Genomic DNA, 55730 nt, shown 5'->3' on the forward strand with positions numbered 1-55730 from the left:
CGGAAGCTAAGCCTTACAGCGCCGATGGTACTGCAGGGGGGACCCTGTGGGAGAGTAGGACGCCGCCGAACAAATATTGAGAAAGGCCCACACCTTATGGTGTGGGCCTTTCTGCGTTTCCAGGAGTATCCGGGCGGGCCAGAAACCAGATGAACCCGACGGCAGCCCGGCACTACCGTGGCCGGCATGAATCTGCTGGTGAGGGCTGTGCGGGCTGATGAGTGGCGGGACGTGCGGGAACTGCGCCTGGCGGCGCTGCGGGACCCCGTGGCGCATCTCGCGTTCCTGGAGACGTACCAGGAGGCTGCGGCGCGACCGGACTCCTTCTGGAAGGAGCGGACCGAAGGGGCTGCGGAGGGCGCCCGGGAGCGCCGGCAGTTCGTGGCGGAGGACCAGGACGGGCGGTGGGCCGGGACGGTGGCCGTCCTCATGGAAGAGGCCGGCACGCGGGACTTCTTCGGGGGGACCGTCGAGCGGCGGCAGGCGCACCTGGTGGGAGTGTTCCTGAGGGACGAATACCGGGGGAAGGGCGTGGGCGAGGCGCTGTTCGCGGCCGCAGTGGAGTGGGCCCGGGGTGTCGGTGTCGAACGGGTGCGGTTGTTCGTGAACGAGGGGAACGGGCGGGCCGCGGCCTTCTACCGACGGATCGGGTTCGCGGGCAGCGGGGTGGTGGTCGAGCGGGACGGGACGCGGGAGCTGGAATACGAGCTGACGGCCGCGTAGGGGGCCCCGGGTGAGCCGGTGTTAGCGTTCGGCGGCATGGACGACAGCGTGTATGTGGGCAATGCGGGCAAGGACGCGGCGCTGGACCGCGGGTGGTTGCTCGGGCACTTCAAGGCGGAGGGGGATCCCCGCCGGAGCGAGGACGTGGAGATCAAGTGGGGGGTACACCCACAGGGCGACACGCGTGCGCAGTGGGTTCGGGGCGAGGAACGTACCGCTCTCCAGGTGCTGATCAGCGGCAGGTTCCGGGTCGACTTCCCCGGACGCAGCGTCGTGCTGGAGCAGCAGGGCGACTATGTGGTCTGGGGGCGTGGGGTGGATCATTCCTGGGTCGCGGAGGAGGAGTCGGTGGTGCTGACCGTGCGGTGGCCGTCCGTCGCCGGGTACGCGGTGCCCTCCGAGGGTGAGCAGCCGGCGGAGTGAGCGAGCCCTCCGGCGATTGTGAACGGCCACTCAGGCGGCCGTGAAGGGCCACTGAGGCGGCCGTGAACGGCCGCTACGGCAGCGGCAGCTCGTCGTTCGGCCAGCGGGATCTGGCCTGTTCGCGGGAGCGGAGGAGGGCCAGGGTGGGGAGGCCCTGGTCGTGGCCCGTGGTGAGGAGCGCGGGGAGCTGGGGGAGGGGGGCCACGGCTGCCACGTCGTCCAGGACCAGGGTGAGTGGTGGGTCGAGGCGGCCGGAGGATGACCGTTCGGCCATGCGCCGGCCGCGCTCGACCACGCTTGAGGCGAGGGCCGTCAGCAGGGGCATGGCGGAGGGGTTCGCCTTGGGGTCCTCGATGGGGTCGCCGACCACATAGAGCGTTCCCCCTTCGTGTACGAAGGAATCCAGGGCTAGGGAGTCGGCGCGGTTCGGGGTGCAGGATTCCCTGACGTTGACCGTGGAGAGCGCGGAGAGGGCCCTTGCCGTCAACTGCTGGGCGATGTCTCGGCGTTCGGGGTGCGAGGTGAGGGCCGACTCCAGTTCGCCCGCCGCGCCGGGGGCCGCCTTGGGGTTCGTGCGCAGGGTGCGGACCGCTTCCTGGACGTTGCCGCCCTGGGCCCAGCGGTGCAGGTGGCGGATGGTGCGGTTGTCTATGGCGGCGGCGTGGAGGTAGCTGCGCAGGAGGGTTTCCGCGGTGTCCGCCATGGCCTGGTCGATCTTGGCGGTGGGGCGGACGGCGGCGAGCAGGGCGGTCGCCCTGGCCACCGCTGTCGGCTTGTCCTCGCAGCCGGTGACGGGGGACCAGTGGAGGCGGGCCGGGGTGTCGCAGCGGTGCGCGGGGTCGTAGAGGAGGACGGGGCCGAGCTTCGCGCGGGCGTCCTTCGTCTCCGACCAGACCGTGGGGTCGGAGGTGACCACCAGGGCGGGGCCCTCGGCGTCCCGTACGGCCTGGACGGTGGTGGGGCGGCGGGACGCGGCGGGGCCCAGGACGACCGGGGGGAGCGTGGGTGTCCATCCGGCCGGGTGCGGGCCGGTCGGTGCGTCGGCCTCGGCCGGTGAGGCGGGCGGCGTCGGTGCTGTGGAGTGAGTGCCGTGCCGTGGTTCCGGGAGTGGTGGGGCGGGTGCGGTGGGGAACCCCGCGGGCGGGGCGAGGCCGCCGCCGCGTGGGGGGAGGGGGGCGGTCGGCTCCCCCGAGGGGGCGGTCCCCGGGGTGGTGTGGGGGGTCCTGCCTCCGGTGGAGGGTTCGGCGGGGGCGGTCTGTTCGACCGGGGTGTGGGCGGGGGATGCGGTGGGTGGCGCGCTTATGGCGGCTGCGGGTGCCTCGGCTGCCTGCGTCCGGAGCCGGGCGGCCTTCTCCCGGGACCGTACGGCCCTCCAGCGGGCCAGGGTGCCCATGGTGAAGACGGTCAGGACGAGGAGGACCATGAGCTGGCTGATGACGAGGCCCCAGAAGAGGCCGTAGCCGGAGAGCTGCTCGGCGGGGGTGTCCGGCCAGGCGGCGGCGAGGTCCTGGGGGGCGGAGACGAGGTTGCGTACGGCGAGAGGGGTGCGGCCGAAGGTGACGGCGTCGGGCCAGGCGCCGTGGGCGAAGAGGCCGGCCAGGCCGGTGGCCGACCAGACCAGCAGGGTCAGGCCCACCAGGAATCCGAGGAGGGCGATCAGCAGCCCGTCGGGAATGCCGCCTCCGCCCCCCTGCCGGGGGTGCCGGTCGTCCGGTCTCATCGCATGCCGCCGTTCACGCTGTCACCCTGCCTGGCCCTGCCCGGCCCGGCCCGGCCCGGCCCTGTCCGTTCCGGCTCGTAGCCGCCCGCTCGTGCTGCTCTGTTCGTATGGGTTCGTCCTGGCCCCGGTCAGGCCACCGTCGACTCGGAGGAGCCGTAGCCGTCGATCTCGCTCAGCCGGTGTTCGACGAACGCGGCCGCCCGTTCCTCCGCCTCCAACTCGGCGGCGCGCAGGGCGTCGTCCTCGTCCAACAGGTGGTCGGCGGACGATTCGGTCATCGCGCGGTCGGTGAAGACCAGCGGGCGCTCGGTCTCGGTGATCAGGTGTTTGACCACCTGGACGTTGCCGTTGACGTCCCAGACGGCGATGCCCGGGGTGAGGGTGGGGATGATCTCCACCGCCCAGCGGGGCAGGCCCAGTACGCGGCCGGTCGCTCTCGCCTCGTCCGCCTTCTGGGCGTAGATCGTCCGTGTCGAGGCCATCTTGAGGATGGCGGACGCCTCCTTGGCCGCCGCGCCGTCGACGACGTCCGACAGGTGATGGACGACCGCGACGAAGGACAGGCCGAGCCGTCGGCCGAACTTCAGCAGACGCTGGAACAGCTGGGCGACGAAGGGGCTGTTGATGATGTGCCAGGCCTCCTCGACCAGGAAGATGCGCTTCTTCCGGTCGGGGCGGATCCAGGTGTGCTCCAGCCAGACGCCGACGATCGCCATGAGGATGGGCATGGCGATGGAGTTGCGGTCGATGTGGGACAGGTCGAAGACGATGAGGGGTGCGTCGAGGTCGATGCCCACGGTGGTGGGGCCGTCGAACATGCCGCGCAGGTCACCGTCGACGAGGCGGTCCAGGACCAGCGCCACGTCCAGGCCCCAGGCCCGTACGTCGTCTATGGCGACGTTCATCGCCTCGGCGGACTCCGGCTCGGGGTGGCGGAGCTGCTCGACGATGTCGGTGAGGACCGGCTGGCGTTCGACGATGGTCTCGTTGACGTAGGCGTGGGCGACCTTGAGGGCGAAGCCGGAGCGTTCGTCCAGGCTGTGGCCCATTGCGACCTCGATGATCGTGCGGAGCAGCGCGAGCTGGCCCGTCGTGGTGATCGAGGGGTCGAGGGGGTTGAGGCGGATGCCCATGTCGAGGGCGGCCGTCGGGTCCAGGCGGATGGGAGTTATTCCCAGCTCCTCCGCGATGAGGTTCCATTCGCCGACGCCGTCCTCGCCCTGGGCGTCGAGGACGACGACCTGGCGGTCGCGGAAGCGCAGCTGCCGCAGGACGTACGTCTTCTCCAGGGCCGACTTGCCGTTGCCGGACTCGCCGAGGACGAGCCAGTGCGGGGCGGGGAGTTGCTGGCCGTAGAGCTGGAAGGGGTCGTAGATGTAGCCCTTCCCGGAGTAGACCTCGCGGCCGATGATCACGCCGGAGTCGCCGAGGCCGGGGGCGGCGGTCGGCAGGTACACGGCCTGGGCCTGGCCCGTGGAGGTGCGCACGGGGAGGCGGGTCGTCTCGACCTTGCCGAAGAGGAAGGACGTGAAGGCGTCCGTGAGGGCGGACATCGGGTCCCGCATCAGTGCTTCACCTCCAAGTGCGGTGGGGCTCCAGGGGTCCTCGGGTGATCCCGCATCGCGGCAGCCCTACCTTCGGATTCCGGTGGCGAACGGGAGCGTGTTGACGAAGGCCCGGTGGTGTTCGCGGTCGCACCACTCCAGCTTGAGGTACGACTTGCCGGCCGAGGCCCTTATCGTGCGCTTGTCGCGTGCCAGGGCCTCCGGGGAGCGGGAGGAGACGGTGATCCAGCCGACGAGGTTGACGCCGGCCGCGCCGCTGGCGAGGTCTTCGCCGCGCTGGTCGAGGCGAGAGTGGGAGGCCACGTCACGGGGGTCGACGGTGCGGTTCATCTTGGCGGCGCGGGATGCCTCCGCCTCGTCGTTGGTCTTCTCCGTGAGCATGCGTTCGATGGCGACCTCGGTGGGTTCGAGGTCCATCGTGACGGCGACGGTGCGGATGACGTCCGGGGTGTGGACCAGCAGGGGCGCCAGGAAGTTGACGCCGACCGGGGTCATCGGCCACTCCTTCACCCAGGCCGTGGCGTGGCACCAGGGGGCGCGGGTGGAGGACTCGCGGGTCTTGGCCTGGAGGTAGTCCGGCTCCATCGCGTCGAGTTCGGCGGGCCAGGCGTTGCGCTTGGTCATGGCCTGGATGTGGTCGATGGGGTGGTCCGGGTCGTACATGGAGTGGATGAGGGAGGCGAGGCGGCCCTGGCCGAGCGGCTGCCGTACGCGGATGTCGGCCTCCTGGAGGCGCGAGCAGATGTCGGTCAGCTCGCGGGCCATGACGACGGCGAGGCCGGCGTCCTTGTCGAGCTTGCGGCCCTTGGGGCGGGCGGCGCGGGCCATGGCGTGGCCCTCGGCGGCGAGTTCGCGGGAGTAGTGCATGCAGGCGACGAGGTACGCGCGGTGCTGCTCGCTGCTGGTGGAGACCATCGACTGGAGCTGGTCGTACGACTGCTGGAGCCAGCCGGGGGCGCGTTCGTCGCCGCGCTGGGCGACGTCCTTGGCATGGGCGTCGGGGTCGGCGGGGAGGGTGCGCGCGAGCATCTGCAGGCGGGTGACGAAGCCGTCGCCGTTGGCCACGTGCTTGAGGAGGGTGCCGAAGCGGTCGACGAGGGCTTCCTGGTCCTCGGAGTCGCGCAGGCCCACGCCGGGGCCCTCGATCTCGATGGCGGCGGTGACGGTCCGGCGGTCGGCGTGCAGGAGGACGGCGATCTCGTCCGGTCCGAAGGGCGCGGCCAGCCAGGTGATGCGGCCGATGCCCGGCGGAGGGCCGACCTCGACCTCACGGCCGTCGAGGCGGGTGCCGGCCTCCATGTTGGTGGAGCGGTACGTCGTGCCGCGGCGCAGACTGCGCTTGTAACTGCGGTTGATCTCGAACCACTTGTAGAAGGTCCGGCGCTTGTACGGCACGTACACCGCGGCGAGCGCGAGCATCGGGAAGCCGGTGAGCAGGGCGATGCGGGGGACGAGTACGGGCACGAGGAGGCCGCACATCATGCCGAGGAACGCGCCCGCGATGATGAGCGCGATCTCGCCGGACTCGCGGTTTCGGCCGATGATCGCGTTCGGCCGGGCGCGGCCGATCAGATACGTACGGCGGGGCGTGACTGAGTGGGACATATGGGCCGCGTGGGAATCAGTCGTCAACGCCCTTCACCTCCCGTGCGGTTGCTGTTGCGGGTGTTGCCGGCGTGGGGGGTGTTGACCGGGCTCGTGCGGGGCGGGGGTGCGGCGGAGGGGACAGTTCCGCCGCCTCCGCCCGAGGTGCGCGAGCTGTGGGCGGCCACGCCGCCGGATACGGGGTTGGCCGGGCGGGGGGTGTTGTTTCCGCCGCCGTTGTTGTCGGCCCGGGAGCTGTGGGTCTTGATGCCCTGGGCGACGAGGCTGGCCGGGGAGCTGATGACGGCGGCGGCCTTGCCTTCGGCGCCGCGCATGATGCGGTTGTTGCGGGAGCCCGCGATCTCGTCGCCGAAGCCGGGGACGAAGCGGTAGATCATCGCCGAGGCGAAGATGGCGAGGAGGATGATGGCGAGGCCGGAGACGACGGCGGAGAAGGCGTCGGGGCCGTCGTCCGCGGACAGGGCGCCGGCGAGGCCGAGGACGATCACGATCACGGGTTTGATGAGGATGACCGCGATCATGATGCCCGCCCAGCGGCGGACGTGGCCCCACAGGTTCTTGTCGACCAGGCCGGCGTAGACGACCGTGCCGAGGAGTGCGCCGACGTAGAGCAGGGCGGCGCGGATGACCAGCTCCAGCCAGAGGACGCCGGCGGCGAGGATGGAGACGAGGGAGACGACGATCAGCATGATCGGGCCGCCGCCGATGTCCTCGCCCTTCTTCAGGGCGCCGGAGAAGGTGCCGAAGAAGGTGTCCGTCTGGTCGCCGGTGGCTTTGGCGAGGACGTCGGTGACGCCGTCGGTGGCCGAGACGACGGTGTAGAGGATCAGGGGGGTGAAGGCGGAGGCGAGGACCGTCAGCCAGAGGAAGCCGACGGCTTCCGAGAGGGCCGTGGTGAGGGGGACGCCCCGCACGGCCCGCTTCGCCACCGCGAGCAGCCACAGGACGAGGGTGAGGATCGTCGACGCCGCGAACACGACGGCGTACTGCTGCAGGAACTTGGGGTTCGTGAAGTCGACGTTCGCGGTGTCGTTGACCGCGGCGGAGAGCTTGTCGATGGTCCAGGAGGCGGCGTCGGCGCAGCCTTGGGCGAGGGAGGAGAGGGGGTCGAGGGTGGTGGTTACGTCGTTGGGGAGGGTACGGGTGTTGCCCCTGTCGCCGGCTCCGCGTTCGCAGTAGTCCTTGGCGGGGCCGACGATGAGGTCGCAGCGGTCGTCCGAGGCCGAGGGAGACGGCGAGGGCGTGGGCGCGGCGGCTGCGCGAGTGGCCAGCAGAACGACCGAAGTCTGTACAGCTGTGAGAACTGCGGCGGCCTTGAGTACGTGGTGTGATTTACCGGGCATAACTGAACCCTCCGTACTCCTCGACGGCCTTCGAGATCTCGTCAGCCGTCGAGACCTTGTTGTCACCGTTGACCGGTGCCGGGCCTTCCTTCTGCGCGAAGCTTTCGACCTTCCAGTCGGCGTCGGCCCAGCGAAGTTTCAGGGTCATGGTGAACCAGTCGCTGGTCACCGGGCTGGTGGTGTCTTCCGAGGCCATGCCGAATACTCCGGTGCACCAGACCTCGATGGTCGCGGTGCTGTTCGAGTAGCTCGTGGCCTTGGTGCCGACCGGCATGGTCCGTGAGACGTAGGTGCTGCCGGACGGGGCGTTGCCGTTCTCGTCCAAGCCCACATCGGCCAGGAAGTTCGCGTCGTAGGCCTTGTTGAGACTGGCCTCCAGGTCGTCGACCTTCTCGGCGACGAAGACCTGCTGCACGATCGCGCTTCGCCGGGCCGGCTTGAGGATGTCGGCCGAGACCAGCACCACGGAGTAGTTGGCGGCCGCAGATTCGGCGCCCTGCTGGTCGTGGGCGAAGCCGGAGGGGATGCCGCCGGTCTTCGTGGTGACCGGTCGTTCTCCCGAAGCCGCCGTGGGGGCCGTTTTCGTCGTGTCGCCGTCGGAGTCGTCCGTGGTGTTGCCGTTGCCGCCCCGGTTCGCGAAGGCGATCGCGGCGATGAGGAGGACGACGACGCCGACGACGGTGACGAGGCTTCTGGAGGAGGAGCGGGGGCGGCGGGGGGCGCCGCCGTAGGGGTCGCCGCCGCCTTCGGGGAGGCGGGTTCGGGTCTGGCCGGTGCCGGCGTATCCCCCGTACGCGTCGTCACCGGAGCGTGAGGGCTCGCCGTACCCCTGCTCGTCGCCGAGACTCATGCCGCAGTCGCCCCTTCAACTTCGACGTCGTACGGAAAGGCGTAGCAGTACGACGGTAGCCGCGCTGGTTCCCGCGCGGGCGCGGTGTGGAGACTCGACATCAGGGAAACGCAACCTCAGCCGGTGGGCACGACGGACGGGTGGGGTGGGAGGGGGAGCAGGGCGGAGCCGGCGGCCCGGCCGGGACGAGGGCGGGCCGCCGCGCTACACGGCCATGCCGTACACGATGGTGAAGAGTGTGCCCAGGGAGCCGATGATGAAGACGCCGGTGAGGCCGGCGATGATGAGGCCCTTGCCCTGTTCGGCGCTGAAGGTGTCGCGCAGGGCGGTCGCGCCGATGCGCTGTTTGGCCGCGCCCCAGATCGCGATGCCGAGGCAGAGGAGGATGGCGACCGCCATCACGACCTCGATCATCACGCGTGCCTCGTTGCCCAGGCTGCCGAAAGGCCCCCAGTCCGGGGCGATTCCGCCGATGATGGTGGTGATGTCGCCCTTGTCGGCCGCAACGAACATGTAAGTCACCGCCCCTAGTGGGTAGTTCTGTTGTCTTCGGTGGCTGTGCGGCGCGTGCGCCGGGGCGTTCGCTCCGCACGCCTCCGCGCGGGTGCGCAGAGGTCGAGCCCATTCTCGCTGACAATGGCGCCGACGTATGTCGACTTGGCGTCATTGATTGGCGGTTTTCGTACGGATCCCTTGCCGCCGGCCCGTACGTGCCCCTAACGGGGGGCGCGGAACGGTAAGCGAAGGGTCGTATCGTCACTCTGTGTATCACGGCAGGTCACGCCGGGCAATGAGGATGAAACGGAACCTGTGGTGTGGTTCCGTCGTTATTCCCCTTTCGTGCCCTCTGGGGGCTTGCCCGGTCCCGCTTCTGACGGGGTGTCGGGTGTGTTCCGTCGCTCCGGTGTTCTCCGGAGTCCGAGTGTGCCTGATGTGGACGTAGGGGGCGTGTGTGGGGGCCGGGAGTTCCGGCGGGGCTCAGCTCTGGCCAGAACTGCATGGGATCGCGATCGCAACTTTGGTACAAACGATCGACTGGGTGATCCCGTGTGTCCGAGCGTCAGGTACGTGGGTGGAAAGCCGGGTTGGAGTAACGAATCTGCGAGGGCGTCGTCCACGGGGGTGGACGTGAGCGAGGACGGGCCCGTCGTCTCGGCCGAGATACCGGAGTTCACCGGGAATCTGGAGCAGCTGGAGACGGTTGCCGGGACATCGCGTTCGACGGGATGGCGGTCGGTGCCGCGGGCTGCTGATCGACGCCACGGTACGGCGCTCCTTCACCTTCGGGCTCGCTGCGTGATCGATCCGCAGGCCGCTGAACGGGAGACGTGGGAGGCGGGTGTCTCCGCGATGCAGCTCGGGTCGGTGGTGTTCGCCGTGACCGCGGCGACGGAAGGCGCGTGGCTGGTTGGGCGAGTTTCCGACCTGAGGCGTTGTCCCTGGGGCGGCTCCGTTTGGGGATGAGTCCTTCTCTGGCCTCTCTGGCTTCTCTGGACTCCAAAGCACTGGGAGTTTTTGGGCCGGCTCCGGCTTGGTGAAGTCCTTCTGTCGTCTTTCCTCGGGCGTCCGCCCCCGGTCACTTCCCCCGTACTCGGATGTGCGACTCGGCCCAAGCGCCGGCGAACAGCTCGTGCGGTGGTACCGGCGGCAGCAGGCGGGTGAACGGGCCGTGCAGGTGGGTCGCCGTGGCGGACGGTGCGCGGTGGGCGGCCAGTTTGGCGGTCTCCAGGGGGAGATGGGGCGCCTTGAGGTCGGTCCACGGGCCCGGGACGAACACCGTGCGCCCTGTTCGGGGGCGCTTGTCGTTCTCCACCACCCCCACGGCCGACAGCTCTGTCTGCGCGGTTCTGTGCCGGGCGGGCGTCCAGCCGTTCCAGCGGCGGACGTTCTGGTCGGTGGGGCGGGCGAGGGCGAGGAGCTGAAGGTACAGCGTGGCGGCGTCGGTGCCGACGCCCAGGGTTTCGGCGGCCTCGGCGACGAGGCCGGGGGTGCTCAGGGCCGGGTTCAGCTCGTGGCCACCCGGCGGGACCGGGGTCGTGGACACTCGCTCCGTCATCCGGAGGAGCCCGCCGACGCGCAGCTCCTGTAGCGCACGGATCTCGCCCAGGAGCCAGGACAGGGCCAGTTCGTCGCACAGGCGTTCCGCCCGCTCCAGCCGGTCCGGATCGGCGAGTGCGGACGACCGGAGGTAGACGTCGCCGTGGGGGACGGCGACCACGAAGAGGCCGTCGTCGTACGCCGTGGACGTCTCGGTCACGTTCTCCCGCAGGGGATGGGGGCAGGGCAGCACCGCCCCCTCGTAGGGCACGAAGCCCGGGGCGTCGGCCGCCGCCGCGGCGAGCGCCCGGTGCCGGCTCAGGGGGACGAGCGTGCCGGGGGCGTCCAGGAGTGTCCGCAGCCGGCCGTACAGCGCGACGGCGCCCGCGGTGGCGGGGTCGCCGACCGGGCGCTCGGTGAGGGCCCAGGCCACGACGGACAGCAGCTGCCGGTCCGGGAGGTCGGAGCGGGACACCCGGTCGCCCGCTGTGCCGTCGGGGCATGCCTGGTGGAGAGTGAGTCCGCCGCTGACGCTGCCGACCAGGACGAATCCGTGCGGGCCCACATCGGTTCCGGCGGGGGGCGCCTCGTCCGTGGTGAGGGCACGGGCCCAGGGGCCGGTGAGCCCCAGGTCGGCTTCCAGCGCGTCGGCCAGGCCGTCGTCCACGTACGCCGTGGCGCCGAGCAGGGCGACCCACACCTCGGCCATGCGCTCCGCGGCCGCGACCGTCCCGCCATCCGTCCACAACTCGGCCGGGTCCTCCGGCATGCCCGCCGCGAGCACCGCACGCCGTCCCGCCGGGCCGAGCCGGTGCCAGAAGGCGTGGTACTCGTCGGCGACGGGCTTGGTCGCCCTGTACGGCTTCGAGCGCAGCATCTTCCAGTCGTCGTCGTACCGCTGCCGTCGGGGCAGGCCGGCCAGGACCAGCGTTGCGATCGTGCCGCGCACCCCCGTGCGGCGGGAGAAGACCTCGACGGCTCGCGCGGTGAGGGGCAGCGGGCCCCGGCTCGCCACCAGGTCCAGCAGGGCGGGCAGGCGGGCGGTGTCGTCCCGCTCGACGGTGAACGTCTCGTCGTCCTCCCCGTCGGTCCCGGTCGACGTACGGGCCGGGGCCGGGTCGTCCGCCCGCTGGGCGAACCGGGCCGTGCCGCCGCGTTCGCCGACCGAGGCGACGACCTGCCCGGTGGCGCGGGACGCGGCCAGTGTCGCCACCGGTGCGCGGCCGGTACGCCACCGCCCTCCCCGCTCGGCGAACGGCTGGGCGCTCCAGGTGCGGAGCAGCGCCGCAAGGGCCGTCCGTTCCTCGTCGGAGGTGGTGTCCACCACGGCACGCCAGGCCGCCGCGTCGATACGGCCGAGCAGCGCGGCCCACTCCAGCGGTTCCGCGGGCAGTGCCAGCCGTCGGGTCTCGTCGTCGATCTCGCCGCGCAGATACCGGCCGTCCGCCGCGACCGCGATGAGGGTGGCGGGGCGGGGGCCGGGCACGTGGGCCTCGTAGGCGCGGAGTTCGGGCAGCAGGCCGTACAGGGCGGGGGACAGCGCTGTGTCGGGGATCTCGGCCGGGAGTGTCACCACCGGGCCCGACCGCATGATGGCCACGCGCCGGGACACATCCTCACGCCGCCGGAGCACCTCGGCGGCGAGCAGCGCGACTCGCACCACCCCGTCCGCGATCCGCGGTTCGGTCACCTCGGGCAGCAGACGGGCCAGTTCGGCGCGTACGGTCCGTGGCGTCGCGTCGTGGGCCGCGTCGAGCAGCGCGCGTACGACATCGGAGGTGACCGAGCGCAGGGCCTTGGACGCGGACTCGTCGCGGGGGGTGAGGAAGTGCCAGTACGCGGGCGGGGGCAGCGGGCCGACGCTGTGGGCGGAGGGCTTGCGGCGGCCCAGGTGCCGGTCGCTGGCCGGGAAGCCGTGTGCCTCCCACAGGAGGGAGCCGTCGGACACGGCGTGGACCCGTACGTTGCTCGGGTCCACCAGCACCGCGTCCTCGCCGTCGGCGGGGAGCCGGAGGATGCCCCACGGCTGGCGTCCGGGCCGGGTGCTGACGAACCGTCCCTCACGGCCGTCGACGGACCGCAGCAGGAAGTCGGTGGGGGAGGGGCCCGCGTACGGCGTGCGGTACAGGACGTGGCAGCCGGTCAGCCGTCCGTTCTGGCCCAGCGGCGACGGCGGGGCGTCCTCGGGCAGGGCGGCCAGGGTGAGCGCGTCCATGAACATGGCTCGGCCCGGGGGCACTTCGGCGTCGCGGTGGAACTCGGGCAGGGTGCGGTCGCCGGTCCGTGCGCCGGTCGTGGGGTCGACGCGCTGCCAGTTGTCGCGGTAGGCGTCGGCGCTCCAGAACCGCTCGCCGTCGCTCATGTGGAGTTCGCGGCTGCCGATGCCAGTACGGTCGCCCGGCCGCAGCACCCGGTCCCCGTCGTGGCGGCCGGGCCCGGCTCCGGCTCCGCTGTCCGGGCTCGCGAACTGGAAGCCGAAGCCGCCGTCGATGATCCCGTCGTACGGGCGCAGCCCGCCCCGCTGCTCGGGCACGAACACCTCCTCGGGCCGGTCGGTCCAGAAGGCTTGCTCACCGAAGCGCGCGAGCGCGGTGCGGCTCAGGGTGGTCGAGCTCACCAGGAACCGGCCGCCCGCGAAGTGCACGCTGTGACTCGTCGTGCCGTCGGGGAGCGTGAAAGCGCAGGAGCCGCGCCGGCCCGCGTGGTCCACGGCCACGGCCCGGTCGTCGCCGTAGACGGTCAGCACGGGCCAGGTGCAGGTGACGCCCCGGACGCCGCCGCGGACGTCGTCGGGTCCGGCGGCGTCGCCGAACTCGGCCAGGACGGCCTCCAGCGCCGGCCAGCACAGCTCCTCCGGCAGCCCGGCGGTGAGGGCGCGGGTCAGCGGGCCGGTCAGGTCCAGTGCGGCCAGGGCTTCCTCGACGCCGTCCAGGGCCGTCGCCGTCGGGCGGTCGAGGAGCGCTGCCAGCTCGTCCACCGCCTCGTCGGCCGCCGCGATCCCCCCGCCCCGCAACGCGCCGATCAGCTTCTCGATCCTGGTGTGCACCTCGGCGGCGATGCCCGCGTTCTCTGGCAGCCGGGTGATCGCCGAGCCGCCGCCGCGCAGACCGGCGTGGACCGTGCCCTCCAGCCGGGGCCCGAAGACCGGGTCGGCCGCCAGGGCGGTCAGGTCCCGCCGCGACGTGCCGCCCCAGAACTTCAGCCGGATCGAGTCGCCCGGATCCTCGACCGCGACCCCCTCCGCGAGACAGGCGTCCAGCAGATCGGCGTCCAGCTCCGGCCACTGATAGCGGTCCTCGTGCAGCCGCACGGGCGCCTCGGCCGCGCGCAGCCGAGGCGCGAACAATGTCACCAGTTCGAACAGTTCCGGCGGCATCTGCTGCGACCTCACACCCCCGCCCGCCACCCGGGCGTGCCGGTACATCCGTGTGTACTGCCCCAGCCACCCGGCGACCCCGCCCTCCGGCGTCACCCGCCCGGTCACCACGGCCTCCGCCGCGCCCGAGCGCAGCAGCAGCCGCAGCCAGGCCGCCGCGTCGCCCCGCGCGTCCGGGAACACGTCCACCAGCGCGGCGTTCACGTCGTCGTCCTGCGGGAACTCCGCCAGCAGCCCCGCGACCGCGTCCAGCAGGGCATCCGGTACGGCCTTCCCCCGGGCCCCACCCACCACCGCCGCCAGCACCCGCGCGTCTTCGTCCCGGCCCAGCCCCGCCGCCTTCGCGGACGCCCGCACCCGCCCGGCCAGCGTCGCCGGCAACTCGCCCGGCGACGCCGCCCACGCCGTCAGCACCCGCGTGTACTCGGCGTGCGCCTCCGCCGCGCTCAGCTCGCCGGCCAGTCGGCGCTGATGATCCGTCAACTCCTTGACCGGCAGTGCCCCGAGACCCGCGAACAGCCGTACGTTCGCCCGGTACCACTCCCCGTCCACCGGCAGCGCATGCTCCCGCTCCGCCTTCCGCGCCAGCGCGAACGCCTTCCCTGCGTACCGGACGCTCCAGCCGCTCAGACGGTGCCCGACCATGTCCCAGAACCACGGCAGATGCGCCATCGGCAGCCGACTCGCCTGCCGCTCCATGCCCGTCAGGAAACGGCCCGGCTTCTCGTACGCCACCCGGATCTGCGCACGCACCGCCTCCAGCGCGTCCAGCGCGATCGGCTCGCCGGCCGGGTCGTGGGCTCTGACCCAGTCGACGTACACCGTCGACGTGTGCGGCTGCGTCGGAAACGGGGCGTTGACCTTCATGCCGAGATACTGGCACGCCCCACCGACAACGCACCGGCCTACTTCACCGTCGACTCGAACCCCTCGACCCCCTCCACGAAGTGGTCGAACTCCCCTGCCTGTACGCCCAGTAGGAACGCGTCCCACTTCCGGCGGTTCGTCGTCACGACGTTGTCCGGGGCGCTGGTCTCGCGGATGTAGACGGGGGCGTCGGGGTCGTCTTCGCCCTGCCCCTCCCCGAAGGCGAGCTCGATCCAGGGGCCGGGGCCGGGGCCGGTCGCGTCCTCGGGGGCGGCGCGGATCCAGAGGACTTCTGGGGACCGCGACCAACGGGTGCCGGTGGGGGGTCAAGGAGGACGCCGGACCCGTCGGCCTCGACGCGGAACGCGGGAGTGGGCTCCAGCTCGTACGCGCATGCGCCGAGGGCCGGGGGTGTCCGTGTTGCGGGACCTCGGTGTCTCACAGGGTGGGAAGCTGCTGTGGGTCGACGGCGGGGCCGTCGAGTGATCATTCCCCAGGTGGGCGGCCGCCTCTACACTTGCTGACGGCGGACTGGCGCGCGGTGAGGGGCGGTTGACGGTGCGTAAGGCATGGATCGTGGTGATCGCTGCCTGCAGCGTTGGGCTCAGCTTCGTGTTGCTGCTGGTCGTGGGTGTCTACATGGTCGCCGGGAACCTCGCGGGCGGCATCGGCGGGAAGTCCGTCGCGCTGGCCAAGGGGGCCGTACCCGCCGCGTATCAGACCCTCGTGCAGAAGTGGGGCAATCTGTGCGACGCCATCAATCCGGCGTTGCTGGCCGCACAGCTGTACCAGGAGAGCGGGTTCAACCCGAAGGCGCAGAGCCCCGCCGCCGCGCAGGGGATCGCTCAGTTCATCCCGGGAACCTGGGCCGCGCACGGGCTCGACGGGGACGGGGACGGGGATCGTGACGTCTGGGACCCGAATGACGCGATTCCGTCGGCCGCCTCGTACGACTGCTCCCTCGCGAAGTACGTGAAGGACGTCCCCGGTGATCCGACGGCGAACATGCTCGCTTCCTACAACGCGGGGGCGTACGCCGTCATCAAGTACGGGGGCGTGCCGCCGTACAAGGAGACGCAGAACTACGTCAAGACGATCACCACGCTGTCGGAGAGTTTCGCCGCGCCCACGAGCCGGGTCGATCCCAGCGAGCAGGCGGCCGGGGCCATCGCGTACGCGCAGAAGAAGCTCGGGACGCTGTATCTGTGGGGCGGTACCGGTACCGCTGAGCAGGGCGGACGCTTCGACTGCTCGGGGCTGACGCAGGCCGCGTACAAGTCCGTGGGGATCACGCTGCCGCGGGTCGCGAACGATCAGTACAACGCCGGGCCGCATCCGTCGAGGGACGAGTTGCTGCCCGGGGATCTGGTGTTCTTCTCCGACGACCTGACCAACTCCCGCGCCATTCGGCACGTCGGTATCTATGTCGGGGGCGGATATATGATCGACGCTCCGCGCACGGGGGCCGTCATCCGTTTCGACCCGATTGACACCCCCGACTACTTCGGTGCCACCCGGGTTACCGAAGATGGCGCGAAAGCATTGCCCACAACGGTCTGACAGCGCCGTAATTGTCTGTGAACCCCTGCCCTGAGCTGCAGAGACGTGTCTCTCTTCGATAACGTCTGCGTGATCATTCGGTGGAGGGTGGAACGCATTGAAGGGGAGTGTGCGTTCCTGATTGACGTAGCCCGTTGACGCTCACGCGGAAGCACTACGTACACCACGGGGGTGGCAGAGCGCGGCGCACGTAAGGGTGCGGTCGCGAGAACGATGACGAAAGGGCCGCAGCACGATGGCTGGACTCGCCGCGCATGCCGCAATCGCCGCTGAATCCGGATCGAATCCCGACGTCGAGCTGCTCTACGAGATCAACGGCCTCGCCAAGGACGCGCCGACCTGGCTCGACCGGGTGATGGAGTTCGTGGGTGAGTACGGGCTGCTCTTCGCGATGGTGCTGCTGATCCTGTGGTGCTGGTGGGGCGTGCGGAAGCGGGGCGGGGAGGACGCCGCCCCGTCCGTGGCCGCGCTGATGTGGGCGCCGCTCGCCGCCGGGGTCGCCGTGCTGGTGAACGTGCCGATACGCGGGTTCGTGGAGCGGCCCCGGCCCTTCCTCGACCACGAGGGGCTGGAGGTGCTCGTCTCCGGCAAGACCGACTACTCGTTCGTGAGTGATCACGCGACGCTGATCATGGCGATGGCGGTGGGGCTGTTCGTCGCCAACCGCAAGTTCGGGATGGTCGGTCTGGTGATCGGTCTGCTGGGCGGGTTCATCCGCGTGTACATGGGGGTGCACTACCCGACCGACGTGATCGGCGGGTTCGCGCTGGGGACCGCGGTCGTGCTGTTGCTGTCGCCGCTCGCGATGGCTCTGCTCACGCCGCTGATGAGGGCCGTGGAGCGGTCGCCCCGGCTGGGGTGGGTCGTGCGGGCCCGGGGGCGGGACGGCGGGCGTGCGGTGATCCCGGGGGCTCGGGTCGGTGGTGCTCCGGTGGAGGAGCGGGATCTGGCGGCCTGAGGGGTCCGTGCGGGTTCCGTGTCCGTCTCGGCTGCGCCCGGGATGTTCTTCGCCCCCGCCGCCCTACCCGTCCCACCCCCGAGGGGCTGCGCCCCGTCGACCTCCTTCGGCCCCCCTGAGCGCCCAACGGCTCGGGGGGCCGCTTGTTGAGCGGGTGCGGCCCGGTGGGGGCTTGTCGCGCCGCGCCCCTTACGGGGCCCGGAGGGGGCGCTACAGGGCCTGCGGGAAGGTGAAGAAGCGCTTCGGGTCGTACTTCTTCTTCAGGGCGGTCAGGCGAGGGGCCGCGTCGCCGTAGTACGCCTTCTTCCAGTCGGTCAGGGTGGGGTCCGTGTAGTTCTGGTAGGCGGCGCCGGAGGCATGGCGGGCCATGGACTTGTGGGCCTTGTCGAGCCAGGACTGCGCGGTCGCGCCCGAGCTGCCGGACTTCCAGGAGGCGAGGTACTGGGCCAGCATCCGGGAGCGGCGGTGGACGAAGGCCGTCGCCGTGGGGGAGACGCGGTTGACCTGGCCGCCGAGGGCGGTCAGGGCGATGCTGCCGGCTCCGCCCTTCATGCCCGTGATCTGGGTCAGCAGGGTCTGGACGCCCGCCGAGGAGATCGAGCGGTCGAAGAAGTCCGAGCGCGCCGCGTACGTCTCGCGGCCCAGCGCGCCCTGGGGGGAGCGGCCCGGGGTCGAGCCGGGCAGGTGGCACTTGGCGTCGGCCGAGAAGGAGCCGCAGCCCGCGTAGCCCTCCATGGCGTCCTCGTACGAGCGGCGCTTCAGGGAGACGCTGCGGGCCGGGGTGCCGACGCGGTCGGCCAGGCGGTCGAGGGCGTTCTCCAGGTCGCCGTAGGTGCCGAGGGAGAAGGCGGCGACCGCGACGGACGGGCTGCCGCCCCCGTTCTCCAGGTGGCAGGAGGACCAGATCTCGTCGGGCTGCGTCGGGCCCCACTCCTGCCACGCCCGCACCACGGCGGCGGCCTTGGACCAGGGCCAGGTGAGGTACGCGGTGACGCCCTGGGGGGCGGGGTGGGTCCTGAAGCGGAGTTCGGTGACCACGCCGAAGTTGCCGTTGCCCGCTCCCCGCAGGGCCCAGAAGAGGTCCTTGTTGGTGGTGGCGTTCGCGGTCAGTTGCTTGCCGTCCGCGGTGATCAGCGTGGCCTGGGTGAGGCTGTCGCAGGTCAGGCCGTAGGCGCGGGAGGTCACGCCGTGGCCGCCGCCGAGGGTCAGGCCGGAGACGCCGACCGTCGGGCAGGAGCCGGCGGGGATGGTCACCCCCTTCGCGGCCAGGGCCCGGTAGACGTCGATCAGCTTCGCTCCGGCGCCCACGACGGCCTCGCCGCCGGAGGCGCGGACCTTGTTCAGCTTGGAGACGTCGACGACGAGGCGGCCGTTGCCGGAGGACCAGCCCGCGTAGGAGTGGCCGCCGTTGCGTATCGAGACCTTGATGGCGTGGGCCCTGGCGTAGGCGAGGGTCGTGCGGACGTCGTCGGCGTGGGCGACGTAGGCGACGGCGGTGGGCTTGAGGGTGTCGAAGCGCGTGTTGTAGAGCTGCCGGGCGGTGGACCAGGCCTTGTCGCCGGGGCGGAAGAGGGGGCCGTCGAGGTCGCGGGCGAGGGCGGACCAGTCGGCCGCGCCGGCCCGGGAGACGATGCCCGTGCCGGTGGTCGTGGTCGTCCGCAGGGAGGTGTCCGTGGCGCGGTCGGCGGGGACGGGGTCCGTGCCGGTGCAGGCGGAGGCCGTCAGGGTGGTGAGCGCGGCCGCGCCGCCGCCGATGAACATGCGTCGTTCCATGTGCGCCTCCCGTGCGCCGCGTGATGGGTCGTGGAACGAGACGGGGTGGATGGTGACGGGGTTCCCGGATGCGCCCCGGTCTCCCCTGCCCGTTCCGGTCCTCGGGGGGCAGTGGCCCTCTCGCACCTGATTCTGCGGCCACCGTGCCGGGAGGTTTCCGCCCGGGTCCCGGATCGTCGATGTGGGGCCCCGAGGGTCTCCCGGGGTTTCCGCGCGGGTTCCCGCGCCCCTCACCGCCGGGCAGGTGGCCGCGGGCGGGCGTAGAGCGGGCCCGGATGGGGGATTGCTTCTCTCTGTAGTTGAATGCGTTCGGAGAGTCACAGCAGCTGGGAGGGGCGAGGCCGTGTGGAACGCTGGGGGCCTGTGGGGTGCGCGGCCCGGGGATCGCGGGATCGGAACCCGCGCGTGCTCTTCCCGTGAGCGTTCCGTGACCTCACCGCACTTTCGGCAGGGGTTCACTCGCCGTTCACTTCCGTCCATCGGCGGCTTCACCTGATCTGCCTAATTTCGGCCTTACCCGGTGCGGGACGTGGGCCGAAATGAGGCCGTGCAACCCGTGACGACAGCAGTTCGAGGGACTGACGGCATCGACCGGGCAGGTCCCGAGGCTGATACGACGACTTCGCACGCCGCCATGTGGACGGCGGCTCCTGGAAGGAACTCCCGAAAGTGAAGCTTCAGCGCAAGAACCGGCTGCGCGCCCTTTCTCTCGGTGCTGTCGCCCTCACCGGCGTCCTGACCCTCTCGGCATGCGGGTCCGACGACACCAGTGGCGGCGCGAGCGGAAGCGGCGACACCCCGGCGGCCGCCGGCAAGATCGACTGTGGCGACGCCAAGGGGCAGCTGCTGGCCGACGGCTCCTCCGCGCAGAAGAACGCGATCGACGCCTGGGTGAAGCAGTACCAGAGCACCTGCAGGGACGTCGTGATCAACTACAAGGGCAGCGGTTCGGGCGCGGGCATCACCGCGTTCACCCAGGGTCAGATCGCCTTCGCGGGCTCCGACTCGGCGCTGAAGCCCGAAGAGGTCACGGCCTCCAAGGAGGTCTGCAAGGGCGGTCAGGGCATCGACCTGCCGATGGTCGGCGGTCCGATCGCCGTCGGTTACAACGTCCCGGGTGTCGACAACCTCGTCCTGGACGCCAAGACCCTCGCCCTGATCTTCGACAGCAAGATCACCAACTGGAACGACAAGGCCATCAAGGCGCTCAACCCCGACGCCGAGCTGCCCGACCTCAAGATCCAGGCCTTCCACCGCTCGGACGAGTCCGGCACCACGGACAACTTCACCAAGTACCTGATCGCCGCGGCCCCCGACAACTGGAAGTACGAGGGCGGCAAGGCCTGGCAGGCCAAGGGCGGCCAGTCCGCGCAGGGCTCCTCCGGTGTCGCGCAGGGCGTGAAGGAGACCAAGGGCGCGATCTCCTACATGGAGCTCTCCTACGCCAAGGACGGCATCACCACGGTCGACGTCAAGACCGGCGCCGCCACCCCGGTGAAGGCGACCGTGGAGAACGCCACCAAGGCCATCTCCGAGGCCCAGGTCGTGGGCACCGGCAAGGACCTCGCGCTGAAGCTGAACTACACGCCGACCGCCGAGGGCGCCTACCCGATCACCCTCGTCACGTACGAGATCGTCTGCGACAAGGGCAACAAGGCGGACACCCTGACCGCCACGAAGTCCTTCCTCACCTACGTCGCGTCCGAGGACGGCCAGGCGCTGCTCTCCGAGGCCGGGTACGCCCCGATGCCCGAGGAGATCATCACCAAGGTCCGTACGACCATCTCGGAACTGAGCTGACCCGAGTGCGGCCCAGCCCCGACCGGGACTGGGCCGCACCGTCCGGTGCACCGCCGCCAGGAGTCTCCCGCCACCGCGGACGGCTCCGCCCCGAGCCGCCGCCCTTACCGCGCCGGCTCCGCAGACCGGAGAACCTGATGGACATATCGACCAAAGACACTCCCGCTCCCCCCACCCCACCGACTTCCGAGGCCCGCGAGGACAAGCGCGTCGAGCGCGGAGTCACCCGCCTCGGCGACCGGGTCTTCCTCGGCCTGTCCCGCGGGTCCGGCGTCTTCCTGCTGGTGCTCATGGCGGCCATCGCCGTGTTCCTCAGCTACCGGGCCGCGCTCGCGATCAGCAAGGACGAGGCCAACTTCTTCACGACCTTCGAGTGGAACCCGACCGCAGTCCCGCCGGTCTTCGGCATCGCGGTGCTGGCCTTCGGCACCATCGTCTCGTCGGTCATCGCGATGGCCATCGCGGTCCCGGTCGCGGTCGGCATCGCGCTCTTCATCACGCACTACGCCCCGCGCAGGCTGGGCGGCCCCATCGCGTACGTGATCGACCTGCTCGCCGCCGTGCCGTCCATCGTGTACGGCCTGTGGGGCATCCTGGTCCTCGTACCGCAGCTCGACGGGCTCTACGGCTGGCTGAACGACTACCTCGGCTGGACCGGCATCCTCGAATGGCAGGGCGGCGCCCCCCGTTCGATGCTGACCGTCGGCATCCTGCTCGCGATCATGATCCTGCCGATCATCACCAACGTGAGCCGTGAGGTCTTCCGCCAGGTCCCGCGGATGCACGAGGAGGCCGCCCTGGCCCTCGGCGCCACCCGCTGGGAGGTCATCCGCATGGCGGTGCTGCCCTTCGGGCGCTCCGGTGTCATCTCCGCCTCGATGCTCGGTCTCGGCCGTGCGCTCGGCGAGACCATGGCCGTGGCGATGGTCCTGTCGTCCAGCTTCGAGATCAACCTCAGCCTGCTCGACCCGGGCGGCGGCACCTTCGCCCAGAACATCGCCAGCAAGTTCAGTGAGGCCACCGAGATGGGCCGGGACGCCCTGATCGCCTCCGGTCTGGTCCTGTTCGTCATCACCCTGCTGGTCAACGGCGCGGCCCGGCTGATCATCGCCCGCCGCAAGGAGTTCTCGGGGGCCAACGCATGAGCAACGCATCTCTCACCCCGAAGGGCCCGAGCACGCTGCGGGCCGCGTCGCTGCCCAAGTGGTTCGCGTGGGCGGTCGCCGTGGGCTCCGCGGCCGTGGGCCTCGCCATCAGTGCTGCGGCCGGCCTCGAGAGCTCCATCCAGTGGGCCCTGATCGCGGGCATCCTCTTCGTCCTCGGCTCGTACGGCATCGCCGCACGCGTCGAGGGCAAGCGGCAGGCCAAGGACCGGGTCGCGACCAGCCTCGTGTGGGTCGCCTTCCTGCTCGCGGTGATCCCGCTGGTCTCTCTCATCTGGGAGACCATCAGCCGCGGTGTGAAGGTCCTCGACGTCTACTTCCTCACCCACTCGATGGGCGTGGTCTCCACCACGGAGCCCGGCGGCGGTATCTACCACGCCATCCTCGGCACCCTGGAGCAGGTGGGCATCGCCGCCGTCATCTCGGTGCCGATCGGCGTGCTGACCGCGATCTACCTGGTCGAGTACGGGCGCGGCAGGCTCGCCAAGGCCGTCACCTTCTTCGTCGACGTCATGACGGGCATCCCGTCGATCGTCGCGGGTCTGTTCATCCTCAGCACCTGGATCCTGATCCTGGGGATGGGCCCCTCCGGGTTCGCCGGCGCGATGGCGCTGACCATCCTGATGCTGCCGGTCGTCGTCCGCTCCACCGAGGAGATGCTCAAGCTCGTCCCCAACGAGCTGCGCGAGGCCTCGCTGGCGCTGGGCGTGCCGAAGTGGCGCACCATCCTCAAAATCGTGCTGCCGACCGCCATCGGTGGTATCACGACAGGTGTGATGCTCGCGGTCGCCCGTATCGCCGGTGAGACCGCTCCGGTGCTGCTGCTGGTGTGGGGCTCGAACTACATCAACGCGAACCCCTTCACCGACCCGCAGGCCTCGCTGCCGATGTACATCTATCTGCAGTTCCAGCAGAGCGGCGGCTCCGGAGCGGCGTACGACCGTGCCTGGGCGGCGTCGCTGACGCTGATCGCCTTCATCATGATCCTGAACCTGGCGGCCCGCGGTATCGCCCGCTGGAAGGCCCCACGATGACGAGGACAACGTGCGGCCGTGCCGCACGGCCGGTCGCTGACGCGGCCACACAGCGACCAGTTCCCCCGCGAAAGAAGCAGTGATCTCCATGGCCAAGCGAATCGACGTCAGCGGCCTCAACGCCTACTACAGCTCGTTCCGTGCCATCGAGGACATCTCGATGGCCATAGAGCCCCGTACCGTGACGGCCTTCATCGGCCCCTCCGGCTGCGGCAAGTCCACGTTCCTGCGCACCCTGAACCGGATGCACGAGGTCACCCCGGGCGGCCGTGTCGAGGGCAAGGTCATGCTCGACGACGAGAACCTGTACGGCGCCGGGGTCGACCCGGTCTCCGTGCGGCGTGAGGTCGGCATGGTCTTCCAGCGTCCGAACCCGTTCCCCACGATGTCGATCTACGACAACGTGGCGGCGGGCCTGAAGCTGGTCGGCGGCAAGAAGAAGTCCGAGCTGGACGAGATCGTCGAGAAGTCCCTCAAGGGCGCGAACCTCTGGAACGAGGTCAAGGACCGTCTGAACAAGCCCGGCTCCGGCCTCTCCGGCGGTCAGCAGCAGCGGCTGTGCATCGCCCGCGCGATCGCGGTCGAGCCGAAGGTGCTGCTCATGGACGAGCCGTGCTCCGCGCTCGACCCGATCTCGACGCTCGCCATCGAGGACCTCATCGGTGAGCTGAAGGAGCGCTTCACGATCGTCATCGTGACGCACAACATGCAGCAGGCGGCGCGTGTCTCGGACCGTACGGCGTTCTTCAACCTCGCGGCCGTCGGGCAGCCCGGCAAGCTCATCGAGATAGACGACACCGAGCGGATCTTCTCCAACCCGTCCGTGCAGGCCACGGAGGACTACATCTCCGGGCGCTTCGGCTAGGCCGCCGTCCGCGAAGAACCCCTCGTGGTGCTGCATGGCGGTGCCGCCGCGAGGTAGGTGAAGGGCCCGCCCCCGGATGACCGGGGGCGGGCCCTCCGCCGTTCCAGGGGGTGTGCGGCCCCTACAGGACCGCCAGGTTCACGATCCAGAAGCTCGCGGCGGCGACCAGGGCCGCGGCCGGCATCGTGATGAACCAGCCGAGGATGATGTTCTTGGCCACACCCCAGCGGACGGCGTTGATGCGCTTGGTGGCGCCCACACCCATGATCGCCGAGGTGATGATGTGGGTCGTGGAGATGGGGGCCTTGAAGATGAAGGCCGTGACGAACATGATCGACGCGCCGGTGGTCTCGGCGGCGAAGCCCTGCGGCGGGTCGAGTTCGATGATCTTGCGACCCAGGGTGCGCATGATGCGCCAGCCGCCCGCGTACGTGCCGAGGGAGAGCATGACCGCGCAGACGATCTTCACCCAGATCGGGATGGGGTCGCCGTAGTCCTCGACATCCGCGATGACCAGCGCCATCACGACGATGCCCATCGTCTTCTGGGCGTCCTGCAGACCGTGGCCGAGGGCCATACCGGCCGCCGACACGGTCTGCGCGATACGGAAGCCGCGCTTGGCCTTGTGCGGGTTGGCGCGGCGGAAGATCCACATGATCGCCGTCATCACCAGATAGCCGGCGACCAGGCCGACCACGGGTGAGATGAACATCGGGATGACGACCTTCTCGAGGACCCCGGACCAGTAGACCGTCGTACCGCCGGCGAGTGCCGCGCCCACCATGCCGCCGAACAGCGCGTGCGAGGAGGACGACGGGAGGCCGAAGTACCAGGTGACGAGGTTCCAGGTGATCGCGCCGACCAGGGCCGCGAAGAGGATGCCCATGCCCTTGGAGCCCTCGGGCGTGGAGATCAGGCCCTCGCTGACCGTCTTGGCGACACCGCTGCCGAGGAACGCGCCGACGAGGTTCATCACCGCGGCCATGGCGAGGGCCGCGCGGGGCGTCAGCGCGCGGGTCGACACCGAGGTCGCGATCGCGTTCGCGGAGTCGTGGAAGCCGTTGGTGTACGTGAAGAAGAGCGCGACCCCGATGGTCACGACCAGAGCGAAGGTGTCCATGAAGGGTTCAGGACTCCTTGACGGCGATGGTCTCCACCGTGTTCGCCACGTGCTCGAACGCGTCCGCCGCCTCCTCCAGCACGTCCACGATCTGCTTGAGTTTCAGCACCTCGATGGCTTCGTACTTGCCGTTGAAGAGCATGGCCAGCAGTTTCCGGTGGATCTGGTCGGCCTGGTTCTCCAGGCGGTTGACCTCGATCCAGTACTCCGTGAGGTTGGCCATGGTCCGCAGGTTCGGCATGGCCTCGGCGGTCAGCTCGGCGGCTCGCGCCAGCACCTCGATCTGCTGCTCCACGCCCTTGGGCAGGTCCTCGACGTTGTAGAGGACGACCAGGTCGACGGCCTCCTCCATGAAGTCCATGATGTCGTCGAGGGAGGACGCGAGGTTGTAGATGTCCTCGCGGTCGAACGGCGTGATGAACGAGGAGTTCAGCTGGTGGAAGATCGCGTGTGTGGCGTCGTCACCGGCGTGTTCGGCGGCCCGCATACGCTCTGCGATCTCGGCCCGGCCGGCGGTGTCCGCCCCGAGCAGTTCCATGAGGAGCTTCGAGCCCGTGACGATGTTGTCCGCGGATGCGGCGAACATGTCATAGAAGCTCGTCTCCCTGGGGGTCAGACGAAAGCGCACGTGGGGTCCTCGGTATGCATGGGTTTCGGTCAGGCTGATGCTAGGCGCATCATCCGGCCACGGCTAATGGGCCGTCCACCAGTGTCGCCCATGAGACAGAAAGGTCGGCACGGGGGCTGCCCGCAGGGCGTATACCCGCCGAAGTTCGCTACCATATACCCGGTAGGGGTATATGTCTGGAGGCTGCGATGACGACCACAGGGGCCGGCGCGGGAGCGCCCTCGGCCGTCGACGGTGTGGAGCAGGGTGTCGTGACCGACCACGACCGTGGAATCCACGGGTATCACCATCAGAAGGACGAACACCTGAAGCGTCTGCGGCGCATCGAGGGACAGATCCGTGGGCTCCAGCGGATGGTCGACGAGGACGTCTACTGCATCGACATACTGACCCAGGTCTCCGCCTCCACCAAGGCCCTGCAGTCGTTCGCCCTGCAGCTTCTGGAGGAACACCTGCGGCACTGCGTCGCCGACGCTGCCCTCAAGGGCGGCGCCGAGATCGACGCGAAGGTCGAGGAGGCCACGAAGGCGATCGGCCGGCTGCTGCGGACCTGAGTGCCGGGAGCCGTGTCACCCGGGGGCGCTTTTCGGCCACCGGGCGCGGTCGCCGGGGCGGGCGAGGCGAAGTCCCCCCGGGTGGTGCCGTCCGCGCGGGCGTCCCTTACCGGGGCGGCCCGTCCTCGTGGGCGCGCTCCTCCCGGACGCGCAGGACCTCGTCGATGCGGTCGGGGCTGAGGCGGTCGCCGTCGGTGGTCGAGGCCGCGATGATGAGGTCGCCGCAGAGTTCGATCTCGGCGAGGGCCACGTGGTCCTGAACCGCCGTACCGCCTGCCGGAGCCACGCGCATCACCTCTTCTCTGCCGCCACCGACCCCTAGGGTAGGCAGCGGCCCGCAGCCCGCGCATGGCACCAACGGACCATTTCCGGCCCCGTACTCTCCGCTACCCCTCCGCGATCTTTCCGGCGTAGATGTCCTCGGGGCGCGGCAGCCGGACGGCGACGGGGACGCCGAAGTCGTACAGGAGGGTCGTCGAGGCGACGGCGATCGTGCCCTGCTGCCCGCCGTTGACGAAGCTGAAGCGGTGGCGGACCTTGCGGACGCGGCCCTCGTCGTCGAGGTAGGCGTCGAAGGGCACCCGGGCGGTGGCGAAGCCCCGGGCGGCGGCGCGCAGGGCGGCCCGGTTGCCCTCGGAGGCCGCTCGGGAGGCGGTGGTGAGATCGGCGGTGCCGCGGTAGTGCCGGACCCGGGTGCCGCCCACCTCGGTCTCGCCGACGAGCCGTGCCGTCCGCGTCCCGCGCAGCACCTCGGCCGCGGCGAACGGGTCGGTGGCGCCGCCGGTGACCAGATTGCCGTCGGAGAGGCTGCCCGTGTCGACGCGGACCCATTTGTCGGCGGGCACGCCCGCGCCCCGGTTCTTCATGAACAGGGCTCCGGGGGCGAGGAGTTCGGTGATCGGGCGGTGCTCGCTGCGGCCGGCGGGGTCGTGCGGGAGGAGCACCTTCAGCCGGCCGAGCCGTCTGCCGTAGTCGTAGACGCCCTCGCCGTGGATGGTCACCCGGGTGCCGCCGGTCGCCATCTCCATCTCCGTACGGGCCTTGGAGCTGCCCGCGCGGACGAGGGCCGGGGCGGCGCGGTGCAGCAGGTCCACCGGGTCGGAGGGGAGGGAGTCGTCGTCGGGGCCGCCGCCGTGGCAGCCGGTGACACCGGTCGCGCCGACGAGGAGTCCCGCGGCGACGAGTGCCGCGCCCCTTCTGCTGTGCCGCCGAGTCACCATCGCCTGCCAACCCCCTGGCCGGGTCCGAACCGGGTCTTCTGCTCGTTCGGATAACGACAGGTCGGGGAGGTCGTCACGCGGGAGGGGACGGGCCGGGGCGCGGGGGGTGTCCCGCGGTGCGGGCCTGCGGGGGCGGAAGGGATCGTGGCCGCCCGCCCTGGGTAACGTTGTCGGTGTGGCGCATCAAGGCGAGCCGGTACTCCCGCAACAGCATCGGACGACCACCGTCGAGCAGGGCCGGTTCTGTGTGGCGAGATGCAGCTGCGGCTGGCGCGGACCGGCCCGGCGGGCCCGGAGCCTGGCCCGGACCGATGCGGAGGGGCACACGGCGAGCGTGGTGTGAGGGCCAGGGCGTCGGGCCCTGGGCATGGCGCAGGGCCGTCAGGAATGCGTCGACCGGTTCCCGGTCGTGGGGCTGGGTGAGGCGGTCGCGGGCGGCGGCCGGGGCGGCCGGAGGATCCGGACCCTCTCGTCGTGGGGCGTGAAGTGACCGGCGGTCACCTCGGAGGCCCAGTAACTCACCTCCTTGGCGCGGCCGTTGACGACGTAGCGCGCAGCCGGGGGTCAGGCGCGCAGCGGTGGCCCGTCTCCTCCTCGACCTCGCGCAGGGCGCCGGCGAGGGCGTCCTCGTCGTGCTTCAGCTTTCCCTTGGGAGGCGTCGTCATGGCATCCCTGGAGGGCGGCTCAGGTGGTGGGTTTCGCGAGCCTTCTGTAGCAGGTGAGGGCCGACGGCGAGGCCGGGCAGGGCGAGGAAGCGGGAACCCTTTCGCTCGTACCGGACGGTGAGCCGGCGTAGCCGGCCGGTCAGGCGATCGACCGCACGTCCTTCCAGCGGTGGAGTCGAGCCCGGAACGGCCGGTTCGAGCCGGTCGGCATTCCGTGATCCGGCTGGTGACCCCGCCCTCCCCGAGAACGGGCCGATGGCCGGAATCAAGCACCGACACGACCGGCAGAGTGAATAACACACTTCTTGCACCTCGTTCGGCCTCTCATGCATATGTACTTTATTGGGCTATTGCTAGCTTTTGAGTGGTTGATGACGGCTCATCATCATCGGCAGGCTCCCGCCTCAGCGGTCTCCTCCTTGCGGTCGGCGCCGCGGAACCCCCTGACAGGAGACGTGGCTTCCGGCCCGACCGGAACTCACCGCGGAGGCCGGGATGTCCTTGTGCCGGTGCGGCTGAGCTCAATGACGACAAGAAAGGCCAGTCTCATGACAGTCGTAGACTCACCACCTCCGCCGCGAGGCAGACCCCGTATACACCGCCGCCTCAAGGCGCGTCTCGCAGTGGTGCCCGGAGTGGTAATGCTGGCCATGGCCACTCTGGCCTGGAACACCACCGCGCAGGCAGCAGAACCCCCCGTTCCGCTGGGGACCGCCGAGAGTTACGCGATCCTGGCCGGTTCGACGATCACCAACACCGGCGACTCCGACATCATCGGCGACGTGGGGCTCAGTCCGGGCACCTCCGTGACGGGCTTCCCGCCCGGAGAGATCTTCGGCGCCCTGAACATCGCCAACGGCGCGGCTGATCAGGCGAAGCTGGATCTGACCACTGCCTACAACAACGCGGCCGGCCGAACCGGGACTGCCGTTGCGGTCGAACTCGGCGGACGGGTACTGGGGCCCGGCGTCTACTCGAACCCGACATTGGGAATCACCGGGGAACTCACGCTCAATGCCCAGGGTGACCCCAACGCCGTCTTCATCTTCCAGACCACAGAGACGCTGATCACCGCTTCGAACAGCAGCGTCAGGCTCATCAACGGTGCGCAGGCCTGCAACGTGTTCTGGAAGGTGGGCAGCTCCGCCACCCTCGGGACAAATTCAGACTTCGTGGGCACCATCATGGCCCTGGCTTCCATCACGCTGAACACGGGCGCCGACGTCCAGGGTCGAGCACTTGCGCAGAACGCCGCGGTGACGCTGGACAACAACGACATCACGAGGCCGTTCTGCGTGACCGGGCCCACAGGCCCCAGTGGTCCTCCTGGACCCACGGGACCTGCCGGTCCCAGCGGACCTGCCGGTCCCAGCGGACCTGCCGGTCCCAGCGGACCTGAGGGCCCCCCGGGAGACACCGGTCCCACCGGGCCTCCCGGATCAGTCGGACCGACCGGGCCCGCCGGCCCCAGTGGGCCTGCCGGTCCCACCGGGCCTGCCGGATCAGTCGGACCCACGGGACCTGCCGGACCGACCGGTCCTGTCGGGCCCACCGGGCCTGTCGGACCTGAGGGCCCCAAGGGAGACACCGGCCCGCAGGGTCCTGAAGGTCCGCAAGGTCCTGAAGGTCCTGAAGGTCCGCAGGGTCCTGCGGGACCCGGCGGCGGCCACGGGGACCACGGGGACCACGGGGACCACGGCGGTCACAAGCACCACTGCTCCAAGCACGAGGGTCCTCCCCCCTGGGAGGAGCACGGGAAGGACTGGCTGTGGAAGTCCAAGTCCAAGCCCAACGCCAAGTGTGAGGACTGAGCGGGACCACGGCCTCATCTTCTTGAGGAGGCCTGCGAAATGAGCGAGGGGCGCCCTCCCTGGGGGCGCCCCTCGGCTTTGTGCATGGGCGGCTCACCCGGCCATCCGCACACGGCCCTGCCCGGGGCAGGAGTTCACGTGCTTCCGGGCCGCCGAGGCAGAGGTGCCGGAGCCCGTGACGAGGATCGGCCGGGGTACCCCTCGCGCAACACGGGAAGGACCGGGAGAGCGCCCCGTCTCGCGCGAGCCAGCCCTCTAACGGTCCGTTCCCGTCCTGTGCAGCGCTTCGAGGAGCGAGGACACCACGGTTCGGTCCCTCTCGTGCGTGAGCCGCTGTGCCGCGGCCTCAGGAGGCAGCCAGAGGAGGTCGGAGACTTCGCTGTTCGGGGTGAATGTGCCGCGCGTTGCCTCGGCCGCCCAGTAGCGCACTTGCTTGGGGCGCCCCTGGTGGTCGGTGTAGTGGACGGTCGGGAGTTCCGGGCCGAGAGCGCAGTGCATGCCGGTTTCCTCAAGGACTTCGCGGAGGGCGCCGTCACGAGCGTCTTCGCCGCGCTTGAGCTTGCCCTTCGGCAGAGACCAGTCTGACCACTTCGGCCGGTGGACCAAGGCCAGCTCGATGCCCCCGCCGGAGGACGACCGGCGCCACAGGGCACAGCCCGCTGCGCGTACCAGTGGTGTGATGTCCATCAGTACCTCGATCTCGTCGCGCCTCTGACCTGCGGGTTCTTTCACCGTGATGAGCGTTGCCACGACTCGTCGTACGTGGGCCGGTGGACCAGACAGATCCGCGGGTCTCCGGCCTCCGGCGTGCGGCGCCACGGGACGCAGCCGGCCGCCTTGATGGCGGCGTCACCGTTCTCGGTCACGACGTGCTCACCGCTTCCTTCTGCCAGGACTGCTGGAACGCGAACCGGGCGGCCTCCACCTCGTGACGCTGGTCGGCGTGCAGGACGCCGAGGGCGTAGGCCGTGGCCGGGGCGATACGGGGGGTGCGGGCGGCGGCGGCCGCGGCCGAGCCCGCCTCGGAGGCGTCGCGGTGCCGGTTGAGGGCCTCGCCGGCCGCGAGGAGGCGTACGTCGACGGGGACGGCCTCGGGGTACAGGACCTCCAGGGCGTAGCGGTGCAGGCGCAGCAGGAGCCGTACCTGGTGCCAGGGGGCGTCCTGGGGGTGCGGCGCGGTGTCCGGGGAGAGGCCGTGGACGAGGGCCTCGGCGTTGTACGGGTGGGCGGCCGTGTGGAGGGGGAGGCCGGTGACCGCGTCGCACAGGCGGTCGTGGGCGGCGGCGGCGAGGGGGCGCAGGTCCGCGGTGGGGGCGGTGGGGGTGAGCGGGACCTCGCTGGCGAGGACGGCGACGCTGTCGGCGACGGCGTGGAAGCGGCTGGAGCCGAGGGCCTGGAGGGCGGCGGAGTGGGCCCGGGTGCGGGCGAGGGTGAGCTGGCGGTCCAGCAGGGCGCCGGCCTTCGCGGCGCCGACGGTCAGGTTGCCGCGGTCCGGGGCCGCCGGGGGGCGGGTGCCGACGGCGGAGGCGGCGGGGCGGGCGGCGGCGGGGGTGCGGCTGCCCGCGGCGACGGAGGCGGAGCGGGCGGGCACCGTCTGCTGGGCCGGGAACGGTGTCGCTCCCGAGAGGCGGTTGAGGGCGCCCACCAGGCGGTCCAGGCGGGCCGCGTAGGCGTGCTCGCGTCCCAACGTGCCGGCCAGCCAGGCCAGTTCGGGGCGGAGCGAGTCCGACCAGTCCGTGTCGAGGAGCGGGCGGAAGGTGTGCAGTGTGCCGCTGATGCGGCGGGCCGAGCGGCGCAGGGCGAGCGCCGCGTCGGTGGACTCCTCGGCCCCCGCGGCCGCGCCCCCGCCGGTCTCCCGGTGGGTGCGCAGCGCGCGGAGGAACTCCGTGGCCCGGGCCCGCAGATAGCCGGCGACGGCGTCCGCGGGCGTGACCGTGGGGTCCGTGGGGTCAAGGTGTTGCTGTGCCACGCCGGCGCCTCCGGGCGTCAATGAGCATCTCCTGGACGTTGCGCAGGGGCTGGCCGTCCGCGTCGTACGAGTGCCGGGTCCACTCGCCGTCGGGGCCGAGGTGCCAGGAGGAGGTCAGGTCGGACATGCCGGTCTCCAGCAGGCGGTTGAGGGCCGCCCGGTGGGCCGGGTCGGTGATCCGGATCAGGGCCTCGATCCGGCGGTCGAGGTTGCGGTGCATCATGTCGGCGCTGCCGAACCACACCTCGGGCTCGCCGCCGTTGCCGAAGATGAAGATCCGCGAGTGTTCGAGGAAGCGGCCGAGGACGGACCGCACCCGGACGTTCTCCGACAGGCCCGGGACACCGGGCCGGATGGCGCATATGCCGCGCACCCACACGTCGACCGGCACACCCGCCTGCGAGGCCCGGTAGAGGGCGTCGATGAGGGCCTCGTCCACGATCGAGTTGACCTTGATGCGGACGTGCGCGGGACGTCCGGCACGGTGGTGCTGGACCTCCTTGTTGACGCGGGAGATCAGGCCGTCGCGCAGGGACTTGGGCGCGACGAGGAGGCGGCGGTAGGTCTCGCGGCGGGAGTAGCCGGAGAGCCGGTTGAAGAGGTCGGAGAGGTCCGCGCCGACCTGCGGGTCCGAGGTGAGCACGCCCAGGTCCTCGTAGAGCCGTGCCGTCTTCGGGTGGTAGTTGCCCGTGCCGACGTGGCTGTAGCGGCGGAGGGTGTCGCCCTCCTGACGGACCACCAGGGACAGTTTGCAGTGGGTCTTCAGGCCGACCAGGCCGTAGACGACGTGGCAGCCGGCCTCCTCCAGCTTGCGGGCCCACTTGATGTTGGCGTGTTCGTCGAAGCGCGCCTTGATCTCCACCAGGACGAGGACCTGCTTGCCGGCCTCGGCGGCGTCGATGAGCGCGTTGACTATGGGGGAGTCGCCGGACGTCCGGTACAGGGTCTGCTTGATCGCGAGGACGTCCGGGTCCTCGGCCGCCTGCTCCAGGAACGCCTGCACCGACGTCGAGAACGAGTCGTAGGGGTGGTGCAGCAGCACGTCCCGGCTGCGCAGGGCGGCGAAGATGTCCGGCGCGGACGCCGACTCGACCTCGGCGAGGTCGCGGTGGACGCCGGCGACGAACTTGCGGTACTTCAGCTCGGGCCGGTCCAGGGAGGCGATGCGGAAGAGGCCGGTGAGGTCCAGGGGCCCGGTCAGCGGGTAGACCTCGGACTCCTTGATCTTCAGCTCGCGCACCAGCAGGTCCAGGACCTCCTGGTTGATGTTCTCCTCGACCTCCAGGCGCACGGGCGGCCCGAAGCGGCGCCGCATCAGCTCCTTCTCCAGGGCCTGGAGGAGGTTCTCGGCGTCGTCCTCCTCGACCTCCAGGTCCTCGTTGCGGGTGACCCGGAAGGCGTGGTGCTCCAGGACCTCCATGCCCGGGAACAGCTCCTCCAGGTGGGCGCCGATCACGTCCTCCAGCGGGACGAACTGGCCCGGGGAGGCCTCCAGGAAGCGGGACAGCAGCGGCGGCACCTTGACCCGGGCGAAGTGCGAGGTGCCGGTGACCGGGTTCTGCACGCGTACGGCCAGGTTCAGGGAGAGACCCGAGATGTACGGGAAGGGGTGCGCCGGGTCGACGGCCAGCGGCGTCAGGACCGGGAAGATCTGGTGGCGGAAGAGGGTGAAGAGGCGGGCCTGCTCCTTCTCGGCCAGCTCGCTCCAGCGGACCAGGTGCACGCCCTCCTCGGCCAGGGCCGGGGCGACGTCCTCGTGGAAGCAGGCGGCGTGCCGGGCCATCAGCTCGCGGGAGCGGGCCCAGATCATCTCCAGCACCTCGCGGGGCTGCAGGCCGGAGGCGGAGCGGGTGGCCACGCCGGTGGCGATACGGCGCTTCAGGCCGGCCACGCGGACCATGAAGAACTCGTCGAGGTTGCTGGCGAAGATCGCCAGGAAGTTCGCCCGTTCGAGAAGGGGGGTGTTCGGGTCCTCGGCCAGTTCCAGGACGCGTTCGTTGAAGGCGAGCCAGCTGCGCTCCCGGTCGAGGAAGCGGCCCTGCGGCAGCCGTTCGCCGCCGTGGTCCTCCTCCTCGTATCCGTCGAGGTCGGCGTCGATGTCGGGTTCCAGGTCGGACACCGCGGCCGACACCGTGTGCGGGCGGTGGCCCGTTATGGAGCCGACGGTCGGCTGTGCGTGCTGGACCTGGTCTGCCTGGGCGTTGGACTGGCTCATGGCACCATTCTTCCGCGTCGCGAGCATCACAGGCGCGTCGGACAGGGCCGGTGGGAGTGTGGCGACGGGCGCGAGGGCGTTCGCGGCGTCGTTCTCGGCGATGTCGGCGTCGATACGGGCGACGACGTCGACGGCACCGGCGGCGTGGTCCGGGGCGACGGACACGGCCGCACGGGGACCGCTCCCCGCGCTCATCCCGTTGCTTGGGCCGTTGCGTGGGGGAGGCGAGGGCTCGGGCACGACGGGGTTCATTGCCGAAGCGTCGCAAGGTCGTCTTAATCGCCGGTTACGGAGACCTTACGTGCGGGATAGCGCGGGGAGGCCCGCCGGTTCCGCGCGGACCTGCGCCGGGCCCCGGCGCACGCCGTTCCGCCGTCGCACGCCGTTCACCTTCTGTACGCCGTCGGCACGCCCCTCCCCCCGTAGGAGGGGCGTGCCGGGTCGATGGGCCGGGCCGTCAGCGGGCGCGACGGCGCAGCAGCCAGAAGGCGGCGGCGGTGGCGAGGACGGCGACGGCGAGGACGACGCCGGTCATCATGAGGTGCAGGGGCCAGAAGTGGGACGCCGGGTGCACCTCGGCGTACAGGTCGGTGAAGCCCTTCTCGCTCATGCACCGGGTGTAGTCGACGTCGGAATCGCCGCCGAAGCAGGTCAGGTCGTTCACGCGAGTGCCGGAGCGGGTGATCGCGCCCAGCTCCAGCTGGTCCGCCGTCATCGGCAGCCGACCGGCGGCGGTGCCGGTGAGTGTCGTGGAGGTCCACAGCTCGTCGTACCGCACGTCGAGCCACGCGTGGAACGCGACCATGCAGCCGAGGGCCACGGCGAGTGCCGGCAGTGCCCGCCGGAGGGCGAGGCCGGCCAGGGCGCCGACGGCCAGTGCGCACAGGGCGTACGCCAGGACCGCGGGGCCGCGGTTCAGGAAGGGGTCGGTGTAGTACCACTCGTCGCCGCGCAGGTCCCGGTCCGAGGACCAGGCCCAACGGTAGACCAGCACCAGGACCGTGATGCCGGCGGTCAGCGCGACGGCGGGCACCGCGAGCTTGACGGTGAGCCACCGGACCGGGGTGACGGACTGGGTCCAGGCCAGCTGGGCCGTGCCCCGCTCCAGCTCACGGCCGGTCAGTGAAGCCCCGGCCCAGGCGGCCACGGCGTAGGAGGAGTAGGCGATCAGGGCGTCGACCCAGCTCATGCCCAGGGAGTAGCCGAAGGCCGACTCGAAGTCGATGCAGCCGCCCTCCACCTTCCGGCAGGCAGCCTCCTCGGCGCGTACCTCCGGACCGGTGACGTAGTGCAGCCAGAGCATCCCCCCGACCATGAGCAGCACGTACGCGCTCCATATCAGCAGGGCCGGGCGGTGCACGCGCCCCACGGTCCAGGTCATGCCGCCGCGCGCGGTGACGGTTCCGGTGCTCATACGACGTCTCCGGTGTGGCGGCGCAGCAGGCGGAAGGCGGCCCAGACCAGCAGGGCGGTGACGGCGAGGACGATGCCCGTCTCGACGAGCTGGAGGGGCCAGAAGTGGGAGGAGGGGTGGACGTCGGCGTAGAAGGCGACGGCGTCGGACCGGCGGTTGCAGGAGAAGTCGTCGCAGGTCAGGTCCGAGACGCGCTCACCCGTCCCGGTGACGAAGCCGCGGTCGACCAGCTCGCCCGTCCAGTTCTGCTCCGGGGATTTGGAGACGACGGTTTCGGTCGGCCACAGCAGGTGGCGGTTGGTCTGGAGGACGCCCGCGAGGACGACCGTGCCCGCCAGGCCGACGCCGAGCGCGGGAAGCGAGCGGCGGACCAGCAGGCCCGTGACGACCCCGACCGCCAGTCCCAGCAGGGCGTACGCCGTGGCGAGGGTGCCGTGACCGATGAAGGTGGAGGACTCCCACCAGTCGCGCGTCCCCGACAACTGGCGGAGCCGCTCCTCCCGCCACCACACCAGCCGGTTCAGCAGGGTCAGCAGGACCGTTCCCGAGACGATCACGGCGGCCGGGACCGCCAGCTTGGCGGCGAGCCAGCGGGCCGGGGTGACGGACTGGGTCCAGGCCAGCCGGGCCGTGCCGGTCTCCAGTTCGCGGCCGATCAGGGCGCCGCCCGCCCAGGCGCCGATCAGGACCGGGACGACGGTGAGGATGGTGCGGCCGAGGCCGGCCATCAGGCCGTACTTGTTGTAGGCGGCGCCCCGCTCGCCGCAGTACTCGGCCGGCGTACAGCCGCTCCTCACGTGCTCGGCCAGGGCCGCGTCGACGCCGGGTCCCGCGGCCCACAGCAGCCCGCCGCCGATGAGGACGACCAGCAGTCCCCAGAACCACAGCGCCGACTGGTGCACGCGGAGCGTGGCCCGGATCAGGCCGCGGGTGGGGGACATGGCCGGGGGAGGGGCCGGCCGCTGCGCGCGGGCGGTTCCGACGGTGTCGGTGGTCGTGGTGCTCATACCGCGGCCCCTCGCGTCTCGGCACCGTCGTCGTCGAGCAGGAGAGCCGGCGCCTGAGGTGCCCGCAGGTGGGCGAGGACCAGCTCCTCCAGGGTCGGCTCGGCGGTCTGCCAGCCGGGGCCGACGGGGCCCTGGGGGCGGATGAGCGCGGTGAGCTGACGTCCCTTCGTGCGGGACTCGACGACCGTGTGCGGGGTGAGGTCGCCGGCTGGGCCGGTGACCAGGGTGTGCGCGGCGAGGATCTCGTCCAGCGGGCCCGCGAGCCGTACGCGTCCGGCGCCCAGCAGGAACAAGTGGTCGCAGGAGCCCTCCAGTTCGGCCACCACGTGCGAGGACATGACAACCGTGGTGGCGTGCTCGGCGGCGTCCGCGAGCAGGGTGCCCATCAGCTGGTGCCGGGCGAGCGGGTCGAGGTCGGCCATCGGCTCGTCCAGGAGCAGCAGTTCGGGCCGCTTGCCGAGCACGAGGGCGAGCGCGACCCGGGTGCGCTGGCCGCCGGAGAGGGAGCGGATCTTGGCGTCCCGGTCCAGCCCGCCCTCGTCCACCACCCGCCCGGCGACGGCCGCGTCCCAGCGCCCGGGGTTCAGCTCGTGGCCCAGCCGCAGGGTCTGGGCGACGGTGAGCTGCGGGTACAGGGGCTTGTGCTGGGCCACGTACCCGATGCGCTCGCGAGCCGCGGCCGGGGTCGTGCCCAGGACGCCGATGGTGCCCTCGGTGGGGCCGAGCAACCCGGCCGCGTGGGCCAGGAGTGTCGACTTGCCCGCGCCGTTCGGTCCGACGACCGCGCACACCCGTCCTCTGGGAAGCCGCAGCGTGCAGTCGCGCAGTGCCCAGCCCCCCTGCCGCCACCCGAACTTCTTGCCGAGCGCGGCCGCTTCCATCGCGGTCCCCGTCATGCCTCGTCCCCCTGATCCTTCCGGTCTCGCCGATCCGTGCTGAACTGCTCGTCCAGTACGGACGTGAAGAGTGCCGCCACGTCGTCCCGTTCGAGCCCGGTCTCCCGGGCCCGCACCGCCCAGGCGCCCAGCTCTGCCCGCAGCGGGGAGTCGACGGGCGTGAGGCCCAGCGACTTCCGGACGAACGTGCCGAGGCCGCGGCGGGCCTCGACCAGCCCTTCGCGCTCCAGCTCGCGGTAGGCCTTCAGCACCGTGTTCGGGTTGATAGCGGTGGCTTCCACGACCTCGCGGGCCGTGGGGAGCTTGTCGCCGGGCTCCAACAGGCCGAGCCGCAGGGCCTGTTTGGTCTGCTGGACGATCTGTACGTAGGTGGCGACACCGCTGCGCCGGTCGATGCGGTACTCGACCACTCGACAACCACCCTTTCACTAATTGAGTAGTGAAAGGGTGGTGCAAGAGAGGGGGCGGTGTCAACAACACCGCCCCCTGCCTGGGGAAAACTCCGGGTACGTCAGGGTTCGCCGCGGTACCTCAGGTCTCGCTGCGGTACATCAGGTCCGTCTCGTACGTCACGAAGCCCAGGCGCTCGTACACGGTCACCGCCGCCTTGTTGTCGGCGTCGACGTAGAGCATCGCGGTGGGCAGGCCCTGGGCGGCGAGGTGGCGCAGGCCGATCGTGGTCAGGGCCTTGCCGAGGCCGCCGCCCTGGGCGCCGGGGCGCACGCCGACCACGTAGACCTCGCCGAGCTGTTCGGCGGCGTGCGCCTTCGTCCAGTGGAAGCCGGCCAGTTCCTCCCCCCGGAAGGCCAGGAAGAACCCCGCCGGGTCGAACCAGGGTTCTGCCTTGCGGTCGTCGAGGTCGCGCTGGGTGAGGGAGCCCTGTTCGGGGTGGTGGGCGAAGGCCTCCGCGTTGGCGGCGAGCCAGGCCCCGTCGTCCTCGCCGGGGACGAAGGTGCGGACGGTGACCCCTTCGGGCAGGACCGGCTCGGCGGGGTCGAAATCGGTCAGGGAGCGGCGCATCTGGCGCAGTTCGCGGAAGAGGGTGAGGCCGAGGACCTGGGCGAGGTGGCGGGCGGCGGAGTGGCCGCCGTGCGCCCAGACGCGCAGGCGCTTGCCGGACTCGGCGAGCAGGGCGGAGCCGAGGGCCCGGCCGTGGCCGTGGCCCCGGTGGGAGGGGTGGACGACCAGTTCGGCGGCGGGCGCCTCGACGGGGTCGTTGTCCTCCAGCTGGGCGTATCCGACCAGGTCCTCGCCGACGCTGAGGAGGAGGTGGCGTACGCCTTCCCGGGGGCCGCCGCGGAGCTGGAGGCGGCCCTGCTCGGAGACCGCCTGCTGGCCGTCCACCTGGGCGGCCTCGTCCAGCAGCGCGAGTACGGCGTCCTTCTGGGCGGCGGTCAGGTCCGGGCGGGTCTCGATGCTGCGGGCGGCTGAGCCGGGCCGGGCGGTGTCGTCGCTGGTCATGGATTCGAGGTTAACCGCGGGGTGGCCCGGCGGGGTGTCCCCGGACCCGGTCGCTTCCCGTTGTCGCGCCGCCGCGGCTTGAATGTGGCGGAACGCGCCCTGCCGGGGAGTCGCGCAGGCGGCAATCCGGTGCCCCCATACGTGCCGTTTCGTTGGTAGTCCTCCCCGAAGGCAACCAGGTCGTAACCATGAACCCCCTGTCGCGCTACGCGCGTTGACCCTACGCTTCGGGCCGACGGGGCCTGTTCTCACGTTTTCCTTACTTCTCACGAATCCAGGGGGGCACATGTCAGCCACACCCCAAGCGCGGCGCCGCCGCAACCGGATCCTCGCCGCCGCGGCCGGCCTGGCGACCGTCGGGGCGCTGGCCGCCGCGATGCCGGCGAGCGCCGGTGAATCGCCGTCGCACAAGCCCGGCAAGACCAAGCCGCGCTACCAGGACGTGCAGCTGCTGTCGTTCAACGACCTGCACGGCAACCTGGAGCCGCCGGCCGGTTCCTCGGGCCGGGTGACCGAGCTGCACGAGGACGGTACGACCACCACGATCAACGCCGGTGGTGTCGAGTACCTGGCCACGCACCTGCGCGAGGCCCGCAAGACCAACGCGAAGTTCTCGATCACGGCCGCCGCCGGTGACATGGTCGGCGCCTCCCCGCTGATCTCGGGCCTGTTCCACGACGAGCCCACCATCGAGGCGCTGAACGGGCTCGAACTCGATGTGACGAGCGTCGGCAACCACGAGTTCGACGAGGGCGTCAAGGAACTGCGCCGCCTGCAGAAGGGCGGCTGCCACAAGGTCGACGGCTGCTACGTCGAGGGCAAGAAGTTCAAGGGCGCCGACTTCCCGTACCTCGCGGCGAACGTCATCGAGGAGAAGACCGGCAAGCCGCTCCTGAAGCCCTACTGGGTGTGGAAGAAGAACGGCGTCAAGATCGGCTTCGTCGGTGTGACGCTGGAGGACACCCCGGGCGTCGTCTCCGCCGAGGGAGTCAAGGGCCTCAAGTTCAAGGACGAGGTCGAGACGATCAACAAGTACGCCAAGGAGCTGGAGAGCCAGGGCGTCAAGTCGGTCGTCGCGCTGATCCACGAGGGCGGTCTCCCCGCCTCGCAGTCGTACAACTACGACTGCGACTCGCCCGGCGCCGGTGACGGCATCTCCGGTCCGATCGTCGACATCGCCAAGAACATCACGCCGAAGATCGACGCCGTCGTCACCGGCCACACGCACGCCGCGTACGCCTGCACGATCAACGACCCGGCGGGCAAGCCGCGCATGGTCACCTCGGCCGCGTCCTTCGGCCGTCTCTACACCGACACGACGCTGACGTACGACCGTGAGACCGGCGACATCGCCCGTACGGCCGTGAAGTCCGCGAACCACGTGGTCACCCGGACCGTTCCGAAGGCCGCCGACATGACGGCCCTCATCAGCAGGTGGAACACCCTCGCCGCCCCCATCGGCAACCGCACCATCGGCTACATATCCGCCGATGTGCCCAACGTCGGCACGGAGACCCCGATGGGTGACCTCATCGCCGACGCGCAGTACTGGTACGGCAAGACGCTGGACCCGGAGGTCGACCTCGCGCTGATGAACCCCGGTGGTGTGCGCGCGCCGCTCACCTACGCGGCCAAGGGCACCGAGGGCGACGGCGTGGTCACCTACGCCGAGGGCTTCACCGTCCAGCCGTTCTCCAACACGGTCAACCTGCAGGACTTCAAGGGCTCCCAGATCATCCAGGTCCTCAAGGAGCAGGTGAGCGGTTCCAACACCGCCGCGCCGAAGGTGCTGCTGCCGTCGTCCGGTCTGACGTACACGCTCGACCTCACGAAGACCGGCGCCGACCGCGTCGTCGTCAGCACCATCAAGCTCAACGGTGCCGCCATCGACCCGGACGCGACCTACCGCGTCGCCACCAACAGCTTCCTCGCGGGCGGCGGCGACGGCTACCCGACGCTGGGCCAGGGCACCAACGACCTGGTCGGCGCGGACGACCTCACCGCGCTGGAGCAGTACCTGCTGGCCAACTCCTCGGCGGGCAGCCCGATCGCGCCCCCGGCCGCCGACCGGATCACGATCATCAAGTAGCCACCCGTTCCGCGGGCCGCTCACCACGAAAGGTTCCCCGCGCCCTCCTGGGGCGCGGGGAACCTTTCGTGTCACCGGCGAGGCGTGCGGGTGGGCCTGAGCCTCACCCGGAGCCTCACTTGGCGCAGGTCTTCGGGTCCAGCTTCTGCTCCCACTTGTCCTCGCGGCCGTCGGGCTGGCCGTTGGGCAGGAGCTTGTCGGAGGTGCCGTCGATGTAGTAGCCGTACGAGTAGATCGTGCGGTAGGAGCGGTTGCGCCAGGTGTGCACGGTCTTCTCGCCGTTGCCCTTGTTCCAGGAGTAGTCCTCGACGTAGAAGATCGGGTTGACGCGGACCACGCGCTGGAACGGCGTCCACGTCACGGCGATCTGCGTGCACGGCGGGATCGTCTTCTCGCTGCGGCGCTCGAAGCTCGACGACTTCTCCCAGCCCCACTCGTACGAGAAGCTGCCGCCCGCGCTGCCGGAGAAGATGCTCTTGGCGACGGAGAAGCTGAGCTGCGCGCCGACGCTCTTCTTGGCGAAGGTCTTCGTGCTGTAGCTGCTGACGAAGGTCTCCTTGTCGTCCTTCGAGCCCCGGTTGCCGATCCAGGGGGAGGTGCGGACGGCGGCGCCCGTGGTGGACCAGGTCGACGCCTGCGCGTTGCCGCACCAGCCGCGGAAGATCTCCCAGTCACCGGCCGGCACCCACAGACCGACGACGTCCCGCAGGTACTCGTCCTGCGTCTTGAACTGGCCGGTACGGACGTTGAGGGCGCCGTACACGCCCGTCAGGCTCGTCTTCTGGTTGCAGAGCCGCTCGATCATCGAGTCGGTGTCGCCGGGGTCCACGCCCCGGATGTTCGTGGCGCCGCCGGGCCCGCCGGCCGCCTGCGCGGAGCCGGAGCCGGCGAGGAGGCCGGACACGGCCAGCGCGGTGGAGGCGGCGACGAGGGCGCCCTTCTTGAGGGAGGCCCTGACCTTGAGTGCGGTTCGCATAGCTGTGCGCTCCTACTGATGTACGCCGGCGTCGGCAGCCACCGGTTCGGTCGTCTGGGGAACGAGGAACTCGAAGAACTTCCGGTAGGGAACACGACCGACCTCACAGGGGCGTCAGAGCCTCCTCAGGCGCTTCTCAGAAACGTGTCACGAACACGTCACGCAAGATCCACGGGGTCGGAGGCACGGGCGACCGGGTCCGGGCGTCGGCTCTCCCGGCCAGGGGCCGTCCACGTCGTTCCGCCACCCCTGCCGACCGCGATCCGCAGTACGTCCTCCAGCGACTCCGCCGCCCGTGTCAGCGCGAACCGCACCGCCCGCTCCCCGGCCGCCGCGTCCCCCAGTACGGCCCTGCTGCCGGCCAGCACCTCTTCCGCCGACCCGAGTTGGGCCACCTCCACGCTGTCCGCGAGGAGGGAGAGGGGCCCGGGGTGGGCGGTGTCCGGGTCGAGATAGCAGGGCTTGCCGTCGGGGGTGGTCCACGGCAGCAGACGCAGTCCGTCCCTCATGCGGGGACCTCCGTGCGGTGGTGGCCGAAGGCGTCGTGGCTGTACAGCTCCTCGGCGCTGAGCACGTAGGGCCGTACGAGGGTGTCGTAGCGCTCGAAGGGCCAGATGTCGTCGGGCCGGTGGGGCGGGGGAGGAGGGCCGGGCTCCGGCACCTCCTCCGCCTCGGGCGGCGGCGGCCCGGGCGCGGCCCAGCGGAGCAGTGCCTCGCGGAGCCGGACGGCGAGTGCGCGCATGGCGGTGCCTCAGCTTTCGTCTCAGGGTTTTCTCAGGGTCGGCCTGACGAGCGGTGATGACCGTTCGTGTCCTGATCGTCACGGCTGGGTCCTACGCTGCGGAAGGGGGTCGGCGTTGTCTGGCGCCCCAGACAACGGTGAGGGGTGACATGGGCGAACTGGTTGACGTACGGGACGAGTCGGGGCGTGTCGCGCTGGGGCGGACCCTGCTCCTCCTGCGCGAGAAGGCGGGCAAGACGCTGACCCAGCTGGCGTCGGAGACCTCGTACGACAAGAGCTATCTCTATCGACTGGAGAAGGGGGAGAGGCTCTCCAAGCGGGCGGTGATGGAGGACCTGGACACCTACTACGGGTCGGGTGGCCTGCTGGTTCGCCTCTGGCGGGACGCGCGCAAGGAGGTGATCAAGGACAAGTACAAGGCCTTCATGGAGCTGGAGGCGACGGCTCGGGTCATGTGGATGTTCCAGCTCGCGGTGCCTGGGCTGTTGCAGACGGAGGAGTACGCGCGCACGGTGTTGTCTGGGTTGTCCAGAGCCCAGACAACGGCAGGCAACAGTGAGGAGATCGAGGAACAGGTGGCGGCGCGCATGGGACGGCAGGAGTTGCTGTACCGCGAACCGGCGCCCAGCATCCGCGTCATCCTGGATGAAGGGGCCGTGCGGCGGCCTGTTCCCGATGCGCAGGTGTGGGCGGATCAGCTGTCCCGGCTGGTGGAGGCTGCCGAACTGCCCTCCGTAGCTCTGCAGGTGCTGCCCTATGCGGCGGGCGTGCACGATGTCATGAACAGCCACCTCACGCTGCTGTGGCAGCGAGTGGGTGAGCCCGTCGCCTACGTCGAGGGCAACGGGATCGGCGAGCTGATCGACGATCCGGACAGGGTTCTGTCCTTCCGCTTGTCCTACGATCTCGTCCGGGACGCGGCACTGACTCCGGAGCAGTCGACGGCGTTCATCAAGGGCCTTTTGGAGGAGTCCAGATCATGAACGGAACCCCCGACCTCAGTGTCGCTGGCTGGCGCAAGTCGTCCTACAGCGATGGCGGTCAGACGAACTGCCTCGAAGTCACCGACGAGATCCCCGGAATAGTCCCCGTCCGGGACAGCAAGGCCCCGGACCGCCGCCCGCTCCTGTTCACCGCCGGGGCCTGGTCCGCCTTCGTCGAGGGCGTCGCGGCTGACTGAGCACCTTCGGGTGCATGCGGGCTGGGATGAGAGCCATGTCGGCCGTGGTGTGGCTATGGTGGCGCCATGGCGGAACCGGCCGGCGGCCAGAGCGCGAACGGCCCCCGTGTCCAGAATGATCACGTGGCCATGCCTCGCGCAGTGCGGGCCTTCTCCGCGGCGATCCTCTGGATGTTGCCCAGTACGTCGGGAGCCCGGTCGAACTCCTCGTCACTGATGTCGACCCCGATCACCTCCCGGACCACCTTGCGATCAGCCGCGACCCGCTCCGCGATCTGCTCCGCCGTCGGCTGCTCCTTGGCCAGCCGCTCGATGAGCTGGCCGAGGGTCATACCTCGTTCCTTGGCCACCTGAGCGAGATGATCACGGGCCTGCTTGGACACTGAACCTTCTCGCCGGCACCATGGCGCGAACCCCCGGCGATCTCCTGCGCATCCCGGCCCTCTGCCTCATGCAGGCGGAGTCGGAGGACGCGGACGCGGGTCGGCGAGTGCTCGGGTTCTCCTCGATCGTCGTCGACGACCTGGGCACCGCGGCCTCCATCACCGTGGGCGGCATGGTCCGGGACGGCTACGGCGGTCCGGACACCTGCCACGCCCTTTACTGCGCGTTGCCGCGCCCGGAATTCACGGGGATGTCGATCCTGCTCACCGACCGCGAACAGGCCTATCCCCTTGGCGTGGTCACGGTCGACATCGACTCCCCCGGAATGCTCGGGTAGTACTGAGCCCGAGCACCCGGCCCGCACCCTCACTCACACCCCCGCCGCCTCCCCCGGCGGCGGAGTCGCCGCGCCCGGCAGCCGGACCGTCGCCAGGGTGCCGCCGCCCTCGGCCCGGGACAGGGACACCTCGCCGCCCGCCTGTTCCACCGTGCGGGCCACGATGGACAGGCCCAGCCCCGAACCCGACAGGGCCCGCGCGCTGGGGGAGCGCCAGAAGCGGTCGAAGACGTGGGGGAGTTCGTCGGCGGGGATGCCGGGGCCGTGGTCGCGGACCAGGAGGACACCCCCGTCGAGGGAGACCTCGATCGAGCCGCCCTCGGGGCTGAACTTCACCGCGTTGTCGAGGATGTTGACGATGGCCCGCTCCAGCGCGGACGGCTCGGAGCGGACGTACCAGGGCTGTAGGTCCGCCGTGATCGTCAGCTCGGGGCCGCGCAGCCGGGCCCGGCGCAGGGCCGCCTCCACGGTCTCCTGGAAGTCGACCACCTGGAGGTGCCGGCCGCCCTGGTGGCCCGACTCCGAGCGGGACAGCTCCTGGAGGTCGCCTATGAGCGCGGCCAGTTCGGTCATCTGGGCCTTCACCGAGGCGAGCAGGGCCTTGCGGTCGTCCGCCGGGATGGGGCGGCCCGTCTCCTCGCTGCGGGTGAGGAGTTCGATGTTGGTCCGGAGCGACGTGAGGGGCGTACGGAGTTCGTGGCCGGCGTCGGCGATCAGCTGCTGCTGCAGTTCACGGGAGCTGGCGAGGGCGCTCGTCATCGAGTTGAAGGAGCGGGAGAGACGGGCGACCTCGTCCTCGCTCTGCTCCTCCACGGGGATACGGATGCTCAGGTCCTCGGTGCGCGCCACGTGCTCGACGGCCTCGGTGAGCTTGTCGACCGGCCGGAGACCCGCACGCGCCACGGCCAGACCGGCCGCTCCGGCTCCGACGACCCCGATGCCGGAGACGAGGAGGAGGATGAGGGCGAGGTCGTTGAGGGTGGACTGGGTGCCCTTGAGCGGGAGCGCGACGACGATCGCCGCGTTGGACGTCTCCCCGGTGGTCCGATCGGTGAGCGTCACCGGCTCGGTCATGATCCTTACGTCGGCGCCTTCCGAGTCGGTGCCGTTGCGGAAGAGGGCGAGACCGCGATCCGTGCCGCTGACGATCTCCTCGTCGCCCGCGCTGACGTTCACCAAGCCTGCGGAGAAGGGCAGCACACAGGGCGTTCCGTCTTCCAGGATCACCTGGAAGTAGGCGTTCTGGGGGCCCTGGCGGCCGTCGTTCTTCGCCGGGACCTGCGTGCAGGAATTGACCGCCTGTGCGGCTGTGTTCCGCATCATGCCCATGGACTTCTTCAGATCATCGTTGAGCTGGTCGTACAGCTTCCCCTGCACGATGAACCAGCACGTCACCGATACCGCCGCCACCGCGAACGCCACCGCCGCCGCGACCAGCATCGCCAGCCGGGCCCTGATCGGCAGGGACCGGTAGCGGCCCAGGAGCTTCCTCACTCCGCGCCGCCCTGCCGCAGGACGTACCCGACACCCCGCACCGTGTGCACGAGCCGTGGCTCGCCGCCCGCCTCGGTCTTGCGGCGCAGGTACATGACGTACACGTCCAGGGAGTTGGAGGACGGTTCGAAGTCGAAGCCCCAGACCGCCTTCAGGATCTGCTCCCGCGTGAGGACCTGGCGCGGGTGCGCCATGAACATCTCCAGCAGCGTGAACTCCGTACGGGTCAGCTCCACCGGGCGGGCCCCCCGCGTGACCTCGCGCGTCGCCAGGTCCATCCGCAGGTCAGCGAAGGTGAGCGCCTCGTCCGGCTCGGCGGTGCCGCCGCGGGCGGCCGCGTAGGTGCTGCGGCGCAGCAACGCCCGCACCCGGGCGAAGAGTTCGTCCAGTTCGAACGGCTTGACCAGGTAGTCGTCCGCGCCGGCGTCGAGGCCGGTGACGCGGTCGCCGACCGTGTCGCGGGCCGTGAGCATCAGGATCGGGGTCGTGTCGCCGGCGCCGCGGATGCGGCGGGCCGCGGTCAGCCCGTCCATCCGCGGCATCTGGACGTCGAGGATCACCAGGTCCGGCCGGTACGCGGTCGCCTTCTCCAGCGCGTCCGCGCCGTCGACGGCGACCTCGGTGCCGTAGCCCTCGAAGGCGAGGCTGCGCCTGAGCGCGTCGCGCACCGCCGGCTCGTCGTCGACGATGAGGATGCGCTGGGGTTCGGGGGCACCTTCGGCGGGGCTCATGTGGTTTCGTTCCTCGTGTGGGGTGGGGTACGCGGGGCCGGGGTCAGCCTTGCACGTCACCCAGGGCCTGTCGTTCGGATCAGCCGCGGACCGTGCGGCGGCGGGGCCGGCCGGCCGTGGCGCGGCGGGCCGGGGCGGCGACGGCGGACGCCACCTCGGGGGCCCTCGTCACCGCCGGGTGCAGCTCGGCCGCCACCGCGAGGGCGAGGCCCACCCCGGCCGGGTCACCGGCGGTCTCCACGTCGTGCGAGATCTGCGTGATCATGTCGAACTCCTTGGACTGCACGGGCTGGATGGGACTGCACGGGCCTGGTCGGAAGCAGTGCGGACCTCAGTCCGAGCCGCCCGCCCGTAGCGTGCTCAGGTCGGCCTTGACCGTGTTGACCGGGATCGCGAAGCCGAGACCCACGCTGCCCGCGCTGGACGAGGAGGCGTCGGCGGCGGAGTACATGGCGGAGTTGATGCCGATGATGTTGCCGTTCATGTCGATGAGGGCGCCGCCGGAGTTGCCGGGGTTCAGCGAGGCGTCCGTCTGGAGCGCCTTGTACGTCGTCGTCGACGAGCCCGTGTCGCCGTTGAACTGCCGGCCGCCGAACTCGAACGGCCACTGCCCGCCGCCCCCGCCCTGCTGTTGCTGGCCCTGGCTCTCGTCCGTCGAGACCGTCACGTCACGGTCGAGGGCGGAGACGATGCCGCTGGTGACCGTGCCGGTCAGGCCCTCGGGTGAGCCGATCGCCACGACCTGGTCGCCGACCTTGACGCCGGCGGAGTCGCCGAGCGTGGCGGTCTTCAGCCCGGAGGCGTTCCGCAGCTTGATGAGGGCGAGGTCCTTCTTGCTGTCCGTGCCCACGACCTCGGCCGTGTAGGTCTTGCCGCTGCTCGTCGACACCTTGATCTGGGAGGCACCGGCGATGACGTGGTTGTTGGTGACGATCTCGCCGTCGCTGGTGATGATCACACCGGAACCGGTGGACTCACCCGCGTTCGAGCTGGCGTTGATCTCCACGATGCTCGGGCTGACCGCCGAGGCGACCCCGGCGACGGTGCCCTTCTGACTGGTCGGCACCACACTCGTGCTGGTGGAGCTGGAGGCCACGCCGCTCGTGCCGGTCAGCTCCTGGATGCCGTACGCCGTACCGCCGCCGATCGCCGCCGCGACGAACGCCACGGCCGCCACCAGCGCGATCGGGCCCCGGCTCCGCCTTCTCGACGCGGGCGCCGTCGCCGTCCCCGCCGATGCTCCCGTCCCCGCCGACGCCGTCGCCGAGGCCGGCTCGTACGCCGGCGGAGGCGGCCACTCGGGGTTCACCGGGTGACCCGGAATCCCCGGGTTCGCCGGATTCCCCGGGGCGGAGGCGGGCTGCTGCTGGAGGTACGCGGGCTGCCGCGGGGTCTCGCCCTGGGCGTACCCGGAGTGCTGCTGCTGACCCTGGTAGGGGTTCTCGTACTCGCCGCTGCGGCGGAAGCTCTCGGTCATGACTCAGAGACTGCCGCCCGACCATGAGACGTTCCTGAGTGCTCCCTGAGAACCGAACCAGAAGCTCGTTCGCCCCATATAAAGGCGCCGCGCCCGACAGGCATGGGAAAGCAAGGAATCGCCGCGCGAGGAGCCGTGACCTACGCAGGTTCAGCGGTCGGCCGGCTCCACGCCCCGCAGGGCTACGCGCACCCGCACGACCGCCGGGCCACCAGCGTCGACGGGAACAGCTTCACCCGCTCGCGCCGGGACCCAGCCACCCGGATGCCGTCGTCCAGCACCAGGTCCACGGCCGCCCGTGCCATCCCCGTACGGTCCGTCGCGATCGTCGTCAGCGGCGGATCGGTCAGCGCCGCCTCCTTGACGTCGTCGAACCCGACGACGGCCAACTCGCTCGGCACCTCGATGCGCAGCTCGCGCGCGGCCCGCAGCACACCGATCGCCTGGTCGTCGGTGGAGCAGAAGATCGCCGGCGGCCGGTCCGGGCCCGCCAGCAGCCCGAGCGCCACCTGGTAGGCGTCGTACCGGTTGTAGGGGGCCTGGAAGAGACGGCCCTCGGTGGGGATCCCGGCCTCGTCCATCGCGCGCCGCCAGCCCTCGACGTGGTCGGAGACGGGGTCGCCGACGAGCGGGGTCTCGGCGATGCCGCCCAGACAGGCGACGTACGCGTACCCGTGCGAGAGGAGGTGCTCGACGGCGAGCTTGGCCCCGCCGATGTCGTCGGTCACGACGGCCACGTCGTCGATCGCCTCGGGCCGTTCGTGCAGCAGCACGACCCGCGCGTCCCACGCCTCTATCTCGGCGGCCGCGTTGTCGTTGAGGGCATGGCTGACGAGGATCAGTCCGGAGACCCGCATCCCGAGGAACGCCCGCAGATAGTGGACCTCGCGCTCGGCGACGTAGTCGGTGTTGCCGACGAGCACCATCTTCCCGCGCTCGGCGGCGGCCTGCTCCACGGCGTGGGTCATCTCGCCGAAGAAGGGCTGGCGCGCGTCCGGCACGATCATGCCTATGAGGTCCGTGCGCCGGGAGGCCATCGCCTGAGCGACGCGGTCCGGCCGGTAGGACAGTTCCTTGATCGCGGCGAGGACACGCTCGCGCGTGGCCGGGGCGACCGGCCGGGGTCCGTTGTTGATGACGTAGCTCACGACGGCGGTCGATGTACCCGCCAGTCGTGCCACGTCATCCCGAGTCACCTTGGCCACGCGCGGAGTCTACGCGGATGGATCGCCGCTGGGCAGGGCGTACGCCGGCACACCGATGGGTTACCAGCGCGTACGACGCCCGGCGGCACCGCCCCTACGCCTCGGCCGCGATCTCGACGGCCTCCAGAGGCGCCGTCTCGTCCGCATCCGCCGCCTTTGAGGAGGCGGCCCTGCTCTTGGCCTCGTCACCGGCGCGCTCCGCCTTCTCGGGCGTAACGAATCGATAACCGACGTTCCGGACCGTCCCGATCAGCGACTCGTGCTCGGGGCCGAGTTTGGCGCGCAGCCGTCGTACGTGGACGTCGACCGTCCGGGTGCCGCCGAAGTAGTCGTAGCCCCAGACCTCCTGGAGCAGCTGGGCGCGGGTGAAGACGCGGCCCGGGTGCTGGGCGAGGTACTTGAGGAGCTCGAACTCCTTGAACGTGAGGTCGAGGACGCGGCCCTTGAGCTTGGCGCTGTAGGTCGCCTCGTCCACCGAGAGGTCGCCGTTGCGGATCTCCATGGGGGAGTCGTCGTTGACGATCTGCTGCCTGCCCATGGCCAGCCGCAGCCGGGCCTCCACCTCGGCGGGGCCGGCGGTGTCGAGGAGGACGTCGTCGATGCCCCAGTCGGCGGTGACGGCGGCGAGGCCGCCCTCGGTCACGACGAGGATGAGGGGGCAGCCGGGGCCCGTGGAGCGGAGCAGCTGACACAGGCTGCGGACCTGCGGGAGGTCACGGCGGCCGTCGATCAGGATGACGTCCGCACCGGGGGTGTCGACGAGCGCGGGGCCTTCCGCCGGGGCCACGCGCACGTTGTGCAGCAGCAGGCCCAGGGCCGGAAGCACCTCCGTGGAAGGCTGGAGGGCATTGGTCAGGAGCAGCAGAGAACTCATACGTCGGTTCCTCCTCGGTCCCTGCGAGGACGTGTGTGGCACTGGGCGTCACCGCGATCCGGAATGCGGCGCCGATCAGTGTTCTGCTCTGCGATCCCGGGGCCCGTACACCTGCGGTCACCTGGCGTTTCCCGCTCGTATACAACGCTTCCGAAAGCACAAAAGGACCCGGGGGCAACATTGCCCGAGTCCTCTGTCCAGCAGAATAGCCCACATGAGTGCTGGTCCGGCAGGCCATGTGACGCGATCTTCCGACATTCCGAACTCTGAGACGGCCGGTCGAACGAGTTCGGGGCCGCCCCGAACCCCTTTGCGCAGGTTTCTGCGCACTGACGACGGTGTGAATATCGAGGCCGTATACGATCCGAAAGCCCTTGTATACAAAGGCTCGGCCGACACCGGAACTTCTCTCTCCGGCCATTTCGCGTTCGTCGTCGCACACGGATTCACAGGGAACGCCGACCGCCCACATGTTCGAAGGGTGGCGCAGGCGCTCACGCGGTACGGGTCCGTCGTCACCTTCTCCTTCCGGGGCCACGGACGGTCCGGCGGCCGCTCCACGGTCGGCGACCGCGAGGTGCTCGATCTCGCGGCGGTGGTCCGCTGGGCGCGCGACCTCGGGCACGGGCGCGTCGCCACGGTCGGGTTCTCCATGGGCGGCTCGGTCGTCCTGCGCCACGCGGCCCTGCCCGACGGCCCCGACGCGGTGGTCTCCGTCAGCGCCCCCGCCCGCTGGTACTACCGCGGCACGGCCCCCATGCGCCGGGTCCACTGGCTCATCACCCGCCCCGAGGGCCGTCTGCTCGGCCGCTACGGCTTCGGCACCCGTATCCACCACCGCGACTGGGACCCCGTCCCCCTCTCCCCGGTCGAGTCCGTGCCCCTCATCGCCCCGACCCCGCTCCTGGTGGTCCACGGGGACAGCGACGGCTATTTTCCGACCGACCACCCCGAGACGCTGGCGGCCGCGGCGGGCGAGAACGGCGAGTTGTGGCTGGAGCGGGGGATGGGGCACGCGGAGAACGCGGCGAGCGGGGAACTGCTGGCCCGGATCGGGGAATGGGTATCGGGGAGGGCGGGGTGAGGACGCCGCGAGCGGATGCCCACGAGCGGTGCCGCTCCCGGGGCGCGGAGGTCTCGCCCGCCCGCGGTTTCCCCGCCGCGCCGCCCGCCCCGTAGCCTGATCCCCGTCACGACGAATACAGAGGAACGCAGATGCCAAAGGGCACCGTCCGCTACTGGGCCGCGGCCAAGTCCGCAGCCGGCCTCGCCGAGGAGCCCTACGACGCGGCCACCCTCGCGGACGCCCTGAACGCGGCCCGCGAGCGACACCCCGGCGAACTCGACCGCGTCCTGCGGCGCTGCTCGTTCCTCGTCGACGGCAACCCGGTGGGCACCCGCGCCCATGAGACGGTACGTCTGGCCGAGGGCGGCACGGTCGAGGTGCTTCCGCCGTTCGCAGGAGGGTGACCCCCACATCATGAGCAACCAGCCGTACGGGTACGAGGGCCACCAGGGCTACGACGAGTACCAGCGGGCGCAGCAGTACGGGGCCCAGCCGCAGCCCGAGTGGCAGGGCTACGACGAGAGCCAGGCCGCCCACGCGCAGCAGTACACCCAGCAGTGGGAGGGCCAGACCTGGGAGACCCAGATCCAGCCCCAGACCCCGCCCGCCGCCCACCTGACCGAGACGGCGTACCTGCCCCAGCAGTCGGACGGCCCGAGCGCGCGGTACGGGCAGCCGGGCCAGGGAGGACAGCAGGGGCAGCCGGGTCAGTACGACCCGTACGGGCAGCAGGCGCCTCATGCACCTCATGCGCCTCATGCACCTCAGCAGGCGCAGCCGCAGGCGCCCGTGCCGCCCCCGGCCGACCCCGCCGGGGCGCCCGAGCCCGGATACGGGCCGCCCACCCTCACCGGCAACACCCGGGTCACCGACGCCCAGCGGGCGCGGGCCGAGGGACGGTCGCCGATCATCGAACCCGGGATGCAGCCGGCGCTGCTCACGGCCGTACTGGGGCTGCTGCTGGCCGGTGCGGCGGCGGTCGGCGCGTACGCCCTCGCCGTGCCCCTGGTGATCCTCCAGGCCGTGACCGCGGCGGGCTGGTTCCGGCTGAACGGCATGTGGCCGGCCCGGCAGGGCATCGTGCTGGCCTTCGCGGGCGCCCTCGCGGCGGACGCGGTGCTGTTCGTGGCCGGGCGGGAGCACGCGCCCGCCGCGATCCTCGGGACGCTCGGTGTGTGGGTGCTGCTCGCCCTCGTACTCGGGCTGCGCAGCCACGCGGACCCGGACGAGCGGATGTACGGCCTGATGGCGACGGTGGCCTCGGCGGCGCTGTCGATCATCGCGACCGGTTATCTCGCGGCCGTGGCGGACGCGGTGACGGTCGGCGGAGTCGCGGTGGCGGTGGCCGTGGTGGCCCGCGCCCTGCCGCTGCCCACGCCGGCCTCGGTGGTCGTGGCCCTGCTGGCGGCGGCCGGCGCGGGCATCGCCGTCGGCGGTGCGACGGGCCTCGGCGCCTCCGGTGCGCTCCTCGGTGCCGCGGCCGGCCTCTGCGCGCTGATCGGCCACCGGGTCGCCGCGTACGACTACCCGTCGCGCTTCGTCCACTTCACCGCGGGGGTGGCCCTGCCGCTGACGGCCGCGGCCCCGGCGGTGTACCTCCTCGGCCGCGCGCTGGCCTGACGGGCCCCGTCGCCGAACGTCGAAGGGTGCGGCCCGGTGAGCGCCGTACGCCGGTCGCCGGGTGCGGCCCGGTGGGGCTTCTCGCACAGTTCCCCGCGCTGAAAGCAGGGGCTCCGCCCCTTGCTTCGGGGCGTGCGGGCTTCGGGGCGTGCGGGCTTCGGGGCGTGCGGGCTTCGGGGCGTGCGGGCTTCGGGGCCTTTCCGCTCTGGCGGGGCTCGGGTTTTCAGGCCCGTAGGGCCTGGTTTTCAGGGGCGCGGGGAACTGCGCGAGAAGCCCCACCGGACCCGCACCCGCCCACGCACCCAGGACATCCCACCCAGACCGCCCCTGTCACAGCTGATCAACAAGGCGACCCGGCCCACCTCGCCTTTACACCCGCCCGATTACTCTCGCGGAGAACGGCCACTCAGGTCGTTGCAGCAGAACCGAACGCGGGACCGATCGCCGGGCCGAACGCCGAGTGGACTACGTGGGGAACACCGAGACATGCGCGCACTGCGAATACTTGTCATCGTCGCCGTGATCCTGGGCGGCCTCTTCGTGATCGCCGACCGCGTCGCCGTCGGCTTCGCCGAGGACGAGGCTGCCGAGCAGCTGAAGACCAGCGAGGGCCTCACGACCACCCCCGACGTCTCCATCAAGGGCTTCCCGTTCCTCACCCAGGTCGCGAGCGGCGAACTCGACGACGTCGAGGTCGGCATCCAGGACTACGAGGCGACCACCGGCAAGGCCGACGAGAGCATCCGTATCGCCGACCTGAAGGCGAACATGCACGGCGTCGCCTTCTCCAGCGACTACAGCTCCGCCACCGCCGCCACCGCCACCGGTACCGCGACCATCGCGTACGACGAACTCCTCAAGGCCGCCAAGTCCGCGCCGACCCAGATCCTCCCCGGCGCGACCGCCCAGGTCGTCGGCCTCTCCGACGGCGGCAAGGGCAAGGTGAAGGTCGACATCAAGGTCACCTTCCTGGGCAGGTCGACGACCTACCCGGTCCTCAGTACGGTCACCGTGGACGGCGACACCGTGAAGGTGCACGCCGACAACCTGCCGAACCTCGTCGTCGAGGCCGCGGAGGGCCAGGTCCGTTCGATCACCGACTTCGAGCAGAAGATCGACGGCCTCCCCGGCGGCATCAAGCTCGACAAGGTCGAGGCCGCGTCGGACGGCGTGGACATCACGGTCCGGGGTTCGAACGTCAGGCTCGCCGGGTAGTACGGGGGCGGGATCCGGCGAACGGCGGTCGACGCGCGACGGACGGGACCTGCGCTGTCCGAGGGGCGAGACGGTCATGTCCGCAGGGGAGCTGTGACGACCGCTACACCCCTCGCGAATTGCCGCGCCCGCAGCGCGTACGCCCCTCTGGTCCCACATTGCGGACGATCGCGTCTCAATATCCGACACGCCGGTGACACGTCCGCCTGTCCGTCCCTACGATCGACACTCATGAAGCGACAGGCGGATCTCACGAAGCGGCGGGCAGTAGACCTGTGCCGCGTCGCCGCCATGCTCTGTCGCACTTTCTGAGCGAGCGGCGGAGTCCTGCCGTCGCGTCCCCCGATGCCTGCCCTGTTCGAGCCAGGGCCCATCCCTGCGCGCCGCCGGCCGAACCGCCGGAGGCACCCGCACCCCGCCGTAACTGCCCCGGAGGAGAAAGAGCATGAGCCGCAGCGACGTCCTGGTAGACGCCGACTGGGTCGAGGCCAACCTCGACGACCCGAACATCGCCATCGTCGAGGTCGACGAGGACACGACCGCGTACGAGAAGAACCACATCAAGAACGCCATCCGGATCGACTGGACGAAGGACCTCCAGGACCCGGTACGCCGTGACTTCGTCGACCAGGAGGGCTTCGAGAAGCTCCTGTCGGAGAAGGGCATCGGCAACGACACCCTCGTCGTCCTCTACGGCGGCAACAACAACTGGTTCGCCTCGTACGCCTACTGGTACTTCAAGCTGTACGGCCACGAGAACGTCAAGCTGCTCGACGGTGGCCGCAAGAAGTGGGAGCTGGACGCCCGCGAGCTGGTCGACGAGGTGCCGGTGCGCCCCGCCACCACGTACAAGGCCAAGCCGCAGAACACCGCGATCCGCGCCTTCCGTGACGACGTCGTCGCCGCGATCGGCAGCCAGAACCTGGTCGACGTGCGCTCGCCCGACGAGTTCAGCGGCAAGCTGCTCGCCCCCGCGCACCTGCCGCAGGAGCAGTCGCAGCGTCCGGGCCACGTGCCCAGCGCCCGCAACATCCCGTGGTCGAAGAACGCCAACGACGACGGCACCTTCAAGTCGGACGACGACCTCAAGGAGCTGTACGCCGACGAGCAGGTGGACCTGGCGAAGGACACCATCGCCTACTGCCGCATCGGCGAGCGCTCCGCGCTGACCTGGTTCGTCCTGCACGAGCTGCTCGGCGTGGAGAACGTCAAGAACTACGACGGCTCCTGGACCGAGTACGGCAGCCTCGTCGGCGTCCCGATCGAGCTCGGCGCCAACAAGTAGGACCCGGCCCCGCCCAGCGGTACCCGTAGCAAGCGAACATCCCGTTCATCCCGACCGGCCTTCCCCTCCGGTCAGACCTCTTTGGAGAAAGACATGTGTGGAGCGAAGGCCGGCGGCCCGGACGCCTCGACGATCAAGCCCGGTGAGACCACGATCCAGGGCCAGGTGACCCGCGACGGCGAGCCGGTGGTCGGCTACGTCCGGCTGCTGGACTCGACCGGCGAGTTCACCGCCGAGGTCCCGACCTCCGCGACGGGCCAGTTCCGCTTCTACGCGGCCGAGGGCACCTGGACCGTCCGCGCGCTCGTCCCCGGCGGCACCGCCGACCGTACCGTCGTCGCCGAGCAGGGCGGCCTGGCGGAGGTCGCGATCGCCGTCTGAGGCGGTTGTTCCCGAACGGCCGAGGGCCGTACCCCCGGTGTACGACCGGGGG

General features: G+C 70.7%; 52 protein-coding genes and 1 pseudogene. 20 read left to right on the forward strand and 33 right to left on the reverse strand.

All coding sequences use genetic code 11. The features are described from left to right. The first annotated feature begins 186 nt into the window (after positions 1-186). On the forward strand, positions 187-723 hold the full coding sequence (locus tag ACFU5F_RS30145) for a GNAT family N-acetyltransferase (RefSeq protein ID WP_383893914.1): 537 nt from the start codon (positions 187-189) through the stop codon (positions 721-723). A gap of 36 nt (positions 724-759) precedes the next feature. Beyond that, positions 760-1146: a signal peptidase I gene (locus ACFU5F_RS30150; RefSeq protein ID WP_383893917.1), complete on the forward strand. Its 387-nt coding sequence runs from the start codon at positions 760-762 to the stop codon at positions 1144-1146. Between the two features lie 73 nt (positions 1147-1219). Here the strand turns inward: ACFU5F_RS30150 and ACFU5F_RS30155 are convergent, their stop codons facing one another. The 8 genes from ACFU5F_RS30155 to ACFU5F_RS30190 form a co-directional block, all read right to left on the reverse strand. Then, positions 1220-2866, reverse strand: a complete 1647-nt coding sequence (locus tag ACFU5F_RS30155; protein WP_383893919.1) for a type VI secretion protein — start codon at positions 2864-2866, stop codon at positions 1220-1222. A 128-nt stretch (positions 2867-2994) separates the two neighbouring features. Further along, positions 2995-4431 (reverse strand): ATP-binding protein, encoded by a 1437-nt coding sequence (locus ACFU5F_RS30160; protein ID WP_383893922.1) that lies wholly within the window; start codon positions 4429-4431, stop codon positions 2995-2997. Positions 4432-4497: 66 nt separating this feature from the next. Next, the gene (locus tag ACFU5F_RS30165) at positions 4498-6036 is read right to left on the reverse strand and encodes an SCO6880 family protein (RefSeq protein ID WP_383893925.1); all 1539 of its coding nucleotides are present in this window, start codon (positions 6034-6036) and stop codon (positions 4498-4500) included. 23 nt (positions 6037-6059) lie between these two features. Then, positions 6060-7379, reverse strand: a complete 1320-nt coding sequence (locus tag ACFU5F_RS30170) for a hypothetical protein (RefSeq protein WP_383893927.1) — start codon at positions 7377-7379, stop codon at positions 6060-6062. Continuing rightward, complete coding sequence (locus tag ACFU5F_RS30175) at positions 7369-8229, reverse strand: hypothetical protein (protein WP_383893929.1); 861 nt, start codon at positions 8227-8229, stop codon at positions 7369-7371. The genes ACFU5F_RS30170 and ACFU5F_RS30175 overlap by 11 nt, the downstream gene beginning before the upstream one ends. A 204-nt stretch (positions 8230-8433) precedes the next feature. Continuing rightward, positions 8434-8742, reverse strand: a complete 309-nt coding sequence (locus tag ACFU5F_RS30180; protein WP_013002563.1) for a hypothetical protein — start codon at positions 8740-8742, stop codon at positions 8434-8436. Positions 8743-9805: 1063 nt separating this feature from the next. Next, the gene (locus tag ACFU5F_RS30185) at positions 9806-14509 is read right to left on the reverse strand and encodes a hypothetical protein (protein ID WP_383893933.1); all 4704 of its coding nucleotides are present in this window, start codon (positions 14507-14509) and stop codon (positions 9806-9808) included. Positions 14510-14547: 38 nt separating this feature from the next. Next, on the reverse strand, positions 14548-14790 hold the full coding sequence (locus ACFU5F_RS30190; protein ID WP_383894040.1) for a DUF397 domain-containing protein: 243 nt from the start codon (positions 14788-14790) through the stop codon (positions 14548-14550). A gap of 271 nt (positions 14791-15061) precedes the next feature. Between ACFU5F_RS30190 and ACFU5F_RS30195 the strand changes: the two genes are divergently transcribed. Together ACFU5F_RS30195 and ACFU5F_RS30200 are read left to right on the forward strand one after the other, a co-directional pair. Next, complete coding sequence (locus tag ACFU5F_RS30195) at positions 15062-16069, forward strand: NlpC/P60 family protein (RefSeq protein ID WP_383893936.1); 1008 nt, start codon at positions 15062-15064, stop codon at positions 16067-16069. 235 nt (positions 16070-16304) lie between these two features. Continuing rightward, on the forward strand, positions 16305-17027 hold the full coding sequence (locus tag ACFU5F_RS30200) for a phosphatase PAP2 family protein (RefSeq protein ID WP_383893938.1): 723 nt from the start codon (positions 16305-16307) through the stop codon (positions 17025-17027). Between the two features lie 210 nt (positions 17028-17237). Here the strand turns inward: ACFU5F_RS30200 and ACFU5F_RS30205 are convergent, their stop codons facing one another. Then, positions 17238-18800, reverse strand: coding sequence for an FAD-binding oxidoreductase (locus ACFU5F_RS30205; protein ID WP_383893941.1), 1563 nt, complete (start codon positions 18798-18800; stop codon positions 17238-17240). Positions 18801-19469: 669 nt separating this feature from the next. Between ACFU5F_RS30205 and pstS the strand changes: the two genes are divergently transcribed. The 4 genes from pstS to pstB all read left to right on the forward strand — a co-directional run bounded on the left by pstS (position 19470) and on the right by pstB (position 23662). After that, positions 19470-20600, forward strand: a complete 1131-nt coding sequence (gene pstS / locus ACFU5F_RS30210) for a phosphate ABC transporter substrate-binding protein PstS (RefSeq protein WP_383893944.1) — start codon at positions 19470-19472, stop codon at positions 20598-20600. A 137-nt stretch (positions 20601-20737) separates the two neighbouring features. After that, positions 20738-21745 carry a phosphate ABC transporter permease subunit PstC gene (gene pstC, locus ACFU5F_RS30215; protein ID WP_383893947.1) on the forward strand — a complete coding sequence of 336 codons (1008 nt, stop codon included), beginning with the start codon at positions 20738-20740 and terminating at the stop codon, positions 21743-21745. Continuing rightward, positions 21742-22797: a phosphate ABC transporter permease PstA gene (pstA, locus tag ACFU5F_RS30220; protein ID WP_383893950.1), complete on the forward strand. Its 1056-nt coding sequence runs from the start codon at positions 21742-21744 to the stop codon at positions 22795-22797. Before pstC ends, pstA begins: the two co-directional genes overlap by 4 nt. Before the next feature lie 88 nt (positions 22798-22885). Next, a complete protein-coding gene (gene pstB / locus ACFU5F_RS30225; RefSeq protein WP_037726303.1) occupies positions 22886-23662 on the forward strand; it encodes a phosphate ABC transporter ATP-binding protein PstB in 777 nt (258 codons plus the stop codon). A 121-nt stretch (positions 23663-23783) separates the two neighbouring features. Here the strand turns inward: pstB and ACFU5F_RS30230 are convergent, their stop codons facing one another. Both ACFU5F_RS30230 and ACFU5F_RS30235 read right to left on the reverse strand, forming a co-directional pair. After that, positions 23784-24782 carry an anion permease gene (locus ACFU5F_RS30230; protein ID WP_383893954.1) on the reverse strand — a complete coding sequence of 333 codons (999 nt, stop codon included), beginning with the start codon at positions 24780-24782 and terminating at the stop codon, positions 23784-23786. Between the two features lie 7 nt (positions 24783-24789). Beyond that, a complete protein-coding gene (locus tag ACFU5F_RS30235; RefSeq protein WP_013002574.1) occupies positions 24790-25410 on the reverse strand; it encodes a DUF47 domain-containing protein in 621 nt (206 codons plus the stop codon). Positions 25411-25598: 188 nt separating this feature from the next. Here ACFU5F_RS30235 and ACFU5F_RS30240 point away from each other — a divergent pair, with 188 nt between their 5' ends. Next, entirely contained in the window at positions 25599-25964 is a 366-nt protein-coding gene (locus ACFU5F_RS30240; protein ID WP_046918535.1) for a metal-sensitive transcriptional regulator, read from the forward strand. Between the two features lie 106 nt (positions 25965-26070). Here the strand turns inward: ACFU5F_RS30240 and ACFU5F_RS30245 are convergent, their stop codons facing one another. The 3 genes and pseudogenes from ACFU5F_RS30245 to ACFU5F_RS30255 all read right to left on the reverse strand — a co-directional run. Then, on the reverse strand, positions 26071-26256 hold the full coding sequence (locus ACFU5F_RS30245) for a hypothetical protein (protein WP_318813481.1): 186 nt from the start codon (positions 26254-26256) through the stop codon (positions 26071-26073). Between the two features lie 94 nt (positions 26257-26350). Further along, complete coding sequence (locus ACFU5F_RS30250) at positions 26351-27184, reverse strand: hypothetical protein (protein WP_383893959.1); 834 nt, start codon at positions 27182-27184, stop codon at positions 26351-26353. Positions 27185-27554: 370 nt separating this feature from the next. Further along, positions 27555-27837, reverse strand: a pseudogene (locus ACFU5F_RS30255) (NUDIX domain-containing protein); the annotation flags it as partial. 662 nt (positions 27838-28499) lie between these two features. Here ACFU5F_RS30255 and ACFU5F_RS30260 point away from each other — a divergent pair. After that, positions 28500-29660: an ice-binding family protein gene (locus tag ACFU5F_RS30260; protein ID WP_383893962.1), complete on the forward strand. Its 1161-nt coding sequence runs from the start codon at positions 28500-28502 to the stop codon at positions 29658-29660. A gap of 255 nt (positions 29661-29915) precedes the next feature. Here ACFU5F_RS30260 and ACFU5F_RS30265 read toward each other — a convergent pair whose 3' ends face one another. From ACFU5F_RS30265 to mshD, 9 genes are all read right to left on the reverse strand, one after another. After that, complete coding sequence (locus tag ACFU5F_RS30265; protein ID WP_383894043.1) at positions 29916-30347, reverse strand: NUDIX hydrolase; 432 nt, start codon at positions 30345-30347, stop codon at positions 29916-29918. A gap of 41 nt (positions 30348-30388) precedes the next feature. After that, complete coding sequence (locus ACFU5F_RS30270; protein WP_383893965.1) at positions 30389-30526, reverse strand: hypothetical protein; 138 nt, start codon at positions 30524-30526, stop codon at positions 30389-30391. Further along, positions 30523-31629: a CHAD domain-containing protein gene (locus ACFU5F_RS30275; RefSeq protein ID WP_383893968.1), complete on the reverse strand. Its 1107-nt coding sequence runs from the start codon at positions 31627-31629 to the stop codon at positions 30523-30525. The genes ACFU5F_RS30270 and ACFU5F_RS30275 overlap by 4 nt, the downstream gene beginning before the upstream one ends. Continuing rightward, positions 31610-33844, reverse strand: a complete 2235-nt coding sequence (locus ACFU5F_RS30280; protein WP_383894046.1) for an RNA degradosome polyphosphate kinase — start codon at positions 33842-33844, stop codon at positions 31610-31612. Before ACFU5F_RS30280 ends, ACFU5F_RS30275 begins: the two co-directional genes overlap by 20 nt. Positions 33845-34301: 457 nt before the next feature. Next, on the reverse strand, positions 34302-35258 hold the full coding sequence (locus tag ACFU5F_RS30285) for an ABC transporter permease (protein ID WP_383893971.1): 957 nt from the start codon (positions 35256-35258) through the stop codon (positions 34302-34304). Further along, complete coding sequence (locus ACFU5F_RS30290) at positions 35255-36265, reverse strand: ABC transporter permease (protein ID WP_383893973.1); 1011 nt, start codon at positions 36263-36265, stop codon at positions 35255-35257. The genes ACFU5F_RS30285 and ACFU5F_RS30290 overlap by 4 nt, the downstream gene beginning before the upstream one ends. Further along, a complete protein-coding gene (locus ACFU5F_RS30295; RefSeq protein ID WP_383893976.1) occupies positions 36262-37161 on the reverse strand; it encodes an ABC transporter ATP-binding protein in 900 nt (299 codons plus the stop codon). The genes ACFU5F_RS30290 and ACFU5F_RS30295 overlap by 4 nt, the downstream gene beginning before the upstream one ends. Next, positions 37158-37571 carry a GntR family transcriptional regulator gene (locus ACFU5F_RS30300; protein WP_383893979.1) on the reverse strand — a complete coding sequence of 138 codons (414 nt, stop codon included), beginning with the start codon at positions 37569-37571 and terminating at the stop codon, positions 37158-37160. Before ACFU5F_RS30300 ends, ACFU5F_RS30295 begins: the two co-directional genes overlap by 4 nt. 121 nt (positions 37572-37692) lie before the next feature. Further along, positions 37693-38622: a mycothiol synthase gene (mshD, locus tag ACFU5F_RS30305; RefSeq protein WP_383893982.1), complete on the reverse strand. Its 930-nt coding sequence runs from the start codon at positions 38620-38622 to the stop codon at positions 37693-37695. A gap of 286 nt (positions 38623-38908) precedes the next feature. Here mshD and ACFU5F_RS30310 point away from each other — a divergent pair, with 286 nt between their 5' ends. Further along, on the forward strand, positions 38909-40711 hold the full coding sequence (locus ACFU5F_RS30310; RefSeq protein WP_383893985.1) for a bifunctional metallophosphatase/5'-nucleotidase: 1803 nt from the start codon (positions 38909-38911) through the stop codon (positions 40709-40711). Between the two features lie 115 nt (positions 40712-40826). Here ACFU5F_RS30310 and ACFU5F_RS30315 read toward each other — a convergent pair whose 3' ends face one another. The 3 genes from ACFU5F_RS30315 to ACFU5F_RS30325 all read right to left on the reverse strand — a co-directional run bounded on the left by ACFU5F_RS30315 (position 40827) and on the right by ACFU5F_RS30325 (position 42429). Beyond that, a complete protein-coding gene (locus ACFU5F_RS30315) occupies positions 40827-41687 on the reverse strand; it encodes a hypothetical protein (RefSeq protein WP_383893988.1) in 861 nt (286 codons plus the stop codon). Between the two features lie 158 nt (positions 41688-41845). Beyond that, positions 41846-42196 (reverse strand): hypothetical protein, encoded by a 351-nt coding sequence (locus tag ACFU5F_RS30320; protein ID WP_383893991.1) that lies wholly within the window; start codon positions 42194-42196, stop codon positions 41846-41848. Then, positions 42193-42429 carry a hypothetical protein gene (locus tag ACFU5F_RS30325; protein WP_383893994.1) on the reverse strand — a complete coding sequence of 79 codons (237 nt, stop codon included), beginning with the start codon at positions 42427-42429 and terminating at the stop codon, positions 42193-42195. The genes ACFU5F_RS30320 and ACFU5F_RS30325 overlap by 4 nt, the downstream gene beginning before the upstream one ends. Positions 42430-42578: 149 nt before the next feature. On the opposite strand from ACFU5F_RS30325, the gene ACFU5F_RS30330 reads away from it, so the two are divergent. Together ACFU5F_RS30330 and ACFU5F_RS30335 are read left to right on the forward strand one after the other, a co-directional pair. Then, on the forward strand, positions 42579-43412 hold the full coding sequence (locus tag ACFU5F_RS30330) for a helix-turn-helix domain-containing protein (RefSeq protein ID WP_383893997.1): 834 nt from the start codon (positions 42579-42581) through the stop codon (positions 43410-43412). Further along, a complete protein-coding gene (locus ACFU5F_RS30335; RefSeq protein WP_383894000.1) occupies positions 43409-43609 on the forward strand; it encodes a DUF397 domain-containing protein in 201 nt (66 codons plus the stop codon). Before ACFU5F_RS30330 ends, ACFU5F_RS30335 begins: the two co-directional genes overlap by 4 nt. A 119-nt stretch (positions 43610-43728) precedes the next feature. Here the strand turns inward: ACFU5F_RS30335 and ACFU5F_RS30340 are convergent, their stop codons facing one another. Next, positions 43729-43941, reverse strand: a complete 213-nt coding sequence (locus ACFU5F_RS30340; protein WP_383894003.1) for a hypothetical protein — start codon at positions 43939-43941, stop codon at positions 43729-43731. A gap of 71 nt (positions 43942-44012) precedes the next feature. Between ACFU5F_RS30340 and ACFU5F_RS30345 the strand changes: the two genes are divergently transcribed. Continuing rightward, a complete protein-coding gene (locus ACFU5F_RS30345; RefSeq protein ID WP_383894006.1) occupies positions 44013-44330 on the forward strand; it encodes a hypothetical protein in 318 nt (105 codons plus the stop codon). 33 nt (positions 44331-44363) lie between these two features. Here the strand turns inward: ACFU5F_RS30345 and ACFU5F_RS30350 are convergent, their stop codons facing one another. From ACFU5F_RS30350 to ACFU5F_RS30375, 6 genes are all read right to left on the reverse strand, one after another. Further along, positions 44364-45824, reverse strand: a complete 1461-nt coding sequence (locus ACFU5F_RS30350) for a sensor histidine kinase (RefSeq protein ID WP_383894008.1) — start codon at positions 45822-45824, stop codon at positions 44364-44366. Beyond that, positions 45821-46555 (reverse strand): response regulator transcription factor, encoded by a 735-nt coding sequence (locus ACFU5F_RS30355; protein WP_383894011.1) that lies wholly within the window; start codon positions 46553-46555, stop codon positions 45821-45823. The genes ACFU5F_RS30350 and ACFU5F_RS30355 overlap by 4 nt, the downstream gene beginning before the upstream one ends. Before the next feature lie 79 nt (positions 46556-46634). After that, positions 46635-46820, reverse strand: coding sequence for a hypothetical protein (locus tag ACFU5F_RS30360; RefSeq protein WP_383894014.1), 186 nt, complete (start codon positions 46818-46820; stop codon positions 46635-46637). A 66-nt stretch (positions 46821-46886) separates the two neighbouring features. Continuing rightward, positions 46887-48032 (reverse strand): S1C family serine protease, encoded by a 1146-nt coding sequence (locus ACFU5F_RS30365; protein ID WP_383894017.1) that lies wholly within the window; start codon positions 48030-48032, stop codon positions 46887-46889. A 182-nt stretch (positions 48033-48214) separates the two neighbouring features. Next, on the reverse strand, positions 48215-49237 hold the full coding sequence (locus ACFU5F_RS30370) for a LacI family DNA-binding transcriptional regulator (RefSeq protein WP_383894020.1): 1023 nt from the start codon (positions 49235-49237) through the stop codon (positions 48215-48217). Between the two features lie 94 nt (positions 49238-49331). Beyond that, on the reverse strand, positions 49332-50111 hold the full coding sequence (locus tag ACFU5F_RS30375) for a response regulator transcription factor (protein WP_383894022.1): 780 nt from the start codon (positions 50109-50111) through the stop codon (positions 49332-49334). Between the two features lie 214 nt (positions 50112-50325). Between ACFU5F_RS30375 and ACFU5F_RS30380 the strand changes: the two genes are divergently transcribed. From ACFU5F_RS30380 to ACFU5F_RS30405, 6 genes are all read left to right on the forward strand, one after another. Continuing rightward, positions 50326-51195, forward strand: coding sequence for an alpha/beta hydrolase (locus ACFU5F_RS30380; RefSeq protein WP_383894026.1), 870 nt, complete (start codon positions 50326-50328; stop codon positions 51193-51195). 131 nt (positions 51196-51326) lie between these two features. After that, the gene (locus ACFU5F_RS30385) at positions 51327-51581 is read left to right on the forward strand and encodes a MoaD/ThiS family protein (protein WP_383894029.1); all 255 of its coding nucleotides are present in this window, start codon (positions 51327-51329) and stop codon (positions 51579-51581) included. 10 nt (positions 51582-51591) lie between these two features. Then, positions 51592-52797, forward strand: coding sequence for a hypothetical protein (locus ACFU5F_RS30390; protein WP_383894032.1), 1206 nt, complete (start codon positions 51592-51594; stop codon positions 52795-52797). Positions 52798-53283: 486 nt separating this feature from the next. Continuing rightward, positions 53284-54012, forward strand: a complete 729-nt coding sequence (locus ACFU5F_RS30395) for a DUF2993 domain-containing protein (RefSeq protein WP_383894035.1) — start codon at positions 53284-53286, stop codon at positions 54010-54012. Between the two features lie 445 nt (positions 54013-54457). Further along, positions 54458-55297 (forward strand): sulfurtransferase, encoded by an 840-nt coding sequence (locus ACFU5F_RS30400; RefSeq protein ID WP_383894038.1) that lies wholly within the window; start codon positions 54458-54460, stop codon positions 55295-55297. A gap of 93 nt (positions 55298-55390) precedes the next feature. Further along, positions 55391-55678: a DUF1416 domain-containing protein gene (locus ACFU5F_RS30405; RefSeq protein WP_013002600.1), complete on the forward strand. Its 288-nt coding sequence runs from the start codon at positions 55391-55393 to the stop codon at positions 55676-55678. Positions 55679-55730 lie beyond the last annotated feature (52 nt).

The sequence above is a fragment of the Streptomyces sp. NPDC057438 genome (assembly GCF_042802995.1).
In the GTDB taxonomy this organism is placed as follows: Bacteria; Actinomycetota; Actinomycetes; order Streptomycetales; family Streptomycetaceae; genus Streptomyces.

Bases quoted from the DNA above. Each gene is read 5' to 3' on its own strand.
- ACFU5F_RS30200 (WP_383893938.1), top strand. From the start codon at position 16,305: ATGGCTGGACTCGCCGCGCATGCCGCAATCGCCGCTGAATCCGGATCG.
- ACFU5F_RS30185 (WP_383893933.1), bottom strand. From the start codon at position 14,509: ATGAAGGTCAACGCCCCGTTTCCGACGCAGCCGCACACGTCGACGGTG.
- ACFU5F_RS30250 (WP_383893959.1), bottom strand. From the start codon at position 27,184: ATGGTGACTCGGCGGCACAGCAGAAGGGGCGCGGCACTCGTCGCCGCG.
- ACFU5F_RS30170 (WP_383893927.1), bottom strand. From the start codon at position 7,379: ATGCCCGGTAAATCACACCACGTACTCAAGGCCGCCGCAGTTCTCACA.
- ACFU5F_RS30390 (WP_383894032.1), top strand. From the start codon at position 51,592: ATGAGCAACCAGCCGTACGGGTACGAGGGCCACCAGGGCTACGACGAG.
- ACFU5F_RS30360 (WP_383894014.1), bottom strand. From the start codon at position 46,820: ATGATCACGCAGATCTCGCACGACGTGGAGACCGCCGGTGACCCGGCC.
- ACFU5F_RS30295 (WP_383893976.1), bottom strand. From the start codon at position 37,161: ATGACGGGGACCGCGATGGAAGCGGCCGCGCTCGGCAAGAAGTTCGGG.
- ACFU5F_RS30395 (WP_383894035.1), top strand. From the start codon at position 53,284: ATGCGCGCACTGCGAATACTTGTCATCGTCGCCGTGATCCTGGGCGGC.
- ACFU5F_RS30375 (WP_383894022.1), bottom strand. From the start codon at position 50,111: ATGAGTTCTCTGCTGCTCCTGACCAATGCCCTCCAGCCTTCCACGGAG.
- ACFU5F_RS30385 (WP_383894029.1), top strand. From the start codon at position 51,327: ATGCCAAAGGGCACCGTCCGCTACTGGGCCGCGGCCAAGTCCGCAGCC.
- ACFU5F_RS30335 (WP_383894000.1), top strand. From the start codon at position 43,409: ATGAACGGAACCCCCGACCTCAGTGTCGCTGGCTGGCGCAAGTCGTCC.
- ACFU5F_RS30310 (WP_383893985.1), top strand. From the start codon at position 38,909: ATGTCAGCCACACCCCAAGCGCGGCGCCGCCGCAACCGGATCCTCGCC.
- ACFU5F_RS30285 (WP_383893971.1), bottom strand. From the start codon at position 35,258: ATGAGCACCGGAACCGTCACCGCGCGCGGCGGCATGACCTGGACCGTG.
- ACFU5F_RS30365 (WP_383894017.1), bottom strand. From the start codon at position 48,032: ATGACCGAGAGCTTCCGCCGCAGCGGCGAGTACGAGAACCCCTACCAG.
- ACFU5F_RS30245 (WP_318813481.1), bottom strand. From the start codon at position 26,256: ATGCGCGTGGCTCCGGCAGGCGGTACGGCGGTTCAGGACCACGTGGCC.
- ACFU5F_RS30175 (WP_383893929.1), bottom strand. From the start codon at position 8,229: ATGAGTCTCGGCGACGAGCAGGGGTACGGCGAGCCCTCACGCTCCGGT.
- ACFU5F_RS30280 (WP_383894046.1), bottom strand. From the start codon at position 33,844: ATGAGCCAGTCCAACGCCCAGGCAGACCAGGTCCAGCACGCACAGCCG.
- ACFU5F_RS30345 (WP_383894006.1), top strand. From the start codon at position 44,013: ATGGCGCGAACCCCCGGCGATCTCCTGCGCATCCCGGCCCTCTGCCTC.
- ACFU5F_RS30330 (WP_383893997.1), top strand. From the start codon at position 42,579: ATGGGCGAACTGGTTGACGTACGGGACGAGTCGGGGCGTGTCGCGCTG.
- ACFU5F_RS30380 (WP_383894026.1), top strand. From the start codon at position 50,326: ATGAGTGCTGGTCCGGCAGGCCATGTGACGCGATCTTCCGACATTCCG.
- pstC (WP_383893947.1), top strand. From the start codon at position 20,738: ATGGACATATCGACCAAAGACACTCCCGCTCCCCCCACCCCACCGACT.
- ACFU5F_RS30155 (WP_383893919.1), bottom strand. From the start codon at position 2,866: ATGAGACCGGACGACCGGCACCCCCGGCAGGGGGGCGGAGGCGGCATT.
- ACFU5F_RS30180 (WP_013002563.1), bottom strand. From the start codon at position 8,742: ATGTTCGTTGCGGCCGACAAGGGCGACATCACCACCATCATCGGCGGA.
- ACFU5F_RS30150 (WP_383893917.1), top strand. From the start codon at position 760: ATGGACGACAGCGTGTATGTGGGCAATGCGGGCAAGGACGCGGCGCTG.
- ACFU5F_RS30265 (WP_383894043.1), bottom strand. From the start codon at position 30,347: ATGGACATCACACCACTGGTACGCGCAGCGGGCTGTGCCCTGTGGCGC.
- ACFU5F_RS30145 (WP_383893914.1), top strand. From the start codon at position 187: ATGAATCTGCTGGTGAGGGCTGTGCGGGCTGATGAGTGGCGGGACGTG.
- ACFU5F_RS30320 (WP_383893991.1), bottom strand. From the start codon at position 42,196: ATGAGGGACGGACTGCGTCTGCTGCCGTGGACCACCCCCGACGGCAAG.
- pstB (WP_037726303.1), top strand. From the start codon at position 22,886: ATGGCCAAGCGAATCGACGTCAGCGGCCTCAACGCCTACTACAGCTCG.
- ACFU5F_RS30340 (WP_383894003.1), bottom strand. From the start codon at position 43,941: ATGACCCTCGGCCAGCTCATCGAGCGGCTGGCCAAGGAGCAGCCGACG.
- ACFU5F_RS30240 (WP_046918535.1), top strand. From the start codon at position 25,599: ATGACGACCACAGGGGCCGGCGCGGGAGCGCCCTCGGCCGTCGACGGT.
- mshD (WP_383893982.1), bottom strand. From the start codon at position 38,622: ATGACCAGCGACGACACCGCCCGGCCCGGCTCAGCCGCCCGCAGCATC.
- pstA (WP_383893950.1), top strand. From the start codon at position 21,742: ATGAGCAACGCATCTCTCACCCCGAAGGGCCCGAGCACGCTGCGGGCC.
- ACFU5F_RS30160 (WP_383893922.1), bottom strand. From the start codon at position 4,431: ATGCGGGACCCGATGTCCGCCCTCACGGACGCCTTCACGTCCTTCCTC.
- ACFU5F_RS30165 (WP_383893925.1), bottom strand. From the start codon at position 6,036: ATGTCCCACTCAGTCACGCCCCGCCGTACGTATCTGATCGGCCGCGCC.
- ACFU5F_RS30260 (WP_383893962.1), top strand. From the start codon at position 28,500: ATGGCCACTCTGGCCTGGAACACCACCGCGCAGGCAGCAGAACCCCCC.
- ACFU5F_RS30405 (WP_013002600.1), top strand. From the start codon at position 55,391: ATGTGTGGAGCGAAGGCCGGCGGCCCGGACGCCTCGACGATCAAGCCC.
- ACFU5F_RS30205 (WP_383893941.1), bottom strand. From the start codon at position 18,800: ATGGAACGACGCATGTTCATCGGCGGCGGCGCGGCCGCGCTCACCACC.
- ACFU5F_RS30325 (WP_383893994.1), bottom strand. From the start codon at position 42,429: ATGCGCGCACTCGCCGTCCGGCTCCGCGAGGCACTGCTCCGCTGGGCC.
- ACFU5F_RS30400 (WP_383894038.1), top strand. From the start codon at position 54,458: ATGAGCCGCAGCGACGTCCTGGTAGACGCCGACTGGGTCGAGGCCAAC.
- ACFU5F_RS30290 (WP_383893973.1), bottom strand. From the start codon at position 36,265: ATGAGCACCACGACCACCGACACCGTCGGAACCGCCCGCGCGCAGCGG.
- ACFU5F_RS30315 (WP_383893988.1), bottom strand. From the start codon at position 41,687: ATGCGAACCGCACTCAAGGTCAGGGCCTCCCTCAAGAAGGGCGCCCTC.
- ACFU5F_RS30355 (WP_383894011.1), bottom strand. From the start codon at position 46,555: ATGAGCCCCGCCGAAGGTGCCCCCGAACCCCAGCGCATCCTCATCGTC.
- ACFU5F_RS30230 (WP_383893954.1), bottom strand. From the start codon at position 24,782: ATGGACACCTTCGCTCTGGTCGTGACCATCGGGGTCGCGCTCTTCTTC.